Origin of the sequence: Neogemmobacter tilapiae (assembly GCF_014652215.1) — a bacterium.
In the GTDB taxonomy this organism is placed as follows: Bacteria; Pseudomonadota; Alphaproteobacteria; order Rhodobacterales; family Rhodobacteraceae; genus Neogemmobacter; species Neogemmobacter tilapiae.
Genome location: NZ_BMYJ01000009.1, coordinates 113,286 through 168,519, shown reverse-complemented (window position 1 = coordinate 168,519; position 55,234 = coordinate 113,286). Strand labels below are relative to the sequence as shown.

Sequence of the window (55,234 nt, the reverse complement as noted above, 5' to 3'; positions counted from 1 at the left end):
TCTTCCGCTTCGGTGAGGCGGTATTTACGGAGGGCGCACCGAAGTCGCAAGAGGGAAAAGAAACGAATTTGCAAAAAACTTCAAATTATGTCGCAAGTTATTGATTTACGACCTTTATTTTCCGAACGAATGTCAGGTCAAATCGCTTGGTGGGTGATCCTTCCGCCGCAGATGGTCAGGGCTACCGGGGTTATCCCCAGCGAATCCGGGTGAATCGCTTCGACATCGCCTTCCAGCATCACCAGATCCGCCGCCATACCCGGTTTCAGCACCCCGGTCAGTTGATCCCAATGCGCCGCATAGGCGCCGCCTGCCGTATAGGCGTGCAGAGATTCCATCAGCGACAGGCGTTCATCCGCACATCCGGGATAGGGCTGCCGGGTCAGCGCCGCCTGAAGGCCGCGCATGACGCTGACATCGGTGACCGGCCAATCCGAGGCAAAGGCGATCTTTGCCCCCTGCCCCGCCAGCGTCTTCCACAGATAGGCGTCCTTCCAGCGATGGGCCCCCAGCGTCTGCAAGGTCGGCTCCAACGGGAAATCCATCGCCCCCGGCGGATGCGGCGGTTGCAGGCTGGCGATGATGCCCAAGGCGCCGATGCGGGGAATATCGATGGGGTCGATCAGTTCGATATGTTCGATGCGGTGCCGACTGTCGCGCGGGCCATTGGCCTTTTGCGCGGCCTCATAGCCGTCAATCGTGGTGCGCACCGCCCCGTCGCCAATGGCATGCACCGCCATCTGCATGCCCAAGGCGTCGATCCTTGTGGCGATTTCGTTGAACCGGGCCTGCGGGAACAAGGGCTCGGCCCGATGCCCCGGATGGCCGGGATAGTCGTTCAGCATATACGCCGTGCGGCTATCGACCACCCCATCCATGAACATCTTGACGAAGTTGCAGCTTAGAAAGTCGTCCTGAAAGGCCATCGACATATCGACCGCCCTGTCCAGCTCCGACAATTCCATATGCGGTTTGAAGTGGAAGGGCACTTTGACCCGCGCCAGAAGGTTACCCTCACGCCGCAGACCGTCCAGCAGTTCCAGCGTAAAACGGTTGCCGTCCATGTTCACCATGCTGGTGATGCCATGCGCCGCGCAATGTTTCAGCCCGCGCAGCACCTTGGCGCGGTCAATCGCCAGTTCAGCATCCGAGGGCCAGGGCGAAGGCTCGCCCCCCGTGGCAATCCCGAGGTTCAGGCGTTCCTCGCCGCCCAAGGCGATCACCGGGGCAAAGGCCTCGAATTCGCGCAGCTCGCCTGTGGCCAGACCGTCCGGCCCCATCACCACCTCATGCCCATGCGGCATGACGGCTCCTTGCAGGATCCCCGCCGCCCGCAAGGCTGCCGTATTGGCCCAGACAGTGTGATGGTCATGCGCCGTGATGGCGATGGGCCGCGAAGGGAAGACCTGATCCAGATCGGCCCGTGTCATCGGGTGATCCAGCATCGCGTGGTCGCCACCTTGGGCCATCAACAGCGGCGCATCTGGGTTCTTCGCCGCAAAACCCGCAAAAGCGGCACGCAGGGCATCCACGCCCCGCACCCCCCCCACATAAAGATGCGCCAGTTCCGCCCCGCCCAAGACCAGATGCAGATGGCTTTCGACAAAGCCCGGCAGCACCGTCCGCCCCTTGGCGTCGATCACCTGCGTCCCCGGCCCGGCCAGCGCCTCGATCTGCGCCCTTGCCCCCAGCGCCAGGATCTTGCCCTGCCGCAAGGCGACCGCCTCGGCCCTTGGGTTTGCGGGGTCCATCGTCAGGATACGGGCATTCGTCAGGATCAGTTCGGGCATTCTCGGTCACTCCTCTGCCGCCAGTTCACGGCGCGGCGGGCCTTCGGTCAAGCCCCGATGCGCCGCTTGTCGCCTGTCCGCGACATCAGACCCTTGGCCGGCCAAGATTTGCTTTACCTTTCAGCAAGGATCGCCCAATTTCTGCGGCAAAAGACAAAGGATTTATAACGATGGCAAAACCAATGCCCACATTGGGCCCTGACATGCTGACCCAGACCAACAAGGCTGACCAGATTGACGGCAGCGCCGGAGGCGACCGCATCTCCACCCTGCGCGGCAATGACACGATTTCCGGGGGCGAAGGGGCCGATACCGTTCTGGGCGGGCGCGGCAATGATGTCATCTATGGTTTTGGCGCGGCCGACAAACAGGCAGGCACGGGCAAGATCGTCGCGGAACGCGTGGGCAATGGCTTTGACGCGCCCGTGTTTCTGACCCATGCGCCGGGCGACAATGACAATCTTTATATCGTCGAAAAGACCGGCCAGATCCGCATTCTGGATCCCGAGACTGGCACGAAATCCACCTTCCTGACCATTCCGAACGATCAGATGTCCGAGGATGGCGAACAGGGCCTGCTGGGGCTGGCCTTTCACCCCGACTATGCCACCAACGGCAAATTCTATATCTATATGGTAAATGAAGACGGCGATCTGGAAATCCGCGTCGGTCAACGCTCGGCGGGTGATCCGCTTGCGGCTGACGCTGCGACTGACGTCATCCTGACCATCCCCCACCCCGGCGAAAGCAACCACAATGGCGGCTGGCTGGGCTTTGGCCCCGACGGCATGCTTTACATCGCCACCGGCGATGGTGGCGGTTCGGGCGACCCCGACGGCAACGCCCAGAACACGGACAGCCTGCTGGGCAAGATGCTGCGCATCGACGTGACCAGCCCGCCCGACCCGGGCCTTGCCTATGCCATTCCCGAGGACAACCCCTATGCCGACGTCGCGGGCCGCGATGAGATTTGGGCCACCGGTCTGCGCAACCCCTGGCGTCCCTCGTTTGATCGGGAGACCGGCGATCTTTACATCGCCGATGTCGGTCAGAACAAATGGGAAGAAATCAATTTCCAACCCTTCGACAGCGAAGGGGGCGAGAATTACGGTTGGGACTGGCGCGAAGGCCAGCACCCGCATGAAGGCACCGCGCCGGACGGGCTGACAGACCCCTTGGTCGAATATCCGCATGTCGATGGCCCGAACGGCGGCTTTTCCATCACCGGCGGCTATGTCTATCGCGGCCAAGGGCCGGGGATGGAGGGGGTCTATTTCTACGCCGATTTCGTCACCAACCAATTGTGGAGCTTCCGCGTGGTCGATGGCAAGGCACAGGACGCCGCCAACCGCACCGCGCAGCTTCTGGAACTGGGCGGGTCGGTCGATCAGATCGTCTCCTTCGGCGAGGATTCGCGCGGCAATCTTTACATCCTTGGTCTGGACGGCGAGATTTTCCGCCTGACCCCACGCGTGGCGGCCGGCGACGGGGCCGACCTGCTGACGGGCAACGAAGGGCATGACAAGATCTGGGGTGGCGTGGGCAATGACACGCTGATGGGCGGCACGGGCAAAGACACTTTGGTCGGTGGCGATCAGAATGACTTTTTGCTCGGTGGCAGCGGGGCCGATGTGATGACCGGCAGCGCCGGGGGCGACCGTTTCGTCTTTGCCCAACAGGGCGATTCCAACCTGCGCCAGATCGATCGCATCCGCGATTTTGGCGATGGGGCCGACCGGATCGGACTCGACCGACTGGACGCCAACAGCGAGCTGGCGCGCGATCAGGATTTCAGGTTCATCGGTCAGGCCGCCTTTACCAAGGCGGGTCAGGTGCGGGCGATCCAGTCCGGTGACAATGTCCGCCTGCTCTTGAACACGGATTCGGACATGGCTGCCGAAATGATCATTCTGCTGCTCGATACCAAGATCACCAGCATCGGCGTGGGTGACTTCATCCTTTAGCCAAGATCTTTCCGGCGAATATCAGCCGGAATAACCCCTGCCGGGCCGACAGCATGGCCCGGCAAAGCCTCTCCCCCTTGACCATCCGCCAAACCTGCCGCTTTATCGCCGGAAAGCCCGCGTGACCCAGCCGTCCCGCCTGTAGGAGCCTTGTCGATGTCCACCGAAACCGCCGAAACCCTTCCCGCCACACGTCCGGCCCAACCGGGCGGCAAATCGGTACTGGCCGCCGACCTGCGCATCGTCGGTGACATTCGCGCGAATGGCAGTGTCGAAATTCTGGGCGTGGTCGATGGAACAATCGAATCCCAAGGCGTGATCATCGGGCAGGACGGCCAGCTGAAAGGCCGGATCACCGCCGAGACCGTGGACATCCGGGGCACAACCAACGGCAAGATCAGTTGCAAGTCGCTGACCTTGCGTTCGACATCGAACGTCAAGACGGATGTGAATTACACGACGCTGATCATCGAAAGCGGGGCCACGATCGAGGGCAAGTTCACCCGCGCCAAGGGCTGATCGCCTTTCCATTCGGAAAAGCCCCGCCTTTCAGCGGGGCTTTTTCATGCCTTACAACCCGTAAAGCGCACCGAATTTCGCCTCAAGATAATCCAGCAGCGGCCCTTCATCCGGCGCATGGCCTGCCGCCTGTTCAATCACTCCGCGCGGGGTGAACAGGCCACCATGGACCTGCACCTTATCGCGCAGCCAGCCCGTTGCGGCCTTCATGTCGCCCGCCGCCATCTGCGCATCAAGATCGGGAAGCTCAGCCCTCAGCGCCTTGTGCAGACATCCGGCATAGACATTGCCCAAGGTGTAGGTCGGGAAATAACCGAACAGCCCCGCCGACCAATGCACGTCTTGCAGCATCCCATTCGAGGGCTTGTCCACCGCCTGCCCAAAGTCGGCCTGGTAGCGGTCGTTCCAGGCGGCCTCCAGGTCCGCCACCTCCAGATCACCCTTGATCAGCGCCCGTTCCAGATCAAACCGCAGCATGACATGCAGGTTATAGTGAATCTCATCCGCCTCGGTCCGGATGTAACCCGTCCGAACCCGGTTCACCGCCCGCGCGAAAGCCGTGGCCTCCGCCGCCCCCGCCTCGCCAAAAGTGTCGCGCATCCGCCCGAACAGCCAGTCTGCAAAGGCCGGGCTGCGGCCCAACTGGTTTTCAAAAATGCGACTCTGGCTTTCATGCACCCCCATCGACACGCCCCGCCCTGCCGGGGTCATGCGCAACGCAGGCGAAACCGAACCTTCATACATCGCATGGCCGACCTCATGGATGGTCGAATAGATGCAGTTGAACGGATCGCTTTCATCGACGCGGGTGGTGATGCGCACATCCGCCCCCTGCCCCGACATGAAGGGATGGACGGCCAGATCTAGGCGACCAAAATTGAAGTCATAGCCAAAGGCCTGCGCCAGTTCCCGCGAAAGGGCCAGTTGCTTGTCTTTGGGGAAATGGCCCGTCAGGCCCTTGGGCGCGGGTTTGTCAAGGATCGCGCCCCGCAAGGCCACCAGACGCGGGCGCATCCGGTCGAACATGGCCGCCAGCCCTGCCCCGGTTTCCCCCGGTTCAAAGCCATCCAAGAGCCCGTCATACAAGTCATGCCCGCTGTCCGCGTAACAAGCCGCCTCTTCCCGTTTCAGCGCCAGCACCTGTTTCAAAACCGGCAAGAACGCCGCCACATCCTGTTCCGCCCGCGCCTTGGCCCAGACGCCCTGAGCCGTGGAACAGATCCGCGCCAGTTCCTCGGCCAGACGGGCCGGAACCTTCACCGCCCGCTCATAGCTGTGCCGGACATGGCCCAGTTGCGCCGCCTGTTCCGCCCCTTCCGGCTTCACCGCAGCCAGCCATTCGCCGATCTGCGGATCGGTCCGCCGCGCGTGCAAGACCAGCTCCAGCGCCGCCATTTCGTCGCCCCGCTGATCGGCGGCACCGGGGGGCATCATCGTTTCCTGATCCCAGCCCAGCCGTTCCGCGACTGAGGCCAAAAGCTGGGTCTGCCGTTCATGCGCCATCAGTTGATCATAGACCGTCATCATGCCGTTCCTTCCCGGATCGAGCCCTTTTGAGGATATTGCGAAAGATGCCGCGCCCGCAGGATCAGCACCCAAAGAATGACCGCCCCAATCTGATGGGTGATCGCCACATGAACATGAGCGAGGGTCAGCACCGTGGCGATGCCAAGGCCCATCTGGGCCAACAGCATCGCCATGACGGCATGAAAAGCGTGGCGGGTCGCGCGATAGGCCGACTTGCGGCCACGCAGCCAGACGACGATGCCGAAGATGAAGAGCAGATAGCCCGACATGCGGTGGATGAACTGCACCAGCCCCGCATTTTCAAAGAAGGCCGCCCAGACGGGCCGGTCGGGCACATAGAAGGCATCCGCCGGAAAGAATTGGCCGTTCATCAGGGGCCATGTCGGGAAAGCCCGCCCTGCGTCGATCCCGGCCACCAAGGCCCCCAGCAAGATTTGCAGGAAGGTGAAATGGAGCAAGCCCGTCGAAAGGCTGAACAGCTTGGCCTCACGCGCGCGGCGGGCTTGGAGGAGGTCGGTTTCGCTGCGGCCCAGAAGGAAGACATACCATGCAAGGTAGCCGAGGATTACGAAGGCCAGCCCCAGATGGATGGCCAGCCGATAGCTGGCGACGTCCAGCATCTCGCCCTTCAGCCCGGAGGCGACCATCCACCAGCCGATGGCCCCTTGCAGGCCGCCTAGGGCGCCGACCCCAAGCAGTCGCTTGGTCCAGCCGGGGGGGATGTTTCCCGTCAGCCAGAAAGCGAGGAAACCCAGGCCCCAAACCAGACCGATCACCCGGCCAAGCTGGCGGTGGCCCCATTCCCACCAGTAGATTTGTTTGAATTCGGCGAGGGTCATGCCCTTGTTCTGGAGCTGATACTCGGGGATTGCCTGATACTTTTGAAACTCGGCTTCCCAAGCCGCCTCGTTCAGCGGGGGAACGGCCCCGGTTACGGGCTTCCATTCGGTGATCGACAGGCCGGAATCGGTCAGCCTTGTCAGCCCCCCCACCGTGATCATCGCCACGACCAGCAAAAACAGGCCGACCAGCCAGATTCGCACACCCCGGCGCGCGCCTTTCGGGCGGTCGATCCCGCCGCCCACGGGGGGCGGGGCGTTGCTGGTCACGTCTTCGAAAATCTTGCGGGTGGGTGATGCTGCCATGACCGGCCTCCTGATCTGGGGGCAACCTAGGCTGGGGGATGGGGAACGGCAAGGGAGACTGGCTTTTCACGCGTGAAATCGTCGTTAGGCTTTTGAATTCTATCAGCTTTCAATGTTTTCGTTTGCATGGTGAATGGGGTGTTGCGGCGGCGTGCGGTTTTGCGCGCCTGTGGTGCGCCATGAATGCGCACCCTACCGCGGATTGAACGACCACCCCCCGGCACGCCTTTTTGTAGACCGATCCGCCAAGCGCTGCTAACGCTATCATCAGCCAACATCCGACTGGAAAACGCATGAGCCAATTTCAGATCAATCCCGATTTCATCATCGAAGACGAAACCGCCCTGCGCGGGTTGTTTGAACCGACCCACACCTTGGCCGCCCTGAAAAGCCTGTACCATCTGGACCAGCACGCCCGCGATTTCATCACCCGCGCGCCCTTTCTGTGCATCGGCACCCAGAACGCCGAAGGCCGCGCCGATGTGAGCCCCCGTGGCGACCCCGCCGGGTTTGTGCGGATGCTGGACGACCGCACGCTGGCCATCCCCGACCGGCCCGGCAACAACCGGCTGGATACTTTGGCGAATATCCTGGCCACCCCTTCCGTCGGCCTGCTGTTCCTGATCCCCGGCTTTGATGAGACGTTGCGGATCAACGGTCGGGCGCTTTTGTCCATCGACCCTGCGATTTTGGAACCGATGGCGGTGAATGGACGGACGCCGAAACTGGCGATTGTGGTGCAGGTGGCCGAGGTCTTTATCCACTGTGCCAAGGCCCTGCGCCGCTCGCGGCTGTGGGACCCTGCCGCGCTGCAAGACCGCAAGGCGATGCCGTCGCTGATGCAGATGCTGCTGGACCAGACGGGGAAAGCGGCGGAGGAGCCGATGGACAAGGTCGATGCGGGGTTGGAGGAGGAGTATCGGCGGACGATGTATTGAGGGTGCGCCACCATGATGCCCAATTTGGGCGGTATTGAAACTTTCTCGGGAAGGGCGGCGGCTCTGCGTTAGTTGACGGTTAAGGGTATTGGGCCTATCTATCAAGGCAAGGATGAAGGATTGGCAGGATGGCACGCAACACTGGAAAGCTGAACGATGGCTTCGCCAAGGGTGGGCCGGTGTCAAAGCTTGGCGGTAAGATGGTTCCCCGCGAAATGAAATCCGGCAAGCTTGTTGTCCTCAAATCCGCCTCCTCGGCAAGATCGTCGCAGGTCCATGCGCGCACAGAGAACGGAAAGGCCGGGTTGGCCGCGCAGAAATTGGCTGTTCTCGAACCTGTAGAAGCATGGTGTGGGAACCCGCGCGATATGCGGGATGAAGACTTAGAATTTTTCGGGCTGGAGCGCTGAAGAATTGAGCCTTGGCGCAGGTGTGACCTTGTCGCCGCAACTGCCTAGCTTGGGTTCCGTTCATGGTTTTCGCTTTGGCTTTGGTCAGCAGGAACTGAAGTATCCCCACCCCGGCATCATCGTCGCAGCCAAGATGGGGCAAAGGGCCGGAGCCATGCGATGCGGCGTGATCGCCTTAGCCATTACCCATGCGAAGCAGCGCTTGACTTGGGATGCGGTGAATGCCTTGCCCGTGCCGTTCGATGAACGGTCGCCGATGGGTTTGGACGCTGCCGAGCACTGGGTCTGCCTTTTTGAACAAACGGTTGCCTACTTTCCTGGGGATACGAAGTGGATCGTTGGGGCGGGTAGCACACATTTGGGGCAAGCGACGCAAGGTTTCACGGACCAGGTCATTGAGGCTTGGAGTGACTACCGGAAGCGTAGAACCTGATCTTTTTAAGGATAAAATTGAAGCCTTAAATGTCTGCGTGCAAATGATGAAGGTGGCAGACGAAGCACCTTCTCACTAAGTTTCTTCGCCAAGCGGGCCCAGCGCCTGTCCGTGGGGTGGCGCTGCAACGGCCCGTCGGCGCGCTTTATCGTGCCCGGTGCATCCTCGATCGGGTCAAGGCGCTGACCGCACCCAAGCGCCAGCCCGCCGGGACGGGCAGGCGCTGGCCCCTGCGCCTGCGGCGCGTATCGGGGCCGGAAGATGCGCGGCGTTGGGAATGGGTGCATGGGCAGAGAGGTTTGGAAAGGGCTTTCGTTGGCACCACGCCCCCCACCCCATCCCTCCCCACGAGGGGGAGGGGGCCGCGATGAACTTCTGTTTCAAGGGACGACATCGCGCTGCCGAGAGCCGTCCTCCCGCCTTGTGGGGAGGAGGGGCACTACGGGCTGTCGGGTAAGATCGGCTCCCCCTCACTTCTTCCCAAAATGATACCACACCTGCCGCAGCATGCCGTGAAAGGTCTGCACCTCGGCCTTCGTCAGCCCCAGCCTGCCCCACATGTTCCGCAGGGCCAGTTGCATGCCGGGCGCTTTTTCGGCGGGGTAGAAAAAGCCGACTTCGCCCAGCTTCTCTTCCATATGGTCGCCCAGCCGCTCCACCTCCACCTGCGAGGCGAAATCGGTGCGGGCGAGGCCCATGACCTCGGGCGGGGTGTCGCCGGTCTGACGGCCCCATTCATAGGCCATCAGCAGGGCGCATTGGCCAAGGTTCAGCGAATAGAATTCGGGGTTCACCGGGACGGTGATGATGGCATTGGCGGGGGCGACATCGTCATTTTCCAGCCCGGCACGTTCGGGGCCGAACAGGATGGCGACGCGCTTGCCCTCGGCAATCAGCGCACGGGTCATCTGCATGGCGCGTTCGGGGGTGACGATGGGCTTGGTCAATTCGCGGGAACGGGCGGTGGTGGCAAAGACGAAATCGCAATCGGCGATGGCACTGGGCAGGTCGGGGAACAGGCCCGCGTGATCAAGGACGCGGCCAGCGCCAGAGGCCAAGGCATTGGCGCGGGGGTTGGGCCAGCCATCGCGGGGGGCGATGATGCGCATGCGGTCGAGGCCGAAGTTGAGCATGGCGCGGGCGGCGGCACCGATGTTCTCGCCCATCTGGGGGCGGACAAGGACGAAATGGGGCTGGTTGAGGGGGCTTTGCTGCATGGGAAGGGGTGTTAGGCTATGGGGAATGGTCTGGCAAGGAGGCGGCGATGCGGGACGAAGAGTTGGAGGCTTTGGTGCGGCGGGATCTGGGGGATCTGGAGGGGTTGGAGCTGCGCAAGATGTTCGGGGGCGTCTGCTGGATGTGGCGGGGGCATCTTTTATGCGGGGCGAAAGAGGATGGGGTTCTGGTGCGGCTGGGCAAGGGGAATGACGGTTGGGCTTTGGAGGAGGAAGGGGTGCGGGCGATGGAAATGGGGGGACGCGCGATGGAGGGCTGGGTGCGGTTGGGGCGGGATTGGGCAGAGGATCAGGATTTGCGGATAAGGTTGTTGGAGGGGGCAAAGGCTTTTGTGAGGGGGCTGCCTGCGAAGTAGCCAAGGGGTGGAAAAGGGGGTAAAGGGCGGGGAAGTTTTACGCCCGAGGATATGATGAACGAAGAGCGCCCGCAGATTTACCTGATCACGCCGCCGACATTCGATCTGGCAGTGTTTCCCGGCCTTTTGGGGCGGGTGCTGGATGGGGTGGATGTGGCCTGCCTGCGGCTGGCGGTGGCAACGCGGGATGAAGAGATGATCGCGCGGGCGGCGGATGCCTTGCGGGAGGTGACGCATCAGCGGGATGTGGCGATTGTGATCGAAAAGCATGCGCTGCTGGTGGAGCGGTTGGGTCTGGACGGGGTGCATCTGACGGATGGGGGGAAGAACCTGCGGAGCTTGCGCAAGGATCTGGGGGCGGATGCCATCATCGGGGCGTTCTGCGGGAACAGTCGGCATGAGGGGATGGGGGCGGCCGAGGCGGGGGCGGATTATGTGGCCTTTGGTCCGGTGGGGGCGAGTTTGCTGGGCAGCGGGGAAATGGCCGAAGCCGATCTGTTCGGCTGGTGGAGCGAGATGATCGAAGTGCCGGTGGTGGCCGAGGGGGGGCTGTCGGTGGAAAAGGTGCGGGAACTGGCGGGGATGACGGATTTCTTCGGGATTGGGGACGAGATCTGGGGAAGCGATGACCCGCTGGCCCGCCTGAAGGCGCTTGTGGCGGCGATGGGGTAACCGTGGGCCGCAAGCCGAAAAAGGCCGACCTGCCGGAAAAGCTGTGTGCAGGCTGCGGGCGGCCTTTTACTTGGCGGAAGAAATGGGAAAAGGTTTGGGACGAGGTGCGGTATTGTTCCGACCGTTGCCGGCACGAGCGGCGAGACAAGGCTAAAAGCCCTGCCCCCTAGTCGCGGAAATAGCGGCTGTCCTTGATCTGATCCCAGGCCCAGACCACCTCTTGCAAACGGCCCTCGTCATCGCGATTGCCGCCGTTCATGTCGGGATGCAGGTCTTTCACCAGGCTTTTGTATTGCTTGCGGATTTCGGTCTTGGTCCAGGTGTCGCGCGCATCCAGCACCTCAAGCGCCTTGCGTTCGGTGGGCGGCAGCTTGCGAGTGGCGGTGGCGACCGGCGGCGCATTGCGCGTGCCCTTTTCGCCCAGAATTTCCAAAGGATCGTTCACCCCCAGCCGCGCCCAGGCATTGCCGTCATCCTTGCGGCTGAAGGGTTTTGTTTCGCGTTCCCAGACCCGGTCTTTTTCCAGAAACTTCTGGAATTCTTCATCCGTGGTGCCCTGAAAGAAGTTCCATTTCAGGTTATACTCGCGGATGTGTTCCTTGCAGAACCAGAAGAATTCATCCAGCAGATCGGGCGATTTCGGGGCGCGATACAGGCCCTGTTCCTGACAGTTCGGAAATTCGCAGACCTTGGTCGAGGTGTCAAAAGCCCCCGACATCCCCCGACGCGTCACTTTCTTGCGTTTCTTGTCCGTAGACACACGGATGTCGAACTCGAACGGGGGTTTGGTCATGCGCTTGCCTTTCCGACTCGGGGCCGACATTCTAGGCATTCTGACGGCAGATTGAAGGGGGGTCGGATGACAGTTGAACAGGAATTGCAACAACGCCTGACAGCGGCCTTTCAGCCCACCGAACTGGACATCCGCAACGACAGCCACCGCCACCACGGCCATGCAGGCGATGACGGGTCGGGGGAAAGCCATTTCCATGTGCTGATCCGCGCCCCGGCGCTGGCAGGAATGGGTCGCGTGGCGCGCCACCGCGCAGTGCATCATGCGATTGGTGATCTGAACACGCGGATTCATGCGCTGGGGATTGATGCGGGCTGACCGCCCCCCCCACCCCTAACCCCTCCCCACAGGGGGGAGGGGAAGGCGCGCTATCCTAAAAGTGGCACGGCTTGAATGAAGAGGCTCCCCTCCCCCCTGTGGGGAGGGGTTAGGGGTGGGGGGGCGAAAGAGAGCTATCCCTTCACCCTTAGCCGCGCCGCATGCAGCAGCGGTTCGGTATAGCCCGACACCTGCACCCGCCCCTTGAAAACCAGATCGCAGGCCGCTCGGAACGCCTCGCCGTCATAGGCCGGGGCCATCGGCTGATAGGCTGGATCGCCCGCGTTCTGACGGTCCACCACCTCGGCCATGCGCATCATGCCTTCCAGCACCTGATCAATGTCGATCACCCCATGGTGCAGCCAGTTCGCCAAGGCTTGCGACGAAATCCGGCAGGTCGCCCGATCTTCCATTAGCCCAACATCATGAATATCCGGCACCTTGGAACAGCCCACCCCCTGATCGACCCAGCGCACCACATAGCCCAGAATGCCTTGGGCGTTGTTGTCCACCTCGGCCTGCACCATTTCGGGCGGGAAATTTCCGGTTGCCAGCGGGATCGTCAGCAAGTCGTCCAGCGTTGCCACCCTGCCCTTGGCGGCAATGCCCGCCTGCACTGCCGCCACATCCACCTGATGATAATGCGTCGCGTGCAAGGTCGCCGCCGTGGGCGAAGGCACCCAAGCGCAATTCGCGCCTGCCTTCGGATGCCCGATCTTCACCGCCAGCATTTCCGCCATCCGGTCCGGTGCCGCCCACATGCCCTTGCCGATCTGCGCCGCGCCTTTCAGCCCGCAAGAAAGGCCGATTTCCACATTCCGCGCCTCGTATGCCGCAATCCAGGCGCTGGACTTCATCGCCCCCTTCGGCACCATCGGCCCCGCTTCCATGCTGGTGTGGATTTCATCCCCCGTGCGGTCCAGGAACCCCGTGTTGATAAACGCCAACCGCGCCCGCGCCGCCCGGATACATTCCTTCAGGTTCACCGATGTCCGCCGTTCCTCATCCATGATCCCCAGCTTGACCGTGTTCGCAGGCAGACCCAGCACCTGTTCCACCCGGTCGAAAATCCGGCAGGCAAAGCCCACCTCTTCCGGTCCGTGCATTTTCGGTTTCACCACATAGACCGAACCCTGCGCCGAATTCCGCGCCCCCCCGGTCTTTTGCAGATCATGCATCGCGCACAGCGTCGTCACGAAAGCATCCAAAATCCCCTCAGGAATTTCCCGGCCCTTCGCGTCCAGCACCGCAGGCGTCGTCATCAGATGACCCACATTCCGAACCAGCATCAGCGCCCGGCATTTCACCCACAGCGGGCTGCCATCCGGGGCCTTGTATTCAAAATCGGGGTTCAGCTTGCGCGTGACCGTCTGGCCGTTCTTTTCAAACGTCTCGACCAGATCGCCCTTCATCAGCCCCAGCCAATTCGCATAGGCCGCCGCCTTGTCCGGCCCATCGACCGCTGCCACGCTGTCCTCAAGATCCATGATCGCCGACACCGCCGCCTCCAGCCAGATGTCGGAAATGCCCGCCGGGTGCAGCTTGCCAATGGCCGTGCTGCGGTCCACCAGAATTTCGATGCGCAAACCATTGGCCTGCAACAGCACCTGCAAGGGGGCCACCTCGCCCGATTGCCAGCCGACGAACTGTTCGGGATGCAGCAGATGCCCCTTGCCCCAAGGCCCTTCGGCCACCAGCTTGCCACCCTCGACCGCCAGCCCCGTCACCTGCGCCCAAGGCCCCTCGTCCAAGGGGGCCACCTTGTCCAGATGCGCCTTGGCCCAGGCAATCACCCGCGCCCCCCGCGCGGGGTCAAAACCCTTGCCCACGGGCAGATCGCCCAAGGCATCGGTGCCGTAAAGTGCGTCGTAAAGGCTGCCAAATCGGGCATTGGCCGCGTTCAGCGCATAGCGCGCATTGCTGATTGGCACGACAAGCTGCGGGCCGGCCAGCGTCGCAATCTCGGGGTCGATCTTCGTGGTTTCCAGCGTGAAATCCGGCCCTTCCGGCAGAAGATAGCCAATCTCGGCCAAAAACGCTTGATAAGCGGCGGGGTCATGCGCCTGCCCGCGCCGTTCGATGTGCCAGGCGTCGATCTTGGCCTGCAAATCATCGCGTTTCGCCAACAGCGCCCGGTTTTCCGGCGCAAGGTCCGCCAATCCCCCCGCAAGCCCCTCCCAAAAGGCTGCGGCCTCAACCCCGGTGCCGGGCAGGGCCTGCCCCTCGATGAAATCGGCCAAGGCCTGATCGACCTGCAACCCTGCGCGCGTCACCCGTGCCATCTGCGTTCCTCCCGGCTTTTCCCAAGGGTTAGACCGACCTTTCCCCCCGTGCAATCATCCATTCGCCGCGATGCGGCGGAAAAACTAAGCGGTGGCGCTAACAATGGCTTGCGTCGTGGCGCGGCGCGTGATAGTTAGCATTATGGCTAAACATGATCCCGATCTGAACCTGATCTTCCAAGCGCTGTCTGATCCCACACGCCGCAACATGCTGGCGATGCTTGGGCAGGGGGCGCAGCCCGTCACCGTGCTGGCCAAACCCAGCGGCATGGCCTTGCCCACGGTGATGCGCCACCTGTCGGTGCTAGAGGACGCAGGGCTGATCAGCAGTGAAAAGACGGGGCGGGTGCGAATGTGCAGGGCAAAGCCGGAAACATTGGCCGCGGTGGACGATTGGCTGGCACAGCAAAAGGCCCTTTGGGAGGGGCGGCTGGACCGGCTGGAAGAATATGCAATGAAACTGATGGAGGCGGAACGTGGAACTGGACCCGAAGCTTGACCTGAAACTGGTGCGTGAACTGAATGCGCCGCGGGAAATCCTGTACAAATGCTGGACGAGCGAGGAACATCTGCCGCATTGGTTCGTGCCAAAGCCGCACAAAGTGGTGGGCTGCAAGCTGGATGTGCGGGTGGGCGGGGCCTGCAACACGACCTTTGATGTGGATGGCAACATCATGGAAAACAACGGGGTTTACCTTGAGGTGGTGCCGAACGAAAAGCTGGTTTTCACGGACACCTATACCGAAGGCTGGAAGCCGAACCCGGAACCCTTCATGACAGCGATCCTGACGTTCGAAGATATTGGGAATGGCCGGACGCGCTATACCGCGATTGCGCGGCACCGTTCTGCAGAAGCGGCCGCAAGCCATGAGGCGATGGGCTTCTCCTCCGGCTGGGGCACCGTGGCGACACAGTTGGAAGAATATGCGCAGGGGTTGAAGTGATGGAGGATCGTTCGATCACGCTGACCCGCGTCATTCAGGCCAGCCCCGAGGCGGTCTGGAAATGCTGGACCGATCCCGCGATCCTGCCGGAATGGTTCGGGCCGAAGGGGCATAGCTGCAAGACCAAGTCGATTGACCTGCGGCAAGGCGGAAGCTGGCGGTTTGACATGTTGGGGCCAAAGGGGGAAGTCTGGGCGAACCGGCATGAATTCACGCTGTATGACCCGCCGAAGCGGATTGAATTCGTGATGTCGGATGACAGTGACGGGGATCCCCATGCCTGGGTCACGGTGACGCTGGAGCCGGAGGCAGGGGGGACGCGGGTGACGCAGGTGATGGTGTTTCCCGATGCCGCGATCCGGCAGGCGGTCGTCGATTTCGGGGCTATCGAACTGGGCCAGACGACCTTGGACAAACTGGCGGCGATGGCCGAGGCTTTGTAAGTTCAGAGCGGCAAGGCCAGTTGGCGGGGGCATTCGATCAACGTGAAATCGGGTCGCCGGTGGGTGGCCCCTTTTCTTGCCCCGGCGCGGCGCAGGGCTTGGTTGGGATCGACCAAAGGCTCGGGGTAGCGACGGCCCAGCAAGGGCCGCGCAAGAGGGGATTTCCAGGGCTGTTGCAGGGCGTCGTCAGGCAGATGGGCAAGTTCGGGCAGCCAGCGGCGGGTGAAACTGCCGGTCGGGTCAAGGCGGGCCGCGAGGGGAAGCGGATGCAAAGGGCGCGCCAAGGCAACGCGCTGCATTTCGCGGCTATGGATGGTCGGATCATAGTCGGTGGACAGGCGGGCGAGGGCCTGTCCGGCGAGGGTGGGGTTGATGCGCAGATGATGCAGGGCGATGCTGACCAGGAGAGCGCGCAGCCGATGGTTCAGCCAGCCCGTGGCCTGAAAGTAGCGCAAGACCGCATCGACAAAAGGCAGACCGGTTTCGCCGGCCGCAAAGGCGTCAAGGTCATGCGCCGCGCCTTGGCCGGTCATGGGCACGACAGGGCTTTGATCGCGCAGGGCCAGACGGGATTGAAACAGGCGCAGACCGGCGGCCCAGTCGCCATGGTTTGCTGCAACTTGCCGCTCGGCTGCGGCCAAGGCCACTTCGCGGGCTGACAGGCTTCCCCAGGCCAGATGGGGTGACAGGCGGGATGAAGCCCTTTCAGAAAGCAGCGCGTGGGTTTCGGCCTGCTGATAGCCTTGGGACCGATGGGTGAGAAAGCCATCCAGCAAGGCCTGCCCAGCAGCCCGCCCACCGGCCTGCCGATGCGGGCAGCGGTCGTCAACCATCCCAAGCGATCTGGCGTCGGGGATCGGCCCCGGCGCCAGATCGGCAACAAAGTTCAAAGCCCCCTGCCCTGCGTCAGCCCCTTGTGGCAGCTCCAACCATTCCACCCCAGCCCCACGCGCCCATTCCGCCACATCGCAGCCGCCCGGCCAGGCCGCATCCGCCATCGTCACAATCCGCCGGATGCGATGTTTTCGGCAAAGCCCGGCCAAAACCGTCACCGCTGCACCCTGCCGAACCAAAAGCTGCCCCCGCAGTTGCCCGCGCAAATCCAGCAGCGTTTCGCGCAGAAACGCCCATTGCCGCCCCGACCGATCCGCCTGCGTCCAAAAATCGGGCTCGATCACAAAGACCGGCAAGACGGGCCCCATGGCCCCCGCCGCCGCCAGCGCCGGGTGGTCGAAAGCCCGCAGATCGCGCCGAAACCAGACAAGAACATTCATGGAACATTTATCATTTTCTGCGCCAGATTCGTAAAGCCCAAAAGGACAGAGAATTGGCCTCAACCTAGACCAAGGTCGTAAGTTATGCCGCACAACCGTAATGCGCCTCGCGCCTTCAGGATGCCACAAAATATGGCCGATGTTGCCCTGCCAAACCACCCCAACGCACAAATTCTGTTGACTTGGCGGGCATCTGCATTTCTTGGTCGGATCAGGAAAACCGTGCTGAGGCGTGCCATTTGGGCGATTATTTTCTGCGCTGCAAAATTTGTGGAAACTTTCGTCTTTCTGTCGCGTAACCACCCTGCGGTTCTTTACATCTCGCGCTGTTTGTCAGCGGCTTTGAGGGGATCGGAAGTGACGGGTGATGGCCTCGGCCTGATGCGATGGAAAAAGAGCAGGCTGGTCATTCAATGGCCTTGCTCCTGTGGAAAACCTGCCAAGGTTTCACCGCAGTTCCGTGACAGATTGAAGATTGTGTGGATGCCCGAAGACGGGCGGGGTGTTTGGTAAATGGCGACTTACGGCGGAAACGACGGCAACGACAACCTCGGCAACGGCTCGAACGCAAACGATGCCTTTCACGGCAACGGTGGCAATGACTCGGGCAGCGGCGGGAACAACAGCGACCTGATGTTCGGCGGCTCCGGGAACGACGTGTTCTCGGGCGGGTCCGGCAACGATACGCTTTATGGGGACAACGGCAACAGCCTTTGGAACTATGCCGTCTATACGCGCGACTTCACGGACCAAGCCAACCAGACCGGCACCATTGCCGGGGCGACGCTGAACGGTGGCGGGCAGACAAACACCTTTAACCCCCAAACCTTGGCCGGTTCAGTCGGGCTTTCGCCTACGGACCCCAATGATTTTGGGATCATCCTGACGTCGACCCTGAACATCACCACAACCGGCAGCTACACATTCTCGACGACCTCCGATGACGGGTCGCGGATTATCATCCGCAATGCCGCGACCGGGGACGAAGTCTTCAACCTGAACAACGACTTTCATCAAGGGGCGTCAACGGTTACTTCCTCGGTCAACCTGACCGCAGGCACACAATACATCATTGAGGTGTATTACTGGGAAAACGTGGGCGGGCAGGTTCTTTCCGGCTCTGTCACGCTGCCCGGCGGCGGTGTGCAAGATCTGGCGACCTCCAGCATCCTGACGGCAGCCCCTTCGCAAGGCAACGACAGCCTGTCGGGCAATGACGGCAATGACCTGCTGTATGGCGGCGGCGGACAGGACACGCTGGCGGGTGGCAATGACGCCGATACGCTGTTCGGCGGCGACGGCAACGACAGTATGGACGGCGGCGCGGGCAACGACAGCCTGTCGGGCGGCGATGGCCGGGATAACATGACTGGCGGCACCGGCAACGACACGCTGGCGGGCGATGCCGGGAACGACACAATTTCGGGCGATGCGGGCAACGACAGCATTTCGGGCGGGGCCGACGAAGACAGCCTTTCGGGCGGCGACGGCAACGACACGATTTCCGGCGATGCCGGGAACGACACGATTTCGGGCGGCAACAACGACGACAACCTGTCGGGCGGCACCGGGGACGACAGCATCGGCGGCAATGACGGGGCCGATACCCTTTCGGGCGATGACGGCAACGACTCTCTGGATGGTGGCGCGGGGGGCGACAGCCTGTCGGGCGGGGCTGGACAGGACACGCTGGAAGGCGGGCTGGGCAACGACACGCTGGGCGGTGGGAGCGAGAACGACTCGGTCTCGGGCGGGGACGGCAACGACAGCTTGATCGGGAACGAAGGCGACGACACGCTGATCGGCGGCGCCGAGACTGGCACAGGCGCTGCCAACCTTGATATGAACTGGATCCTTCAGGGAGGCAGCGGCACGAACATTGCCGGGGGCTTTACCCAGAACACCGGCGGGATCAACGTCAACGTCGCCTATACGGATACGGGTGGCGGGCAGAGCTTTACCACCAGCAACACGCAGCAATATGTCGGCGGCGGCCCCTTCGCCAACAATTCGGCGGGATACATCACCGGAACCGGGCTTGGCCCGACCGCCACGGTGACGATGAATTTCAGCGCAGTCGCAGGCAGCGGTTTTGCGGATCAGGTGCAGAACGTGCAGTTCCGCATCAACGACATTGATACGGGCGGATGGCAGGACATTCTGACCATTGTCGCGCTGGATGCCGAAGGCAATCCGGTGACAGTGAACCTGACGGCGGCCGGGAATGATAACATAAACTCCGGCACCAACACGATCACCGCAGGGCCTGGCGGCGATGATGCGAACGAAGCGGCTGGTTCGGTTCTTGTTTCGATTCCGGGGCCTGTGAGCCAAGTCCAGATTATCTATTCCAACGGCAATACCGACGGGCAGGTCATCTATTACACGGATGTCCACTTCCAAGCGATTGCGACTGACAACGACACGATCGACGGAGGCGTGGGCAACGACTCCATGGTCGGCGGCCGTGGCGATGACAGCCTGATCGGGGCTGCGGGCAATGACAGCCTGTTCGGCGGCACCGGAAACGACACGCTTTCGGGCGATGCGGGCAACGACAGCCTGTCGGGTGGCACGGGCAACGACAGTCTGTCGGGGGGTGACGGCAACGACACCCTGTCGGGCGGGGCCGGGAACGACAACCTGTCGGGCGGCAATGATGCCGACAGTCTTTCGGGCGACGCGGGCAATGACACGCTGTCGGGCAATGACGGCAACGACACGCTGGACGGCGGCGCGGGGAACGACAACCTTGCCGGGGGCAATGATCAGGACAGCCTGAGCGGCGGTACGGGCAACGATACCCTGTCGGGCGATGCGGGCAACGACACGCTGTCGGGCGGCAATGACAACGACAGCCTGTCGGGCGGCGATGGCAACGACAGCCTTGCAGGCAACGACGGCGAAGACACAATCTTTGGCAATGCCGGGAACGACAGCCTTTATGGCGGCCTTGGCAACGATTCCATGGACGGCGGCACCGGCAATGACACGTTCTTTGGCGATGCCGGGAACGACACGATGCGCGGCGACGCTGGGATGGACTGGGTCGACTATTCCAACTCGGGTGCGGCCGTCAACGTCAACCTGGGCACCGGCGTGGGCCTTGGCGGCGATGCTCAGGGCGACACCTATACCGGCGTCGACGGGGTTTACGGTTCGGCCTTTAACGACACGATCATCGGCTTTGACGGCGAGGATACCAACCCGGGCGGCTATACTAACGTCTTCTATGGGGCGGCAGGCAACGACACGATGTCGGGGCTGGGCGGGTCGGACAGCCTCTATGGCGGGGCCGACAACGATACGATCGACGGCGGCGCGGGCAACGACCTGATCGAAGGTGGCACCGGCAACGACAATGCCATGGGCGGCGACGGCAACGACAGCATGTCGGGCGACGATGGCGACGACACGCTGGCGGGCGATGCGGGGAACGACACGCTGTTCGGCGGCAACGGCAATGACAACCTGTCGGGCGGCAATGACATCGACAGCCTGTTCGGCGGCAACGGCACCGACAGCCTGTTCGGCGGCGAGGGGAACGATTTCCTCTTCGGCGGCCAGGGCGGCGATTCGCTGTCGGGCGGCAATGGCAACGAAAGCATCTCGGGCGACGAGGGCGACGATTCGATCTATGGCGATGGCGGCGAAGATTCGCTTTACGGCGGCAATGATCAGGACAGCCTGTTCGGCGGCGACGGCAACGACAGCCTGTTCGGTGACAACGGCAACGACACACTGTCGGGCGGCAACAACAACGACACGTTGTATGGCGGCGAGGGCATCGACAGCCTGACTGGCGATGCGGGCACCGACAGCCTTTTCGGCGGCAATGGCAATGACATTCTGGCGGGCAACGACGGGGCCGATACCCTGTCCGGCGACGGCGGCGACGACACCCTGTCGGGCGGCAATGACAGCGACCTGCTGAACGGCGGGGCCGGTATCGACAGCCTGACGGGCGATGCTGGCGACGACACGCTGAACGGCGATGCGGGCAACGACCGTCTGTATGGCGGCGAGGGTGCCGACAGCCTTTACGGTGGCGACAACGACGACAGCCTGTTCGGTGGCAACGGCAGCGACCAGTTGTTCGGCGACAATGGGGCCGACACGCTGAACGGCGAAGTCGGTAACGACACGCTGTATGGCGGTGAAGGCGGGGATTCTCTTTCGGGCGGAAATGATGCCGACAGCCTGTTCGGCGGCAATGGCAATGACATTCTGGCGGGCAACGACGGGGCCGACACCCTGTCCGGCGACGGCGGCGACGACACGCTGTCGGGTGGCAACCAGAACGATCTTCTGAACGGCGGGGCCGGCGTCGACAGCCTGATGGGCGATGCCGGGGACGACACGCTGAACGGCGATGCGGGCAACGACCGTCTGTATGGCGGCGAGGGCGCAGACAGCCTTTCGGGCGGCAACGATGCCGACAGCCTGTTCGGCGGCAACGGCAACGACCAGTTGTTCGGCGACAACGGGTCCGACACTCTGTTCGGGGACAATGGCGACGATACCCTCTCGGGCGGCAACGACAATGACCTGCTGAATGGTGGGGCCGGCGTCGACAGCCTGATGGGCGATGCCGGGGACGACACGCTGAACGGCGATGCGGGCAACGACCGTCTGTACGGCGGCGAGGGCGCAGACAGTCTTTCCGGTGGCGACAACGACGACAGCCTGTTCGGCGGCAATGGCAATGACATTCTGGCGGGCAACGACGGGGCCGATACTCTGTCCGGCGACGGCGGGGATGACACGCTGTCGGGCGGCACGGGCACGGATGTGCTGTCGGGCGGCAACGGCAATGACAGCCTGTCGGGTGGCGACCAGAACGACACATTGTCGGGTGGCGAGGGTAATGACATCCTGTCGGGCGATGACGGGGATGACTCCGTCTCTGGCGATGCGGGCGATGATACGCTGAACGGCTTGACCGGCGATGACAGCCTGTATGGCGGCGACGGCAACGACGATCTGGATGGCGACAGTGGCAATGACCAGCTGTTCGGCGGGGCAGGCAACGACACACTCGACAGCGACAGCGGCAATGATCAGGCCTTTGGCGGCGACGGCGATGACCGGATCAGCGGCGGTACCGGGAACGATACGCTGGAAGGCGGCGATGGGAATGACACGCTGTCGGGGGGCAATGATCAGGACAGCCTTTCGGGCGGCAATGGCGACGATTCGTTGCAGGGCCAGGATGGCAATGACACTTTGTCGGGCGATGGCGGCAACGACAGCCTGTTCGGAGGCAATGACACGGATCAGCTGTCCGGCGGCGAGGGCAATGACCAGCTCTTTGGCGGGGACGGTTCCGATGGCCTGACCGGCGGCAATGGCGCTGACAGTCTTTCGGGCGATGCGGGCAACGACATTCTCTTCGGCGGCGATGGGAATGACACGCTGTCGGGCGGCGCGGGCAATGACGTCGTCTCGGGTGACGCGGGCAACGACAGCTTTACCACCGATGCGGGGGCCGACAGCCTTTATGGCGGGCTGGGGAATGACAGCTTTGTGGTCGGCGCGGGGACTTTTGCCAATTCCGGCAATGACGTTATCCAGGGCGGCGAAGATCCCGGCAACGGCGACATCGACACGCTGGACCTGACGGCCTATGGCAAGCCGCTGACGACCGTCGTCTTTACCCCCGGCGACCCCGAAGCAGGCTATGTGCTGTTCTACGACCTGCCCGAAGGCACGCCGGGGCGGCAGGTCATTGGTCGGCTCGACTTCTCGCAGATTGAGAACATCATCCCCTGCTTTACCGCCGGTTCGCAGATCGTGACCCTGCAAGGGGCGATGGCGGTCGAGGCGGTGAAACCGGGCGACCGGGTGCTGACGCGGGATCATGGCTGGCAGGCGGTGCGTTGGGTGGGCCAGCGGCAGCTTTCGGCGGCGCAGCTGCGGGCGGCCCCCGATCTGGCACCGGTCGCCTTGGCGGCCGGATCGCTGGGGGCGCAGGTGCCGCTGCGCGACACGATGGTGTCGCCGCAGCACCGGATGCTGATCGCCGATGCGGGGGCAGAGCTGCTGTTTGGCGAGCATGAGGTGCTGGTGGCGGCGCTGCATCTGCTGGGCCAGCCGGGGATTGCGCAGGTGGTGCCGGCCGAAGGGGTGACCTATGTCCATATCCTGTTCGACGGGCATGAGATCGTGCATGTCGACGGGGCCTGGTCGGAAAGCTTCCAACCCGCCGCACGGATGATCTCGGCGATGGACCAGATGGCGCGGGCAGAAATCCTGGCGCTGTTCCCCGAACTGGCCGACCGCGAACAGGCCTTCGAGGCCGCCCGGATGACCCTGAAAGCCCATGAGGTGCGGGTCCTCATGGCCCCAAACAAGCGGATCGCCGCTGAATAGGGCGATGGTGACGGCAAGGCTTGCGCCCGGCGGCGCAGGCCTTATCCCTGTTGAGCAAAGAACAGGGGACATGCCATGCAGGACAACGCCGCGCAAAACAATTCGGCCCGGACCATTCATCTGGCCGATTATCAGCCTTTTACGCATTGCGTGGATCAGGTCGATCTGACCTTTCGGCTGCATCCGACGGCCACACGGGTTCTGGCGAAACTGGCGCTTTCACCCAATCCGGCGCGGCCGGGGCATCAGGATCTGCGGCTGAACGGCATTGACCTGCGGTTGATTTCGGCAAGGCTGAACGGGGCGGTGCTGGATCTGATCGCGGATGAAACAGGGCTGACGGTGCCCGCGACACTGCTGCCCGAGGGGCCGTTCACGCTGGAAACCGAGGTGGAGATTGCCCCGGCGCAAAACACGGCGCTGGAGGGGCTGTATATGTCGAACGGCCTGTATTGCACGCAATGCGAGGCGGAGGGCTTTCGCAAGATCACCTTTTACCCCGACCGCCCCGATGTGATGGCCCCGTTCCGGGTGCGGATCGAAAGCGATCTGCCGGTGCTTTTGTCGAACGGGAACCCGACGGGCGGCGAATGGGTCGATCCCTGGCCCAAGCCCGCCTATCTGTTCGCTTTGGTCGCGGGTGATTTGATTGCCACCAGCGCCGATTTCACCACAGCCTCGGGGCGAGCGGTGAAGCTGAACATCTGGGTACGTCCGGGGGACGAGACGCGGACGGATTACGCGATGGATGCGCTGATCCGGTCGATGCGCTGGGACGAGACGGCCTATGGCCGGGAATATGATCTGGACGTGTTCAACATCGTGGCGGTTGACGACTTCAACATGGGCGCGATGGAGAACAAGGGGCTGAACATCTTTAACGCGAAATATGTGCTGGCCAGCCCGGAAACGGCGACGGACGATGACTATGCGCGGATCGAGGCGATCATTGCGCATGAATATTTCCACAACTGGACGGGCAACCGGATCACATGCCGCGACTGGTTTCAACTGTGCCTGAAAGAGGGGCTGACGGTGTTCCGCGACCAGCAGTTCAGCGGCGATATGCGCAGCCACGCGGTCAAACGGATCGAGGATGTGCTGACCCTGCGCGCCCGGCAATTCCGCGAGGATGGCGGGCCTTTGGCGCATGCCGTTCGGCCGGACAGCTTTGTCGAGATCAACAATTTCTACACCGCGACGGTCTATGAAAAAGGGGCCGAGGTCATCGGGATGCTGAAGCGTCTGGTGGGTGACGACGGCTATAAGCAGGCGCTGGATCTGTATTTCGACCGCCACGATGGGCAGGCCGCGACGATCGAGGATTGGCTGGCGGTCTTTGCCGATGCCACGGGCCGCGACTTGGCGCAGTTCAAGCGTTGGTATGAGCAGGCGGGGACGCCGCGGGTGACGGTGAAGGAAGATTGGGATGGAGCGGGGACGTTCCGTTTGACCCTGTCACAGGTGAACCCGCCGACGCCGGGGCAGCCGGTGAAGGATGCGAAGGTCATTCCGGTGGCGGTGGGGTTGCTGAACCCGAATGGGGGTGAGGTTCTGGAAACGACGGTTCTGGAACTGACGAACAGCGAGCAGGTGTTTGAATTCAACGGCTTGGCGGCGCGACCGGTGCCTTCCATCCTGCGCGGGTTCTCGGCCCCGGTGGTCTTGGAACATGCTGTCGATCCCACAACGCGGGCCTTTCTTTTGGCGCATGACACCGACCCGTTCAACAAATGGGAATCGGGGCGGGCACTGGCGAAAGAGATTTTGGCGCGGATGGTGACCGAAGGGGCAGCGCCGGGGGCCGATTGGCTGGAGGCGATGACGCAGGTGGCGGGGGATGACAGCCTTGACCCGGCCTTCCGCGCGCTGGTGCTGCGTTTGCCGGGTGAGGATGACATGGCGCAGACGCTGTTCGCGGCGGGCCATGTGCCCGACCCTGCGGCGATCCATGCGGCGCGGAAGCGGCTGGGGCTGGCCTTGGCGGAACGTCTGGCCCCTGCCCTGCCCGGTTTGCTGGCAGGAACGGTGGTGGATGGCCCGTATAGCCCGGATGCGAAGGCGGCGGGGAAACGGGCGCTGCGGCTGGCCTTGTTGTCGTTGCAGACGCGGCTGGACGCGGGCGCTGCCGCCAGCGCCCTGTTTGCGCAGGCGGACAATATGACGGATGAGGGCGGGGCCTTGGCTTGTCTTTTGGAGCAGGGGATTGGGGCAGAAGAACTGGCGCGGTTTGAGGCGAAATGGCACGGCGACCGGCTGGTGATGGACAAATGGTTCAGCCTGCAAGTGCTGCACGCGGCGCCCGAGGCTTTGGCGGGCGTGGTCAATCGGCTGACGGCTAGGCCCGATTTCGACATGAAGAATCCGAACCGTTTCCGTTCGGTGATGGGGATGCTGGCGGCAAACCATGCCGGTTTCCACCATGCCGATGGGGCTGGCTATCGGCTGCTGGCGGATTGGCTTATTAAACTTGATCCGCTGAACCCACAGACGGCGGCGCGGATGTCGACAGGCTTTGAAAGCTGGTCGCGCTATGATGCCGACCGGCAGGGGATGATCCGGGGTGAACTGGCGCGGATGGCCGCGGCGCCGGGGCTCAGCCGCAATTTGGGGGAAATGGTTGGGCGGATGCTGGGCTGATCGCAAGGCGTATCCGCATGCCGCGCAGGCTTCGTCAGAATTTAATTAAGGAAACGATGGGGATCAAAGCAGCAGTTGGATGCGGGTCTCGTCCATGGTGACGTGGCCCTGCCCCGCCAATTCTGCCCCCAAAATCGCAAAATGCACCTCAGCCGCCGCCAGATCGGCAGGTGGCGCTTCACCCCGCACCAGGGGCCAAAGATGCGGCAAGGGTTTCACCCTTTTGCCTTGCGCGGCAAGCGTCAGCGCGCCTTCGGGGGTTTGGGCAATGACCACCTGCCCGCCCCAGGGAAAGGCGCTTTCAAGGCAAAGCAGTCCCAGAAAAAGGCGCTTGGCCTGGGCCCTGTCAAGATCGCCCAACCCTTCGGCCAGAATGGCCAGGCGCCCCCCCCGGCCCATATCCAGCAGCAGACCCTGCACCTCGGCCCGGCCAAGGCGCTGGCCCACCCCTGCTTGGCCAAAGGCCAGCCGGAATAGGCGGATGCGGGTGTTGGCTTGGGCCACGCTGTCATTCACCAAGGCCAGTTCGGGCGAGGGACTGGCCCCGGCCTCCATCATCAAAAGCTCTACCCCATTGCCGATGGCACCAATCGGGCTGATAAGGTCATGGCAAAGGCGCGAACCCAGAAGCGCCACAAGGTCAGGAGTTTTGGTCATGTTGGTCCGTCAAAAAGGCAAGGTCTGTCCATGCTGAATTCCTTGCTGGAGCCCGGTATGTATGTGCGCCACCCGGACGCGGCCGACTGGGGACTGGGGCAAGTCCAGTCGAACATCGGCGGGCGGATCACCGTGAATTTCGAGCATCGTGGCAAGGTTGTCATTGATGGCAGTCGGGTGATGCTTGTGCCGGTTTTTGCCGGGCAGGAATGAGTTTAGCCCCCACCGCGCGACGCGCAATCTATAATTGTGCGTCGCATGCAAAAGTTGTTTGACCCGGAAACAGTTGCATCGCTGCCGGGCCTTCCTTAACTGGGGCGGAACCAGTGGCAGGATGGCATGACCGGCGAAGACCCCCTTTACGAACTGGCCTTGGCGCGGACGGACGATGATCTGAGGGCGGCACAACGGCTCCGCTATCGGGTCTTCGTGCAAGAGTTGGGGGCCGATGGGCCGATGGTGGACCATGCGGCGGGGCTGGAGCGGGACGCTTTCGATGCGCTGTGCGACCATCTGGTGCTGATCGACCGGCGGCGGCCCTTGGGCGATCACGTGGTCGCGGCTTACCGGCTTTTGCCGGGGGACCGCCTTGGCGCGGGGCGGTTCTATAGCGAAGCAGAATATGACCTGACGCCCCTGCGGGCCAGCGGGCGGCGATTGCTGGAACTGGGGCGGTCCTGCGTGGATGCCGATCATCGGGGCGGGGCGGCGATGCTGATGATGTGGAACGGCTTGGCCGGCTATGTGCTGGAGCATGGGACGGAACTCATGTTTGGCGTCGCCTCTTTCCACGGCACTGATGTGGCGGGCCTGGCGCAGCCCTTGGCCTGGCTGCATCACCATCACCTAGCCCCCCCTGCCCTACGAGTGACGGCGCGGCCACCCCATGGGGTGTCGATGAACCTGCTGAAGGCAGACCAGATCGACCGTAAGCGGGCGGTGGGGGCGATGCCATCCTTGCTGCGGGCCTATCTGCGGTTGGGTGGGGTGGTGGGCGATGGGGCCTTTGTGGACCATGGGTTCAACACGGTCGATGTCTGTCTGATCATGGACACGGCGCAACTGTCGGCGCGGCACCGGGATTTCCACATCCGCCATGCGAGCAGCGCACTATGAACGACTGGCGGCATGAGGGGATGGAACTGCCGCATCCCAAGGGGGCGGGCGACTGGCTGCGCGTCGTCTGGCGCGGCGGGCTGATCGGGATTCTGACCTTTGGCGGGCTGTTGGTCTTGTTGGTGCTGCGGCTGGCGGAGCGGCCGCTTTATGGCCTGCGCAGGCCCTGGACGGGGCGGCTGACGCGATGGGTCTGCCGGGCGAATGTTGCGATTCTGGGGCTTGGCTATCGGGTTGAGGGGGCGGAAATGGCAGGCCGGGGGGCGGTGGTGTCGAACCATGTATCCTGGCTGGACATTTTCACACTGAATGCCTGCACGACAGGGAATTTCATTGCGAAGTCCGAAGTGGCGGGCTGGGCTGGGATCGGCTGGCTGGCGCGGGCGACGGGCACGATGTTCGTGATCCGCAAGGGGACCGAGGCCAAGGCGCAGCAGGTGGAGCTTGAGGGGCGTCTGGCGGCGGGGCAGCATCTGATCTTTTTCCCCGAGGGAACCTCGACGGACGGGCAGCGGGTTCTGCCGTTCAAATCAAGCCTGTTTGCCGCCTTTCAGGGCGCGGGGCTGGCGATCCAGCCGGTGACGATTGTCTATGAGGCCCCGGCGGGGGCAGACCCGCGTTACTATGGCTGGTGGGCGGAAATGGAATTCGGGCCGTCGCTGCTGATGGTGCTGGCCAGCCCGCGTCAGGGGCGGGTGGTGATCACGCGCCATGCGCCGCTGCATGTGGGGGATTTTGCCGACCGCAAGGCGCTGACCGCCGCTGCCGAAGCGGCGGTGCGGTCGGCGCATCCACAGGGTTAGCGGCCTGCCGACAGGGCGTTCAACTCGGCGGTCACGACGATGCGGCGGATCTTGGCCAGTTCATAGCTGTCCAGATGATGGGCCACAGTAATTTCGCGCGAGAATTGGGTGGATGTGCGCTGCGGCGTTTTCGGCGGGATCACGCGGAAGGCCAGCGTCAGCGTGCCCTCGGCATCGACCTCGCCCATCGGCACCAATTCCGCCTCCCACCAGCCTTGGGTGGGCGGCAGGCCCTTGGCGCGGACGATGGCCCCACCGTCGATGGGTTCCACCGTCAGGTCCAGCACCTGCTGCACCAAGGGGCGGCCATCCTCTTGCTGGGTGGGATCGACCAAGGTCGTGGCAACGGGCTGGGCCTTGCCGAACCAGTTCAGCGGGTTCAGGCGCGAGTCGCGAAAGCCGCCGCAGGCGGAAAGCGCCGTGGCACAGATCAGAAGCGCGGGCAGGGTCAGTCGCATGGGCCAGTCCTTCGATGTCCTGCCCTTGGCTAGCCGATCATGGGGGGTTTGAAAAGCGGGGCGTATCGCCTAGCTAGGGGAAAGCAGCATGAGAGTTGACGATGGCCACCCCCGCCTTTGAAGAGATTGCCGAGACTTTTGAATTCCTAGACGACTGGGAGGACCGCTATCGGCATGTGATCGAGCTGGGCAAGGCGATGCCGGGACTATCTGACGCCGACAAACGCGAGGAATATAAGGTGCAGGGCTGCGCGTCGCAGGTCTGGATCAAGCCGGAGATGGCCGGCGGGGTGATGGCCTTCACAGGGGACAGCGACGCGATGATCGTGCGGGGGTTGGTCGCGATTGTGCATGCTTTGTATGCCGGGGTGCCGCTGGATCAGGTGGGGGCCGTGGATGCCCCTGCGGAACTGGCACGGCTGGGGCTTGATTCGCATTTGTCGAGCCAGAGATCGAACGGGTTGCGGGCGATGGTGGCGCGGATCAGGGGCTTGGCGGGGTGAGAGGTTTTCACGCGTGAAATGGGGTGTAAGGGTTTGTATTTTAAAATATATTACAAATTTTGAATACATTCCAAAAAGGATGACTAGCCGCTGTATATTACCTAGGCTTGGGATGTTGGCCGTTGCGAACGACAGTGGCTAGTCCATCGCGATCTGGTGACGCCGGACCAATCACCCGTCGCATTCCGCCTTGAAGACGCACCAAAATGGGATGGAGCATCCGAGGCGACTGGGCCTTGATTCGCATTTGTCGAGGCAGAGTTTGAAAGGGTTAAGTGAGATGTTGACAAGGATCAAGGGGCGGGCGGGGTGAGAAATTGACGAGAAATATCTCCATCGAATCCATGACACTTCTTGTACTTTAGGCCACTTTCGCACGGACAAAGATCATTTCTGGAGTATTTTGAGGGTCCGCGACCCGGTATCATTGAGATTCCAGATATTGTCATTTCGGCATCTTTCTTCTTTGGAGCACAAAAATACCCATCAACAAAAGTCGAAAGGACTTCATGGGCAATTTGCCTAACAGTTACGGAAGCAATATTGTTTGGTGGAATTTCAAAGCCATTCTCATTGAAGCGAAAGCCCAATGAATGTGTGATTAGCTGCTCATAAGAAGGGCTTATTGATGGATCAACATGGCTCCCGCCTTCCTTATTTGAAAGTTGTAGTATAATTGATCTTCTTGAAAATTTAATATCTTTTTGATCTTTAATCACCACTTGACGCCACCAATTTTCAAATGGGATCTTGTTACACCTTGGAGAATCAGAAAGAAAAGCTGCGAACTTACTTTTTCCACCAAACCCCACTTCTGCATGAATGAGTCTTGCCTCATTCATTTCATTTTCGCTTACCACAAAACTTGTCGTGTCGAGTATTTTATTATTTAAGCCAAGTTGATGAAATATACTATGAGACTTATCTGTATGATGAAATAAAACGCGCAGAGAATGTGCTATCCTAATATCTTCATCTTCGAACCCATCATCGAAAGCGGCGGAAGACCTTTCCAAAAACGTTAGATGCCGCGCAAATTTTTCAGCGATGTCTTCTCGACTACGAGCTGTCATTCAACACCTATTGCAACATCAATCTGTTAGACATGAATCCGAAGCCTTGAATATCAAACCCCCGCCGTCGCCGCCCTTAACCATTCCACCGCCCCGGCCGAAACCCGCACCTCAAGCCGCGCCCGCACTTCGGCGTGGTAGCTGTTCAGCCAGTCCCTTTCCCCCGCCGTCAGCATATCGACCACCACCAACCGGCGGTCAAAGGGCACCCAGGTCAGCGTCTCAAACGCCAGTTGCGGGCGGTGGTCGCCCATAGGCGGCGCGTCAACCACAACAATCAGATTCTCCAGCCGGATGCCAAATTCCCCTTCGCGGTAGTATCCCGGTTCATTCGACAGGATCATCCCGGCGCGGAAGGGCACGTCAGAGGTGTAGGACAGGCGCTGCGGCCCCTCATGCACTGACAGGAACGCCCCCACGCCGTGGCCCGTGCCGTGGTCGAAATCCATCCCGGCTTGCCACAGGGGCCAGCGGGCGAACCCGTCCAGATCGCGGCCTGCGCGGCCCTTGGCAAAGCGCAGGCGGCTGATGGCAATCGTGCCTTGCAGGACGCGGGTATAGCATTCGCGCGCCTCCTGCCCCGGATCGCCGCGTGCGACAGTGCGGGTGATGTCGGTGGTGCCATCCACATATTGCCCGCCCGAATCGACCAGCAGCAGTTCGTTTTCACCGATGGGGCGGTTGGTATCCTCGGTCACGCGGTAGTGCATGATCGCGCCGTTTGGCCCCGAGCCCACGATGGAATCAAAGCTGAGGTCGTGCAGCGCGTTGGTGGCGCGGCGGAACCCTTCCAGCTTTTGCGCGACGGCGATTTCGGTCAGGTCTGACGCGCCATCGAGCCAAGCGAGGAATTCGACCATCGCCACGGCATCGCGCAGATGGGCGCTGCGCATGCCTTCAATCTCGGCGGCGTTCTTGCAGGCCTTGGCCATCTGGCAGGGATCGTCGCCCCAGTCGAAGGGAATCTTGTTCTGTGTCAGATGGCGGCCCACGGCCAAGGGTGCGGTTTTCTTGCAGAGGCGGATTTTGCCCTGCACACGGGACAGGCCGTCGAGCAGGGCATCGGGCGCGTGCAGGGTCACATCAGGCCCCAGATGGGCCAGCAGGGCATCGTCAAACTTGGCGGCATCGGCGAAAAGATCGAGGCGGCCATCGGCGTGCAGGATCGCAAGGCCCAACATCACCGGATTGCGGGGCACATCGGCCCCGCGAATGTTCAGCAGCCAGCAAAGGCTGTCGGGCAAGGTGATGACACAGGCCCCCTGCCCTGCCGCGGCCAGTTCGGCCGCCATGCGGGCGCGTTTGTCGGCATGGGATTCGCCTGCAAATTCCAGCGGATGGACAAAGGCCTTGCCCTGCGGTGCGGCGGGCTGGTCGGCCCAGATCTGATCAATGAAGTTCGGCGCGGGCAGGATTTTGACGCCGGTTGCGGCCAGCGCATCCTCGATCTTTTGCACTTCGGCGGGGGTGTGGAGCCATGGGTCGTAGCCGATGCGACCCGTGGTGAGATGCGCCTTGATCCAGTCGCCGGGCTGTGTTTCGGGCCAATCGACGGGGGTGAAATGCGCAAGATCGACCTGCGATTTGACCTGCGTGCGGTAGCGGCCATCGACAAAGACGCCGGCCACATCGGGCAAAACGACACAAAGACCCGCCGAGCCGGTAAAGCCGGTCAGCCATTGCAGGCGCTGGTCGCGTTCGGCGACATATTCGCCCTGATGCACATCGGCGCGGGGCACGATTAAACCCTGCACATCGGCCTTTTTCAGCGCGGCCCGCAGTTGGGCCAGACGCCCGGCCCCGTGTTCGGGCGAGGCCAAGGTTTCAAAGGATTGGAACATCATGCCGCCTTTTTTGCACGCCCCTTGGGGCTGACATCGAACAGGCTGGCCAGTTGTTCCGTCATCGCCCCCGCCAGTTGTTCGACATCGGTGATGGTCACGGCGCGGGAGTAATAGCGGGTGACATCATGGCCGATGCCGATGGCGATCAGTTCCGCTGCGCGGCGCTTTTCGACCATGGCGATGACGTCGCGCAGGTGCTTTTCCAGATAGTTCGCCGCATTGACCGACAGGGTGCTGTCATCGACCGGAGCCCCATCGGAAATGACCATCAGGATGCGCCGCGCCTCGGGTCGGCTCGTCAGGCGGCGGTGCGCCCATTCCAGCGCCTCACCGTCGATGTTTTCCTTGAGGAGACCCTCTTTCATCATCAGGCCCAGATTGGGCCGTGCGCGACGCCAAGGGGCATCGGCGGATTTATAGATGATGTGGCGCAGGTCGTTCAGGCGGCCCGGCTGGGCTTCGCGCCCTGCCGCGAGCCATTTTTCGCGGCTTTGGCCGCCTTTCCAGGCGCGGGTGGTGAAGCCCAGAATTTCGACCTTGACGTTGCAGCGTTCCAAGGTGCGGGCCAGAACATCGGCGCAGATGGCGGCGATGGAAATCGGGCGGCCGCGCATGGAGCCGGAGTTATCAAGCAGAAGCGTGACGCAAGTGTCGCGGAATTCGGTGTCTTTTTCCCGTTTGAAGGACAGAGGCGTCGTCGGGTTGGCAATGACGCGGGCCAAGCGGCCTGCGTCGAGCGTGCCTTCTTCCAGATCAAACTCCCAAGCGCGGTTCTGCTGGGCCTGCAAGCGGCGTTGCAGTTTGTTCGCGAGGCGGCTGACGGCCCCTTTCAGGGGTTCCAACTGCTGATCAAGGTAAGCGCGCAGGCGTTCCAACTCGGCGGGTTCGGCCAGATCTTCGGCGCGGATTTCTTCGTCGAAGTCGGTGGTGAAGACGTTGTAATTCGGGTCGGCATCGGAATAGGCGGGGGGCGGCGGTTCCTGTGGGGCCTCGCCTTCCTGCTGTTCGGCCTCCTCGCCGTCTTCCATGTCGGCTTCGGCGTCTTCGGTCACTTGCGCCTGCGCCTGGTCGTCGCTGTCTTGCTGTTCGCGTTCGGGGCTGGCCTCGGCCTCTTCCGGGTCTTGCTCTTCGCCCGCGCTGTCGGGCTGATCGGGGTTTTCCTCGGCGTCGTCTTCCCCGTCTTGCGGATCGTCCTGATCGGGGTCGTCGCCCAATTGGTCGCCATAGCCCAGATCGGCAATCACCTTGCGCGCCAGACGGGCAAAGGCCGCCTGATCGTTCAGCACATGGTCAAGGTTTTCCAGCGTGCCGCCGGCCTGATCCTCGATAAAGCCGCGCCAGAGGTCCATGACATTGGCAGCCCCCTTGGGCAGGTCACGGCCTGAGGCCAGATGCCGCACCAGATAGCCCGCCGCCACCGCCAAGGGCGCATCCCCCGGTTTGGTGATCTGGGCATAGCCCTTGCGTTCGGCCTCATGCGCGATCTTGGCGTCGATGTTGAGCGCGGTGCCGGGCATCGCCTGTGCGCCCATCGCTTCGCAACGCGCAGCTTCCATTGCCTCATAAATATCCCGCGCCATCTGGCCCTGCGGCAGATAGCGGGCCGAAACCGTGGCGTCGTGATATTTGCGGCGCATGGCAAAGGCGTCGGCGGTGCCGCGGGCCAGCATCACCTCGTCCCGCGTCATCCGGCGTGAGACCTGCGGCAGGCGCACGCCTTCGGCATTCATGCCGGGCGGATCGACGGAATAGGTGACCGTCATATCGGCATCATCGGCCAAGACCTTGGTGGCCTCGGCGAGGGCTTTCTTGAACGGATCGGCGGGGTTGTCTGTGGGCTTGTTCATGGTGAGGTAAGATCCGATCCGACGTTCTGCGTATAGAGCCTCTGACAGGCCAGGAAGAGATGGAGGTGGCATGAGCAATCTGGCTTCTCGTCCAAGGATTCAAGTCCGGCTAGCCGGGCCGCTCGACTTGCATCTTGCAAAACCATGTCGTTAGCCGGCCCATCAATGTGCCGGGCAATTTGTGTAAATCGCTCAGACGAAACCGCCTCAGGATCCAGCTTAGCCCCTGACATCTCTAGAGCTTCCATGAACCCCGCACATCTCGCAAGATCGAGTGCTGTAAGTTCATCGGGATCCGGAAAACCGGGTGACAGGCCTTCAAGCGGGATCGCGGAGAAGTTTTCGGGTATCGCTGGAAGACTAAGAACTATGCCCCCACTTTCCGTGTGAAGATGTTCAGCTAAGAGATGAGATGGAGAGAGAGACCACACTAAACTGGTGACCCAAAGCCAATAGAGCGCGATTTTTGCGTGCGCGCTTGGTGCAATACGTGGCTTGTCTGTGGGCTTGTTCATGGTGGTTCAGGTAAAGCACCATGGGCGGCGATGGGCAAGGGGCGGGCTATCCCTGCTTGTCCTTCGCCGCTGCATAGCGCGCCCTTGCCGCCGTCATTTGCGCGGAATTGGCGATGGCCCAATCGGCCAAGGCCCCCATCGGCACCAGCAGGTCACGGCCCAGCGCGGTCAGGGCATATTCCACCTGCGGCGGCGATGTGGGCGTCACTGTCCGGGTAACAAAGCCGTTTTCCTCAAGATCCCGCAGGGTTTGTGCCAGCATCTTCTGGCTGATTTCACCCATGGTGCGGCGCAGGGCGTTAAAGCGCAGCGGCCCCGGCCCCAAGGTGCGGATCACCAGCACCGTCCATTTGTCGCTGACCCGCGCCAAAAGCGCGCCGACCGAGGCGCAGGCGGTTTCGTCGTGGTGACCTTGTGTCGGCAAAGTGCCTTCTTGCGCGCCGTCCATGGATTTCCAACCTCTACATGGTAACGAATCGAAACCTGATGAGGAATGGATAGCATGACCGCAACGAAACCGAAACTGGCCCTGATCATCGGGTCAACCCGGCCCAGCCGCTTTGCCGACAAGCCGGTGGCATGGTTCCGGGCGCTGGCGGCTGAGCGCCAAGATGTCACGCTGGAGGTGCTGGATCTGCGGGATTTCGACCTGCCCTTCTTTGCCGACCTGTCGTCCGAGCTGTATATGCCCTCGGGCGATCCGAAGGTGCAGCACTGGCAGCAGACCCTTGCGGGTTATGACGGGTTCATTTTTGTGACCGCCGAATACAACCATTCGATCACCGGGGCGCTGAAGAACGCGCTGGATCTGGCCTATAAGGCCTGGATGCGCAAACCGATGGGCATTCTGGCCTATGGCGGCACGGGGGGCACGCGGGCGGCCGAGCATTTGCGGACGATCGGGGTGGAGTTGCATATGGTTCCGGTACGGAACGCGGTGCATATCGGCGGGGCGGATATGCTGAAGGTGCATCCTTTCGGGCAAGGGGCCGATATGGCCGAGATTGATGCCAATCTGCGACCTTCGGCGACGGCGCTGCTGGACGACATGGTCTGGTGGGCACGGGCCACGATGGCGGCGCGGGCGGAGGATTTGGCTCAGGCTGCCTGAGATTGTTCCTGCGATTGTTCTGGGGGCTGGGGTTTCGCCCCAGCCCTTTTGGCGAATGACGAATAGGGCCAGTCGAGTGGGTTTTGGACCAGACCGGCGCGCAAGGGGGCCTCGGCCACATAGCGCAGGTGGAGGGCCAGATCGGTTTCATCCCGGATGCGGTGTTCGGCGATGCCCCTGCGCCAAAGGCGGTCGTCGCGCTGGCCTGTCGCGCGGACCAAGGCATGACCAAAGCGCGATTTCAGGCGACCGACACGCAGGGGCAATTCCGGGTCAGCGTCCGGCAAGGCCCAGAGGGCGTGGAGTTCATTCGGCAGCACGGTGATGGCGAGGGTCTGGAACGGGCGTTCCTGCAAGCCACGGGCATAGGCTGTACGCAACAGGCCGATGTGATCGGTCAGCGCGCGGCTGGTGGGGTCATGCAGGCCAAGGCGGAAATAGGTGTGGATCATGGGCCGCTCCCTTCCCGCCCAGATTGGAATCACTTGGTTAAGATTCGGTTCAACAAAGATTACCCGTGCAACCCTGCACAGGTTCCGCGCGTTGCTTGGCCTATATGGGCCATTCGCACCATGCGATAAGGCCGCAACGCAACCGAACCCAAGGACATGACCATGGCCCGCAAACCGAAAATCGCGCTGATCATCGGCTCGACCCGCCCCACCCGTTTCGCTGACATTCCCGCCAACTGGCTGGCTGCTCAGGCCGCTGCGCGTGAAGATCTGGATCTGGAAATCGTCGATCTGCGCGACTATCCGATGCCCTTCTTTGACGAGGTGGCCTCGAACGCCTGGGCCCCGACGCAGAACGAAGTCGCGGTGAAATGGCAGAAGAAGATTGCTGAATTCGACGGCTATGTTTTCGTGGTCGCGGAATACAATCGTTCGATCACCGGGGCGCTGAAGAATGCGCTGGATCAGGCCTATGTCGAATGGGGCCGCAAGCCGATGGGGCTGATCGCCTATGGTTCGGTGGGTGGCGCGCGGGCGGCAGAGCATCTGCGGCTGATCGCGGTGGAGCTGCAAATGGTGCCGGTGCGCGCGGGCGTGCATATCGGCATGGGCGATTTCTTTAAGGTTCACCCCGGTTTCGGCGGGTCGGGCAATCTGGCCGATATCGAAGCCTCGATCAGCGGGCCGACCACGGCGATGCTGGACGATGTGGTCTGGTGGGCGAATGCGACCATCGCGGCGAAAGCCTGATTGCAAAGGGCGGCCTTCGGGCCGCCCTTTCAGCTTTGCCCGCCCATGAGGGCGCGGCAGTCGTCGATCATGCTGGCGGCGCGTTGGGCGAGCCGATGATCGGTGGGATCGACGCGCAGGCGGGCCAGCATTTCGGCCTGGGCGAATTTGGCGGACAGCCGCCATTGCATGGGCTGCGGGCCGGGAAGGGCCACGGTTTCCAGAAGTTCCACCATGCGGTCGCGGTCGGCCTTGGTGGCGTCCGAGGCGGGGCCGTCGGTGATGAACTGATGTTCCATGAGGGCCGAGAGACGGCCGGAACATTGGGCAAAAAGGCGAGCCAGATCATCGCCAGAGAAGGCCGGGGCCGGAACAAGACCCAACAGCAGAAGCACAAGGAAAGTTTTCAAACCGCCCATGATTCATTCAGGCTGCGCCTGAATGCGGTCAAAAATGCGGCAGATGGGGAAGGGTGAGGAAGATGGGCAGATTGCCCATCCTACGTGGGATGGGCAATCTGCCCATCTTCCAAATCCATCATTGCTGTCGCACGTTAAACGACGAAAATGGCCAATCCTTTGAATCCCCGACTAAACCGTGCTTGACGGGGTTATATTCACAATAGGCCATCGCTGCCTTGAAGGCCTGCTCATCCCGCACAAGATGTTCCCAGAAACGCCGCTGCCAAATCCCCCGCTCACGTTTAGCCTCAAGGCTTGGCCTAGGCATCGTCTCGTCGCGGATCCCATGCGAAAACCGCCCCTTGATCCGCCGCCAGCGTTCAGAAAAATTGGCGTCACCGTCCGGCAAGGTCCAGATGGCGTGCAGGTGGTCGGGCAGGATCACCATGGCATGGCAGGTGATCGGAAACTCACGAATTGTTTTGGCGTAGGCTTGGCGCAAGACGTCGATATGGTCGACCAAGAACCGGCTGCTGCGGTTTTCAAGGCAGACGGTGAAGAAATAGGTGGCCCCGGCCACGCGCAGGCGACGATAATTGGTCATGCGCGTAGGATGGGGCATGACGAGTTAAAATTAGGTTATCATTTGTGGAAGATGGGCAGATTGCCCATCCTACGTGGGATGGGCAATCTGTCCCAAGATCACTTCATCGCCATGCTGGCCGCGCTTTCCGGCAGTTCTTCGCCAAAGCAGCGCTGGTAGAATTCGGCGACCGTCTGGCGCTCCAACTCGTCGCATTTGTTCAGGAAGGACAGGCGGAAGGCGTAGCCGACATTGCGGAAAATCTCGGCGTTCTGGGCCCAGTTCAGCACGGTGCGGGGCGACATGACGGTCGAAAGATCGCCCGCCATAAAGGCGGTGCGGGTCAGGTCGGCGACTGTCACCATCTGCGAAATGGTTTTGCGGCCTTTTTCGGTGTTGTAATGGGGGTTTTTGGCCAGAACGATGGCGGCCTCGGCGTCATGCGACAGATAGTTCAGCGTGGCGACCAAGGACCAACGGTCCATCTGGGCTTGGTTGATCTGCTGGACGCCGTGATAAAGCCCGGTCGTATCGCCCAGACCCACGGTGTTCGAGGTGGCGAACAGGCGGAAGGACGGGTGGGGGGTGATCACCTCGTTCTGGTCCAGCAGGGTCAGCTTGCCGTCATGTTCCAGCACACGCTGGATCACAAACATCACATCGGCACGGCCGGCGTCGTATTCGTCGAACACAATGGCCACATTGTTGCGCAGGGCCCAAGGCAGGATGCCTTCGTGGAATTCGGTGACCTGTTTGCCATCGCGCAGTTTGATCGCGTCTTTGCCGATCAGGTCGATCCGGCTGATGTGGCTGTCCAGGTTGACGCGGACGCAGGGCCAGTTCAGCCGCGCCGCAACCTGTTCGATATGGGTCGATTTGCCGGTGCCGTGATAGCCTTGGATCATGACGCGACGATTGTAGGCAAAGCCTGCCAGAATGGCCAAGGTCGTGTCGGGGTCGAATTTGTAGGTCGGGTCGATTTCCGGCACGCGGTCGCCGCGGTCGGCAAAGCCCTTGACCTTCATATCCGTGTCGATCCCGAAAACATCGCGCACCGAGATTTCTTCTGTCGGTTTCAGGACCGTATCCGCCATCGTCATCGCCCATCGCTTCGGGCGGGGGCCACCCCCCGCGTTTCGCAAACTTAGTGGATCATATCGCGGGGGGCTGCAAGGGCGGTTGGCAGGAAAGTCAGCCGTGCGGGTGATCATCGCCGTTGAGCGCGGTAGCGGCGAGGGTGACCAGTTCGGGAATGGCTTGCGCAATGTTCAGGATGATGGGGTTTTCGTCGGCTTGCGGGATTTCCAACGTTGCCAACTGGCTGTCCAGCAGGGCCGGAGGCATGAAATGGCCGGGGCGGGCGGCAAGGCGGGCGGCGAGAAGCGCGCGGTCGCCGTGGAGATAGACAAAACGGACATCGGGGGCCGCCTTGCGGATGTGGTCGCGGTAGCTGCGTTTCAGGGCAGAACAGGCGACGACGCCACCGGGGGCCAGTGTTTCGCCCACTTTGGTCAGCCACGGCCAACGGTCGGCATCTGTCAGAGGCTGGCCGCTGGCCATCTTGGCGACATTCGCCGCCGGATGCAGATCATCGCCATCGGTGAAGGGCAGGCCCAGCGCGGCTGCAATCCCCTGCCCGACTGAGGATTTGCCGCAGCCGCAGACGCCCATCACGACAATGGCCGTCACAGCCGGACAATCCGCACGTCATTGCCCTTGGCCGACAAGGCAATCTCGCCCTTGCAGAGGCGCAGCGCATCTTCGCCAAAAGCCTCCATCCGCCAGCCATGCAACATGGGCAGATTGCGTTCGCCTGCTGCCATCGCATCCAGTTCGGCGGCGCTGGCGATCAGCCTTGCCGCCACACCAAGGCTTTCCGCCTTGGTCTTGAGCAGGACGCGCAGCAGATCGGCCAAGGCCGGGTTCACCTGCATCTGTTCGCGGCTGACATCGGGTTTGGGCATGTCTTCGGGCCGCATTTCGAGGCCAGCCTTGACTGCCGCCAGAATTCCGTCGGCGATCTCGCCCTTGCGCCCCTCACGCAGAAGAAGCCGGGACTTGCCCAAGTCTTCGTGGCTGGCGGGCTTGGTCGAGGCGACCTCCAAAAGGGCATCATCCTTCATCACGCGGCTGCGCGGGATGTTCTGGCCCTGAGCATAGGATTCGCGGAATTGCGCCAGCGCCTTGACAATCGCCAGAAAGCGGCCCGAGGTGGTGCGGGTCTTGATCCGCATCCAAGCCTCTTCCGGCCGGACGGTATAGGTTTCGGGATCGGTCAGGATCGAAAGTTCCTCGGCCACCCAGCTTTCGCGGTGGGCCTTGGCGATCTGGGCGGCCAAGCTTTCATAGACGACGCGCAGATGGGTCACATCGGCCAGCGCATATTCCTTTTGCGCCTCGGACAGCGGGCGGCGCGACCAATCGGTAAAGCGGCTGGTCTTGTCGAGATTGGCCTTGGCGATCTTTTTGACCAAGGTTTCATAGCCGACCTGTTCGCCATAGCCGCAGACCATCGCCGCAACCTGGGTGTCAAACAGCGGATCGGGAAAGACGCCGCCGCCTTCGACAAAGAAAATCTCAAGATCCTGCCGGGCGGCGTGGAAAACCTTGACCGTCGCCTTGTGGCGAAACAGGTCATACAAAGGTTCCAGCGACATCTCTGGGCCTTCGATCGGGTCGATCAAGACGGCCTCGCCATCTTTTCCCGGCAGCGCCATCTGGATCAGGCAGAGTTTGGACCAATAGGTCCGTTCGCGCAGAAATTCGGTGTCCAGCGTCACGTAAGGATGGGCTTTGGCCCTTTCGCAGATTTCCGCAAGGTCTTCGGTTGTGGTAATCGTCCGCATCAAATGGCCCCCAGCGCCTATGGCTCATACGGGTTTGTCCCGCCTGAGCCACTTTTCTAGGCAGCGATTTTTCAGAAATAAAGCCTGACAAGGGGTTGAGGGTCACAAATCCGTCACCGGGGCAGGAGTGCCACAGTCTTTAGGCCAGATAGACCGGATCGGTCTGGCCTGCGGCAAAGCGGCGCAGGACGGTGGGGTAGAGTTTGTGTTCCTGCACCAGAACGCGGGCGGCCAGGGTTTCGGCGGTATCACCGGGCAGAACCGGAACGCGGGCCTGTCCCAGAATTGGACCGTCGTCCAACACCGGGGTCACGAGATGGACGGTGCAACCGGCATGGGTGTCGCCTGCGTCGATGGCGCGCTGATGGGTATGGAGGCCGGGATAGAGCGGAAGCAGCGAGGGATGGATGTTCAGCATCCGGCCCTCAAAATGCTGGACAAAGGCAGGGGTCAGGATGCGCATGAAACCCGCGAGACAAAGGATGTCGGGTTCGGCGGCGAGCAGAGGTTCCAGAAGTGCGGCCTCAAACGCGGCGCGGGTGGGATAGGCGCGGTGGTCGATGGCCCGCGTGGGAATGCCCAGATCCGCGGACTTGGCCAAGCCCCCTGCCCTTGGGTCATTCGAGGCGACCAGAACGGGCCGTGCCGGGTGGTCGCCCTGCATGTCGCGGACAAGGGTCAGCATGTTGGAGCCGCCGCCCGAAATCAGCAGGGCGACGCGTTTCACAGCAGGCGGCCGGTATAGGTGACGCCTTCGCCTTCGACGACTTCGCCCATTTGGTAAACAGTCTCGCCCGCCTCGCGCAGCAGGGTGGTGACGGCCTCGGCGCGGTCGGGCGAGACAACCAGCATCATGCCGATGCCGCAGTTGAAGGTTTTCAGCAGTTCAGGTTCCACCATCCCCGCCGTTTCTGCGAGCCAGCGGAAGACGGGGGGCAGTTGCCAAGCGTCCAGATCAATGCGGCATGCCAACCCCTCGGGCAGAACGCGGGGCGGGTTTTCGGTCAGGCCGCCGCCGGTGATATGGGCCAAGGCGTGAACGCCGCCCGAACGGACCGCCGCCAGCGCCTGTTTCACATAAAGGCGGGTGGGGGTCAGCAGGGCGGCGCCCAGCGACCCTTCTGCAAAGGGGCAAGCTGATTCCCAAGTGAGGCCCGACAGTTCCACCACCTTGCGGACAAAGGAATAGCCGTTGGAATGGACACCATCGGAGGCGAGGCCCAGCAGGATATCGCCCTTTTCGACGCCCTTCGGAAGATCGGAACCGCGTTCCATCGCGCCGACGGCAAAGCCCGCCAGATCAAAATCGCCCTTGTGATACATGCCGGGCATTTCGGCGGTCTCGCCGCCCGTCAGCGCGCAACCGCTGGCCTTGCAGCCTGCGGCAATGCCGTTGATGATGCGGGTGGCCTGATCGACATCCAGTTTACCGGTGGCGAAATAATCGAGGAAGAACAAGGGTTCAGCGCCTTGGCAGACCAGATCGTTGACGCACATGGCAACAAGGTCGATGCCGATGGTGTCGACATGGCCCGTGTCGATGGCGATGCGCAGTTTGGTGCCAACGCCATCGGTGGCAGCGACAAGGATGGGGTCGTTGTAGCCTGCGGCCTTGAGGTCAAACAGCGCGCCGAAACCGCCAAGGCCGGACATGGTGCCGGAACGTTCGGTGGACTTCGCCGCCGGTTTGATGCGTTCGACAAGGGCATTGCCTGCGTCGATGTCCACGCCTGCCTGCGCATAGGTCAAGCCGTTCTTGCCCGTGTCCGTCATGAATGCCCCCGGAATGTGCCGCCTTTGCGGGGGCTTTAGGGCAATTGCGCCCGCAAGAAAAGCCCGCGCCGCATGGGGCGGCGCGGGCGGGGTGATTTAGGTGCGATAGTCATAGGGGGCGGCGGTGAAAGCATAGCCCTGCGCCGCCTTTTCGACATAGCCGAAGCCGGGGAAATCCAGATGCATCCCGGCCACCATCATGCCATCGGCGCTGACCATATCCAGCGCCGCCTTGCGGCTGGCGGCGGCCATTGCCTGATCGGCGTCAAAGGCGATGGACCATTCCGGGTTGGCGAATTGGAAGGCCGTCGAATGCAAAAGGTCGCCCCAGATCAGCAGGCTTTCCTTGCCGCTGTCGATGCGCAGCCCCAGATGGCCGGGCGTATGGCCGGGCATCGCCACCGTGGTCAGGCCCGGCGCGATTTCATCACCCGGCTGGATCAGGGTTTTCACCGCATCATAGGGTTTGACCATAGCGCGCGAGGTGTCGATCATCGGCTGGAATTCCGCCGGAAGGGCGGCGTAGACGGCGGCATCATGGGTAAAGGCCCATTCCGCCTCGGCTGTCACCAGTTGCGCCTTGGGCAGGGTGGCGGCCCCCGTGGCATCGGCCAGACCGCCGACATGATCGGCATGCAGGTGGGTCAGGAAGACGGTATCCACCTGATCGGGGCTAAAGCCCGCCGCCGCCAGTGAGGCCGCCCATTGCGCCACGGTCGGCCCCATCGCCGAAGGGGCCCCGGCATCCACCGCAATGATCCGGTCACCGGTCTTCACCAGATAGGCGTTGATGCCGATGGTCATCTGCTGGCCTTCGAACGGTTTGTGCGCCGCGTTGGCCGAAGCCTCGGCCTTGGCCGGATCAAAGCCCGACAGCATGGCGGTGGGGAAAACGCCAAAGCCGTCCATCAGGGCGAAAACCTCAATCTCGCCGACCTTGCGGCGGATGAAGGCGGGGGTGACGGGGCTGGCGGTTTGCGCAATGGCAGCGCCGCCAAAGCGGATCAGTGCCGGGGCCGCAAGGGCGACGGGGGCAAGGGCAGCCGCGCCCAAGAATTTGCGACGGTTGAAAGTCATGTCTTGTCCTTTCCGGGAAAGTCATTGAGTGGGGCCATAACTAACGCTAGGGTCAGGCAACCGACATTCCCGAACGATTGATGGAAGGGATAAGCCAGACTTATGGAAAACCTTGCCGCCCTTCGTTCGCTTGTGGCTGCTGTGCAGGAAGGCTCGCTTTCCGCTGCCGCCCGCCGCTTGCACATCACCCAGCCCGCCGTCAGCCAGCAGATTGCCGCCTTGGAACAGGCGCATGGGGTGGAACTGGTGATCCGGGGGCGCAACGGGATTACGCCGACCGAGGCGGGGCGGCTGGCGGTTTCCCATGCGACCGAGGTGCTGGCACGGCTGGCGCAGATGGGGGACGAACTGGCGGCACTGCAATCCAGCGCGAATGGGCGGTTGGGCGTGGCCTGTGCGCTGCTGATGGCGCAGACGATGATGGTGCCGGTGCTGGCCGATCTGCGGCGTTCGCATCCGGGGTTGAAGATCGACCTGAAGGCCAATGATCTGATTCAGGACATGGCGGAAATCGGGGCCGATCTGGCCATTCGCGCGGGGCCGGTGGGCCCGGAGGCGGGCACGGTGCGCAAGCTGGCGGAAATCGAGCAGTTGCTGATCGCCTCGCCCAGCTATCTGGAACGGGTGGGTCGGCCAAAGGACATCATGGATCTGGGGCGACTGGATTACATCCAATACAAGGACGACCCCGAGGAACGGACGATCCTGATGGCGGATGGTCGCCATGCGCCGGTGACAGTGGCTTTTGCCGCGCAGATGCCGAACCTGATCCTGCATGCGGTGCAGAACCATCTGGGCTTTGCCAAGGCCCCCCGCTTTTTCGTGCATGAGCTGCTGGCGCGGGGCGAGGTGGTCGAGGTACTGCCCGGCCAAGGCCCAGCGCCGAAACCCGTCTATATGGTTCGCGCGCCGGGCACCCAAGGGGCCAGCCGCCGGGTGGCGGTTTTCACCGAACGCTTCTGCGCCCAACTGGCCCGCACGCCGGGTTTCATCATGGCGCAGGATCTGCGCGCCACAACCGCCGCTTGACCCCCGCGCCCGGCCCGCCTATCCAGCGGTCTGGCCGGGTCTGTAGCTCAATTGGTTAGAGCAGGGCGCTCATAACGCCTTGGTTGGGGGTTCGAGTCCCTCCGGACCTACCAATGCCAGTTGCTGGTCAGGGAATCAGCGCGCATTTTCAATCCCCATACCCGCCCTGAATGAAGGCCGGAAAAGGCAATCCCGCTGGGATTGCCGGGGCCTGCGGCTATCACAAAATTTTTTCCGCCTGAAACCGGCAACTTATCGGAAGATAAAGGAACTATGGGGAAAATGGCTTGCCTGACATTACCACCATGCGCATCTGGACGGGGTGGGGATTGTATCTTGTGAAAGTTTCTTATGGCCGATTTGACCTATACCACCCCTATCCCCGTGCGGGGGGATATGCTGGCCAGCCTGACGGGCCAGCCCACGAACAACGGCAATCCGGGCGATCCGAATTTTGGCATCCGTCTGCCCAATGCGACAGCCCTTGGCAGCAGCACCACCGAATATCGACTGGTCTGGTTTCAGAACGTCAACAACACCGCCACGCAATTCGGCAATGGCCAGTTCTGGCGGCTGCAAAGCTATAACCCCGCGGCCGACAACGATGGGGATCCGACGACGGGCAACAACGGTTGGTCCACGGTGCCGAATTTCGGCAATCTGACGCCAAAGCATGACCTTGTGAACAACATGGGGGCGGGGGACGAATATATCGTCTTTGAAGGGCAGAACGGACGCTTTCTGCTGTATGATCTGAACGGGGGCCTGCCGACGACACCGACCAATCTGACCTATTACCGCAATGCGGTGAACCGGCAGTTGGGGGAAAACGGTGATCCGGCCCTTGGCGACAATGATGGCGAGTTGGATTTCTATGACGCCTATCAGGCCTATATCTGCTTTGTCGCGGGCACGCTGATCGACACGCCCAAGGGGCTTGTGGCGGTGGAAGACCTGCGCCCCGGCGATCTGGTCTGGACGCTGGATCACGGGGCGCAGTCCTTGCGTTGGGTGGGGCGGCGCGATCTGTCGCTGTGCGATCTGATGGTGAACCCCGAACTGCGGCCGGTTTCGGTGCAGGCGGGGGCTTTGGGCGATGGATTGCCGCAGCGGGCGCTGCATCTATCACCGCAGCATCGGCTGCTGGTGCGTTCGGCCATTGCGCAGCGGATGGCGGGGCAGGATGAGGTGTTGGTGGCGGTGAAGCATCTGGTGGGCCTGCCGGGGATTGCGGCCATGCGGGCGTTTCGGCCCGTGACCTATGTGCATCTGATGTTCGACCGGCATGAGGTGGTGCTGGCCGAGGGGGCCCCGGCGGAATCGCTGTTCACCGGGCCCGAGGCTTTGCGGGCCATTGGGCCTGAGGGGCGGCGGGAATTGCGGCTGTTGTTCCCGGAATTGGTGCGGGGCGATGCGGCCGCCCCGGCGCGGGTGCTGCTGCGGGGCCGGGTGGCGCGGCGGCTGGCCTATCGCCATGGGCAGAACGCCAAGCCCTTGTTGCGGGCGCGGGGCTAAACCGGCCTGCGGTGGCTGTCGATGAACTGGGCAATGCGCGCGAGGGCGGCATCGGCGGCAGGCTCTTGGCCCGCAGCATGGTGCCAGACATGCCAAAGGCCGGGCCAGACGCGGAAATTGGTCACAACGCCCACGGCCTGCGCATGGGCGGCGATGAGGGCGGCATCGCCCAGCAGGATTTCGTCGCCTGCGACATCGATCAGCAAGGGCGGCAGGCCGGTGAGATCGGCGAAAACGGGTGAGATTTGTGGATGGCGCAGATCCTTTTCCCCGGCATAGTCACGGGCGGCCCCGTTCAGACCGTCCTGCGTGATGATGGTTTCGGTGGCAGCGCGGACGGAAAGGCTGGGCCCCTGCCCCGTCAGATCGGCCCAAGGCGACAGGAGTGCGGCGCTGTCGGGCGGCATCAGTCCCCGCTCTTTGATCGCCAGCATCAGGGCCAGCGCCAAACCGCCCCCGGCGCTGTCCCCGGCCAAGGCCAAGGGGCCGGGATCGGCCCGCAGCGCCTGCCAGACGGCCAAAGCGTCGTCCAATCCGGCGGGAAAGGGATGTTCCGGGGCCAGGCGATAATCGGGGGTGATCACCTGCAATCGGGCGATTTGCGCCAGCCATGCGGCGAGTTTTCGATGGGTGCGGGGCGAGCCGCTGACATAGCCGCCGCCATGCAGCAAAAGCAAACGGCCCTGCACCGGGCCGCAGGTGACGGTTTCACAAGCGACACCGCCAAGGGTCAGATCGGCGATCACGGTGCCCTCGGGCAGCGGCTCGGCCATGGCCAAGGCTTCCCAATCCAGCCGTTCCTGTGCGCGGTCGGTCATGCGACGGCCCCGTGGAAATCCTGCACCGGGCGGAATTCGGGCAGGAAGGCCCCCAACATGCGCGGCAGTTCCGCCCGCCCCGGCCCCGCCACGATGACGACAAGGCGGGAATGGTCCATGCCGTCGGGCCAGCCGTCGAGGAACTTTGGCGGGCTTTGCAGATGTTGGACGGCGTGGATCACCACGGGTTCGCCGGGAGCTTCTTTCAATTCGATGATGCCCTTGACCCGTAGAAGATCGGCACCAAAGCTGTTCTGCATGGCCCCCAAGGCCATCTGGATCACCCGCCCCTCGATCGGTGCTTCGCAGGTAAAGGCATAACTGGCCACATCGGCGACCAGACCGCCCTGATGTAACGGCCGAAGCTGGGGTTGGCCAAAGCGCAGCCATGAGAGCGGGTTTGGGCCACCGGCCACAGGGTCGGCAGCAGCCAGATGGAACAGATCGGCGGGCTGGGCGGTATTCGCGCGGATCAGGCGGGCGTTCGGGGCCATATCGGCCAGTTGCTGTTCCAAGGCGCTGCTGTCGGCCAGATCGGTCTTGCTGACGATCAAGAGATCGGCCATCGCCACTTGGCGCTGCGCCTCGTCAAAACGCGCCAAAGTCTCGGCCCCGTTCACGGCATCAACGACGGTCACCACCCCGTTCAGAGCAAAGCTGTTCAGGATTAGGTCTTGCGTCATGAAGGTCTGCACCACGGGGGCGGGATCGGCAAGGCCCGTGGTTTCAATGACCAGACGGCTGAAACGCGGACCCTTGCCGCTGTCCATCTCATCCTTCAGACGCAAAAGGGTCAGCCGCACATCGCCCGCGCTGGTGCAACAAAGACAGCCGGTGGTGGTGGCAAAGGCGCGTTCGTCGGTTTTCTCGATCAAACCGCCATCGACATCCACCATGCCGAATTCATTGACGACAACGGCGGTGTCGCCAAAACCGGGTTCGGCCATCAGGCGGTTCAAGAGGGTGGTTTTCCCGGCCCCCAGAAAGCCGGTCAGGATTGTCACCGGAATGCGCATTCAAACCCCCGCCAATGCCAAAAGGCCTGCCACATCCAGATGGGTTTCCAGATGCAGGGCCAGATCGTCCAAGGTTTGATCCACCCCCGCGCCATAGTCCAGAGAGGACGTAACACCCATCTGGGCAAGAAAGGCCGCGCGAAAAGCATCGCCCGCGAACATGCCATGCAGATAGCTGCCCATGACGCGGCCATCGGCGCTGGCGGCCCCTTCGGGCTGGCCTGCGACATGGGCAAAGGGTTTGCTGCGGCCTGCGCCTTCGCTGCGACCGATGTGGATTTCATAACCGTCCATCGGGGTGCCGGTGACGGCATGGATGGCCTGAACGCGTGCCAAACGCTTGTCGGGGGACATGGTGGTTTCGACGTCGAGCAGGCCAAGGCCGGGGGTTTCGCCGGGGGGGCCTTCGATGCCCTCGGGGTCGGCGATGGAACGGCCCAGCATCTGATAACCGCCGCAGATGCCCAGAATGCGACCACCGCGCCGATGATGGGCGAAAAGGTCGATGTCCCAGCCTTGGGCGCGCAGGAATTCCAGATCGCCCCGCGTGGATTTGGTGCCGGGGATAATCACCAGATCGGCGTCGCCGGGAAGGGCTTGGCCCGCGCGCAGCATCGTGAGACGGACGCCGGGTTCTTGGGCAAGCGGGTCCAGATCATCGAAATTCGCCATGCGCGACAGGCAAAGGCAGACGATGTGAAATGCGCCGCTGCCCCGGTTCGGGCCTATGTCGAGGGCATCTTCGGGCGGCAGGCGGTGGGCGTCGGGGAACCACGGCAGCGTGCCATAACCGCGCCAGAGGGTCTGGCGTTCGATGAGGGCATAGCCTTCGTCAAACAGCGAAACATCGCCCCGGAACTTGTTGATGAGAAAGCCCTTGATCATGGCGGCATCAGCGGGGTCCAGCACCGCTTTGGTGCCGACCAATTGGGCGATCACGCCGCCCCGGTCGATGTCGCCCGCCAAAATGACAGGAACATCGGCGGCGCGGGCAAAGCCCATATTGGCGATGTCCCCGGCCCGCAGGTTCACCTCGGCGGGGGAACCAGCGCCTTCGACGAGGACCAGATCGTATTGGGATTTCAGCCGCCCGAAGCTTTGCAACACGGGGGCCATCAACTGCGGTTTCAGGGCGGCATAGTCCCGCGCCTTGACGGTGGTCAGGCGCCGCCCCTGCACGATAACCTGCGCGCCGATGTCGGTTTCGGGTTTCAGCAGGATGGGGTTCATGTCAGTGACAGGTTCCAAGCCGCAGGCCCGCGCCTGAAGGGCCTGCGCCCGCCCGATTTCGCCGCCGTCGATGGTGACGGCGGCGTTGTTCGACATGTTTTGCGGTTTGAAGGGGGCGACGCTGAGGCCGCGCCTTAGGGCGGCGCGGCACAATCCAGCCACCAGCATCGACTTGCCAACGTTCGACCCCGCCCCCTGAATCATCAAAGCGCGTGTCATGGCCGCCCCTTGGATCCAGCGGCGCGGCTTTGCCGCAAGCCTATGTGTTCGAGGGGGCTTTGCCCCCTGTTCGCTGCGCTCACACCCCCAGGTATTTTTGGCAAGATGAAAGGGCAATCACGCCGCGCCTCGGGCCACCAAAGCGGGGGAGGCGCGGCGCTTTCACCTTGCACGGTCATCGGGACCTCTCCCTGCACCGCCCATCCTTTATGCCGCATCAAGCTTAACACTTCGTTGCTTTCATCTTGCCGAAAATACCTTGGGGGGTCGGGGGGGCTAGCCCCCCCTCTTTCCTCAGAACTCCACCCCCGCCTGCCCTTTGATGCCAGAACGGAACGGGTGTTTCACCAGCGTCATTTCGGTCACCAGATCGGCGGCTTCGATCAGGGCTTCTTTGGCATTCCGCCCGGTCAGGCAGACATGGGTCAGGGCAGGTTTTTCGTCGCGCAGGAAGGTCAGGACTTGCTCGATATCCAGATAGTCATAGCGCAGTGCGATGTTGATTTCATCGAGCAAGACAAAGCGGATATTGGGATCGCGGATCAGTTCTTTCGCCTTTTCCCAGCCCTTTTGTGCCGCCGCAATGTCGCGGCTGCGGTCCTGGGTTTCCCAGGTAAAACCTTCGCCCATGGCGTGGAACTGGCAGAGGTCGCTGAAATTCGCCTCGATCAAGCGGCGTTCACCGGTGTCCCAGGCGCCTTTGATGAACTGGACGACGGCGCAGGGCATGCCATGCGCGATGCAGCGCAGGATCATGCCGAAGCCGCTGGAGGATTTGCCCTTGCCGGTGCCGGTATGGACAAGGATCAGGCCCTTTTCGCCCTCTTTCGTGGCCATGATCTTGTCGCGGGCGGCTTTCTTCTTGGCCATCTTCATCGCATGGCGGGCCAGATCGTCCTGACCTTCCACAATGTCGCTGCTGTCTGCCATCTGCCGGTCCTGTTCTTGACAATCCCTGCCCATCATGGGCCTTTGGGGGCGTTCGTTGGTTCCTGTTTATGACAGGCGAAGAGGGAATGCGACAGGTGAGGCGACACCCTTCGTGTCGAAACCGAAGCGCAGCCGCCCCCGCGACCGTGACCAGAGAGGTCCGATGCCACTGGGATTTTCCCGGGAAGGCGCGGATCAGGGGGAAACCCGCTCTGCAAGCCGGGAGACCTGCCAATCGGGCAAGAAATTCAGGGGCGGACGGGGTGTTCCGCGGAAAGGCTGTGATGGCGGCAGTGCTGCATGTCTGTATGACCTGCAAAGGTCAGGGGGAATATGACCCCGAAGCGCCGCGTGCGGGGTTAGGCCTGTATCAGGCCCTTGCCGCCGATCCGCCGGAGGGGGTGGTGGTGCGGCCCGTGGAATGTCTGTCGGCCTGCGATCATGGCTGCAATCTGGCGCTTTCGGCCCCCGGCAAGTGGTCCTATGTCTATGGGCGTCTGGACGCCGATGCCGACCTTGCCGAAATCCGCCGTGGGGCGGCGCTTTATGCCCTGTCCGCCGATGGCATCGTGCCTTGGCGCGAACGTCCGATCATCTTTCGCAAGCAAAGCCTTGCGCGTATTCCCCCGATTGAGGTGACAAATGACTGATCTTGCGAAAATTCCCGTGACGGTGATCACCGGCTTTCTGGGTTCTGGGAAAACCACTTTGGTGCGGCATTTGTTGCAGAACCCGCAGGGGAAGAAGCTGGCCGTTCTGGTGAATGAATTCGGTTCGGTGGGGGTGGATGGGGATATCCTGAAGGCCTGCGCGGATGAGAATTGCCCGGAAGAAAACATTGTGGAACTGGCGAATGGCTGCATCTGCTGCACCGTGGCCGAGGATTTCATTCCGACGATTGAAGCGCTGTTGGCGCGGCCTGTGCGACCGGATCATATTCTGATTGAAACCAGTGGTTTGGCTTTGCCGAAGCCGCTGCTCAAGGCGTTCGACTGGCCCGCGATCCGGTCAAAGATCACGGTCGATGGGGTGGTGACTTTGGCCGATGCCGAGGCGGTGGCGGCGGGGCGGTTTGCGCCGAATCTGGAAGCGGTGGAGGCGCAGCGGGCGGCGGATGAGTCCTTGGACCATGAGACGCCACTTTCGGAAGTGTTCGAGGATCAACTGGCCTGTGCGGATATCGTGCTTTTGACGAAAACCGATCTGGCGGGGGAAGCGGGGATTGCGGCGGCGCGGGCGGTGATTGCGGCGGAAGCACCGCGCAAGCTGCCTGTGGTCGAGGTGTCGGAGGGGCAGATTGACCCGCGTCTGATTCTGGGGCTGGGGGCGGCGGCGGAGGATGACTTGGCGGCGCGGCCGAGCCATCATGACGGGCATTTTGACCATGAGCATGACGATTTCGACACGGTGGTGATCGAGATGGGCGAAGTGGCGGAGCCTGAGGCTTTGCAAGCGGCGATCCAGCGTTTGGCGCGGGAACAGCATGTTTTGCGGGTGAAGGGCTATGTGGCGGTGACGGGCAAACCCCTGCGGATGCTGGTGCAAGCGGTGGGGGAAAGGGTGCGGGCGCAGTATGATCGGCCTTGGGGCGCGGATCCGCGGCGGACGCAGTTGGTGGTGATTGGCGAACATCACGACATCGACGAAGCGGCGATCCGGAAAGTGCTGGAGGGCTGATGCACGTCGTCTTTCGCGAAAGCCATGGTTTGGAAGAAACGGACACGCCGTTCGATCCGGGGCAAGACCCCGGCGATCTGGTGGTTTTGTCGTTTTCCGACAGTGACCTTGGGGCTTTCGCGGCGGGCTGGGAAAGGTGGCAGCGCACGGGGGATGGGACGGGGGAGATGGGCAGATTGCCCATCCTACGGCTGCAAAATCTGGTGGCTTTGCGGCATCCCTTGTCGGTGGATACCTATGTCGAACGCACGCTTTCGGGGGCGAAGGGCATTCTTGTCCGGCTGATCGGGGGCGAAAGTTACTGGCCCTATGGGCTGGCCAGCCTGCAAGACCTGTGTCGGCGGAAATCCATCGCCTTGGCGGTGCTGCCTGCGGATGGGCGGGTGGACGCGCGGCTGGACGAATTGTCCACCCTGCCGGTGGCGACCCTGCGGCGTCTGGCGCATTTGTGTGATGCGGGCGGGGCGGTGGCGGCGCAGGCGGCTTTGGCGCAACTGGCGCTGGCGGCGGGGCTTTATGCGCCGCCGGTGATGGGGGCCAAGGCGGTGCCCGATTGCGGTTGGTATGATCCGGATCGCGGGGTGATCGCGGCCCCTGAGGGCAAGGGCGGCGTGGCCGTGACCTTTTACCGATCTTATCTGACCAGCGCCGATCTGTCGCCCGTCGATGCCCTGATCCGGGCGTTTCGGGATCAGGGCCTGCCCGCCTTTGGCCTGTTCGCGCCCAGTTTGAAAGCGGCGGGGGCGGCGGCGTTTTTGTCGGGCGCTTTGGCCGCGATGGGACCGCAGGCGATTGTGAATGCGACGGCGTTTTCGGGCAAGGGCGAGGATGGGACCAGCCCCTTGGACGCGCCGGGATGTCCGGTGTTTCAGGTTGCGCTTTCAACCGCGCGGCGGCGGGATTGGGCGGATTCCGCAAGGGGTTTGTCGCCTGCCGATCTGGCGATGCATGTGGTTCTGCCCGAGGTGGATGGGCGTGTTTTCGCGGGGCTTGCCAGTTTCAAATCACCGGGGAAGCGGCATGCCGACCTGCAATTCTCGCGCTTTGCGCATCGGGCGGATGAGGCACGGATTGCGGCGATTGTCGCACGGGTGATGGGCTGGCTGCGGTTGCAGGCGGTGCCAGCGGCGGAAAAGCGGCTGGCTTTGGTTCTGTCGACTTATCCGGGCAAGGCGCACAATCTGGCCCATGCGGTGGGGCTGGATGCTTTGGCCTCGGCGGATGCGATTTTGGGGCATTTGCAGGGGCTGGGGGTTCGGGCCGAGGCGGTTGAGGGTTTGGCCCTGCGCCTTGCCCCCCCTCCCTATCCCTCCCCCACGGGGGGGGAGGGGGGCGCTTCATCCTCGGGTGAAGCCCCCCCGACACGCGCAACAGGCCCCTCCCCCCAACGTGGGGGAGGATGGGAGGGGGGGCTGCGCTATGCCCTTGAAGACTACGCCCAAGCCCTGACCACCCTGCCCCAAGCCCTGCAAGACGATCTGCGTGCCGCTTGGGATGATCCAGCGGATGATCCCGCCTGTCAGGGCGGCCACTTCCATTTTGCAGCGTGCCGTGCGGGTGAAACCCTTGTCGCCCTGCAACCCGAACGGGGCGAGGTTACGGCGCGCGAGAATGACTATCACGACCTGTCCCGCACCCCGCGCCATGCCTATGTGGCCTTTTACCTTTGGCTGCGCGCCCAAGGCCTGCATGCGCTGATCCACATCGGCGCGCATGGCACCTTGGAATGGCTGCCGGGCAAGGCAGTGGCCTTGTCCGATGAGTGCTGGCCCGAGGCGCTGGTTGGCGATTTGCCCGTCATTTATCCGTTTATCGTCAATGATCCGGGTGAGGCCGCGCAAGCAAAGCGGCGGATTGGGGCGGTGACTTTGGGGCATCTGCCGCCGCCGATGGCGCAGGCGAAGGTGCCTGAGAACCTGTCGCGGCTGGAACGTCTGCTGGACGAATATTCGACCGCCGACGGGCTGGACCCTTCGCGGCGCAAGCGCCTGATTGACGAAATCCGGGCCGAGGCGCAGGCGGGGGGGGTGGAGACCGATCTGGGGTTGGCGTCGGATGCGAGTGCTGCCGAGGCGATCACGCGGATTGACCGTTTCGTCTGCGATCTGAAGGAAAGCCAGTTTGGCGACGGGCTGCATGTCTTTGGGAATGCGCCGGGGGAATGGGAAGGTTTTGATCTGGCTTTGGCGGGGCAGCGGGTGCCTGCGGGGCCTGCGGGATCGCCCTATCGGGGACGGTCGGATGTTTTGCCCACGGGGCGGAACCTGTTCGCCGTCGATCCCCGCGCGGTGCCGACACGCAGCGCCCATGCGCAAGGGGTGAAGCTGGCCGAAGAGCTGATCCGGCGGCATTTGCAGGATCAGGGGGACTATCCGTGCCATCTGGTGGTGGACCTTTGGGGCTCGGCCAGCATGCGGACAGCGGGCGAGGAATTCGCCATGGCCCTGCATCTGGCGGGCGTGGCCCCTCTGTGGGACGAAGGCGCGGCGCGGGTTTCGGGGTTTGAGATTGTGCCCTTGGCATTGCTGGGGCGGCCTCGGGTGGACGTGACGTTGCGCATGTCGGGGCTGTTTCGGGATGTGTTCCCCGGCCTTGGGCAGATGTTCGAACAGGCGGCGGGGGCTTTGGGCGAACGGGACGAATCCGCCGAGGACAACCCCTATCTGGTGCGGGGGCCAAGGGTCTTTGGGCCAAAGCCGGGGCTGTTCGGCATGGCGATGGACACCGATGCTTTGGGCGATGCCGCGCGGGGCGCGGCGGGGCTGGCTTGGCTGGCGGGTTCGGAATGGGCCTTGGATGCGCAGGGCGAAAGTCACCGGGATCGGGGGGCGCTAGAGGCGCGGGTGATGGGGGCCGATGGTTTTGCCCATGTGCAGGATCTGGCGGAAACCGATCTGTTGGTGGCCAGCGACTATGCGGCGCACGAGGGGGGCTTTGCGGCGGCTGTGGCGGCTTTG

53 protein-coding genes, 1 tRNA gene and 1 riboswitch are annotated in these 55,234 nt (G+C 62.6%); of the genes, 27 read left to right on the top strand and 27 right to left on the bottom strand.

Annotated elements, in window-relative coordinates; translation table 11 throughout:
* Window positions 1-137 precede the first annotated feature (137 nt).
* On the bottom strand, window positions 138-1,790 hold the full coding sequence (locus tag IE095_RS14590; RefSeq protein ID WP_189412402.1) for an amidohydrolase: 1,653 nt from the start codon (window positions 1,788-1,790) through the stop codon (window positions 138-140).
* Between the two features lie 203 nt (window positions 1,791-1,993).
* Here IE095_RS14590 and IE095_RS14585 point away from each other — a divergent pair, with 203 nt between their 5' ends.
* Together IE095_RS14585 and IE095_RS14580 are read left to right on the top strand one after the other, a co-directional pair.
* Window positions 1,994-3,754: a PQQ-dependent sugar dehydrogenase gene (locus tag IE095_RS14585; RefSeq protein WP_189412401.1), complete on the top strand. Its 1,761-nt coding sequence runs from the start codon at window positions 1,994-1,996 to the stop codon at window positions 3,752-3,754.
* Between the two features lie 156 nt (window positions 3,755-3,910).
* On the top strand, window positions 3,911-4,273 hold the full coding sequence (locus IE095_RS14580) for a bactofilin family protein (RefSeq protein ID WP_189412400.1): 363 nt from the start codon (window positions 3,911-3,913) through the stop codon (window positions 4,271-4,273).
* Between the two features lie 51 nt (window positions 4,274-4,324).
* Here IE095_RS14580 and IE095_RS14575 read toward each other — a convergent pair whose 3' ends face one another.
* Both IE095_RS14575 and ctaA read right to left on the bottom strand, forming a co-directional pair.
* Complete coding sequence (locus IE095_RS14575) at window positions 4,325-5,797, bottom strand: carboxypeptidase M32 (RefSeq protein WP_189412399.1); 1,473 nt, start codon at window positions 5,795-5,797, stop codon at window positions 4,325-4,327.
* Window positions 5,797-6,945 (bottom strand): heme A synthase, encoded by a 1,149-nt coding sequence (gene ctaA, locus IE095_RS14570; protein ID WP_189412398.1) that lies wholly within the window; start codon window positions 6,943-6,945, stop codon window positions 5,797-5,799. The genes IE095_RS14575 and ctaA overlap by 1 nt, the downstream gene beginning before the upstream one ends.
* A gap of 293 nt (window positions 6,946-7,238) precedes the next feature.
* On the opposite strand from ctaA, the gene IE095_RS14565 reads away from it, so the two are divergent.
* The 3 genes from IE095_RS14565 to IE095_RS14555 all read left to right on the top strand — a co-directional run bounded on the left by IE095_RS14565 (window position 7,239) and on the right by IE095_RS14555 (window position 8,726).
* Window positions 7,239-7,883: a pyridoxamine 5'-phosphate oxidase family protein gene (locus IE095_RS14565; RefSeq protein WP_189412397.1), complete on the top strand. Its 645-nt coding sequence runs from the start codon at window positions 7,239-7,241 to the stop codon at window positions 7,881-7,883.
* A gap of 128 nt (window positions 7,884-8,011) precedes the next feature.
* On the top strand, window positions 8,012-8,293 hold the full coding sequence (locus IE095_RS14560; protein ID WP_189412396.1) for a hypothetical protein: 282 nt from the start codon (window positions 8,012-8,014) through the stop codon (window positions 8,291-8,293).
* 28 nt (window positions 8,294-8,321) lie between these two features.
* A complete protein-coding gene (locus tag IE095_RS14555) occupies window positions 8,322-8,726 on the top strand; it encodes a hypothetical protein (protein WP_189412395.1) in 405 nt (134 codons plus the stop codon).
* Window positions 8,727-9,196: 470 nt separating this feature from the next.
* Here IE095_RS14555 and IE095_RS14550 read toward each other — a convergent pair whose 3' ends face one another.
* A complete protein-coding gene (locus IE095_RS14550) occupies window positions 9,197-9,943 on the bottom strand; it encodes an RNA methyltransferase (protein WP_189412394.1) in 747 nt (248 codons plus the stop codon).
* Between the two features lie 47 nt (window positions 9,944-9,990).
* On the opposite strand from IE095_RS14550, the gene IE095_RS18640 reads away from it, so the two are divergent.
* Genes IE095_RS18640 through IE095_RS18635 form a run of 3 tightly spaced genes read left to right on the top strand, consistent with a single transcriptional unit; the run spans window position 9,991 to window position 11,159 of the window.
* Window positions 9,991-10,317: a TfoX/Sxy family protein gene (locus IE095_RS18640; protein ID WP_189412393.1), complete on the top strand. Its 327-nt coding sequence runs from the start codon at window positions 9,991-9,993 to the stop codon at window positions 10,315-10,317.
* Between the two features lie 51 nt (window positions 10,318-10,368).
* Entirely contained in the window at window positions 10,369-10,989 is a 621-nt protein-coding gene (locus IE095_RS14540; protein WP_189412392.1) for a thiamine phosphate synthase, read from the top strand.
* 2 nt (window positions 10,990-10,991) lie between these two features.
* Window positions 10,992-11,159: a DUF2256 domain-containing protein gene (locus IE095_RS18635; protein ID WP_189412391.1), complete on the top strand. Its 168-nt coding sequence runs from the start codon at window positions 10,992-10,994 to the stop codon at window positions 11,157-11,159.
* Here IE095_RS18635 and IE095_RS14530 read toward each other — a convergent pair.
* Window positions 11,156-11,782: a J domain-containing protein gene (locus IE095_RS14530; protein ID WP_189412390.1), complete on the bottom strand. Its 627-nt coding sequence runs from the start codon at window positions 11,780-11,782 to the stop codon at window positions 11,156-11,158. The two genes, IE095_RS18635 and IE095_RS14530, sit on opposite strands and share 4 nt — an antisense overlap.
* Window positions 11,783-11,848: 66 nt before the next feature.
* On the opposite strand from IE095_RS14530, the gene IE095_RS14525 reads away from it, so the two are divergent.
* Entirely contained in the window at window positions 11,849-12,100 is a 252-nt protein-coding gene (locus IE095_RS14525) for a BolA family protein (protein WP_189412389.1), read from the top strand.
* 134 nt (window positions 12,101-12,234) lie between these two features.
* Here IE095_RS14525 and IE095_RS14520 read toward each other — a convergent pair whose 3' ends face one another.
* Window positions 12,235-14,382 (bottom strand): malate synthase G, encoded by a 2,148-nt coding sequence (locus IE095_RS14520; protein WP_189412388.1) that lies wholly within the window; start codon window positions 14,380-14,382, stop codon window positions 12,235-12,237.
* Window positions 14,383-14,524: 142 nt separating this feature from the next.
* On the opposite strand from IE095_RS14520, the gene IE095_RS14515 reads away from it, so the two are divergent.
* Genes IE095_RS14515 through IE095_RS14505 form a run of 3 tightly spaced genes read left to right on the top strand, consistent with a single transcriptional unit; the run spans window position 14,525 to window position 15,769 of the window.
* On the top strand, window positions 14,525-14,881 hold the full coding sequence (locus tag IE095_RS14515) for an ArsR/SmtB family transcription factor (RefSeq protein ID WP_189412387.1): 357 nt from the start codon (window positions 14,525-14,527) through the stop codon (window positions 14,879-14,881).
* Complete coding sequence (locus tag IE095_RS14510) at window positions 14,859-15,326, top strand: SRPBCC family protein (protein ID WP_189412386.1); 468 nt, start codon at window positions 14,859-14,861, stop codon at window positions 15,324-15,326. The genes IE095_RS14515 and IE095_RS14510 overlap by 23 nt, the downstream gene beginning before the upstream one ends.
* On the top strand, window positions 15,326-15,769 hold the full coding sequence (locus IE095_RS14505) for an SRPBCC domain-containing protein (protein ID WP_189412385.1): 444 nt from the start codon (window positions 15,326-15,328) through the stop codon (window positions 15,767-15,769). Before IE095_RS14510 ends, IE095_RS14505 begins: the two co-directional genes overlap by 1 nt.
* Window positions 15,770-15,771: 2 nt before the next feature.
* Here the strand turns inward: IE095_RS14505 and IE095_RS14500 are convergent, their stop codons facing one another.
* Window positions 15,772-17,043 (bottom strand): FAD-binding domain-containing protein, encoded by a 1,272-nt coding sequence (locus IE095_RS14500; protein ID WP_189412384.1) that lies wholly within the window; start codon window positions 17,041-17,043, stop codon window positions 15,772-15,774.
* A gap of 132 nt (window positions 17,044-17,175) precedes the next feature.
* Between IE095_RS14500 and IE095_RS14495 the strand changes: the two genes are divergently transcribed.
* The 3 genes from IE095_RS14495 to pepN all read left to right on the top strand — a co-directional run bounded on the left by IE095_RS14495 (window position 17,176) and on the right by pepN (window position 26,055).
* Window positions 17,176-17,556 (top strand): hypothetical protein, encoded by a 381-nt coding sequence (locus IE095_RS14495; protein ID WP_229804815.1) that lies wholly within the window; start codon window positions 17,176-17,178, stop codon window positions 17,554-17,556.
* Window positions 17,557-23,415 carry a Hint domain-containing protein gene (locus IE095_RS14490; RefSeq protein WP_189412382.1) on the top strand — a complete coding sequence of 1,953 codons (5,859 nt, stop codon included), beginning with the start codon at window positions 17,557-17,559 and terminating at the stop codon, window positions 23,413-23,415.
* Between the two features lie 75 nt (window positions 23,416-23,490).
* Window positions 23,491-26,055, top strand: a complete 2,565-nt coding sequence (pepN, locus tag IE095_RS14485) for an aminopeptidase N (RefSeq protein ID WP_189412381.1) — start codon at window positions 23,491-23,493, stop codon at window positions 26,053-26,055.
* Between the two features lie 63 nt (window positions 26,056-26,118).
* On the opposite strand, the gene IE095_RS14480 is transcribed toward pepN, so the two are convergent.
* Window positions 26,119-26,712 carry a histidine phosphotransferase family protein gene (locus IE095_RS14480; protein ID WP_189412380.1) on the bottom strand — a complete coding sequence of 198 codons (594 nt, stop codon included), beginning with the start codon at window positions 26,710-26,712 and terminating at the stop codon, window positions 26,119-26,121.
* A gap of 30 nt (window positions 26,713-26,742) precedes the next feature.
* Between IE095_RS14480 and IE095_RS14475 the strand changes: the two genes are divergently transcribed.
* The 3 genes from IE095_RS14475 (at window position 26,743) to olsA (ending at window position 28,631) form a co-directional block, all read left to right on the top strand.
* On the top strand, window positions 26,743-26,925 hold the full coding sequence (locus IE095_RS14475) for a DUF3553 domain-containing protein (RefSeq protein WP_373295417.1): 183 nt from the start codon (window positions 26,743-26,745) through the stop codon (window positions 26,923-26,925).
* Between the two features lie 126 nt (window positions 26,926-27,051).
* Window positions 27,052-27,828 (top strand): L-ornithine N(alpha)-acyltransferase, encoded by a 777-nt coding sequence (olsB, locus tag IE095_RS14470; RefSeq protein WP_189412379.1) that lies wholly within the window; start codon window positions 27,052-27,054, stop codon window positions 27,826-27,828.
* Window positions 27,825-28,631: a lyso-ornithine lipid O-acyltransferase gene (gene olsA / locus IE095_RS14465; protein WP_189412378.1), complete on the top strand. Its 807-nt coding sequence runs from the start codon at window positions 27,825-27,827 to the stop codon at window positions 28,629-28,631. Before olsB ends, olsA begins: the two co-directional genes overlap by 4 nt.
* Here the strand turns inward: olsA and IE095_RS14460 are convergent.
* Entirely contained in the window at window positions 28,628-29,089 is a 462-nt protein-coding gene (locus IE095_RS14460; protein ID WP_189412377.1) for a hypothetical protein, read from the bottom strand. The genes olsA and IE095_RS14460 overlap by 4 nt on opposite strands.
* A gap of 101 nt (window positions 29,090-29,190) precedes the next feature.
* On the opposite strand from IE095_RS14460, the gene IE095_RS14455 reads away from it, so the two are divergent.
* Window positions 29,191-29,592, top strand: coding sequence for a SufE family protein (locus IE095_RS14455; protein ID WP_189412376.1), 402 nt, complete (start codon window positions 29,191-29,193; stop codon window positions 29,590-29,592).
* Between the two features lie 293 nt (window positions 29,593-29,885).
* Here IE095_RS14455 and IE095_RS14450 read toward each other — a convergent pair whose 3' ends face one another.
* From IE095_RS14450 to IE095_RS14435, 5 genes are read right to left on the bottom strand one after another with little or no spacing between them, the layout of a single operon-like run.
* Window positions 29,886-30,665, bottom strand: a complete 780-nt coding sequence (locus IE095_RS14450; RefSeq protein ID WP_189412375.1) for an SEC-C domain-containing protein — start codon at window positions 30,663-30,665, stop codon at window positions 29,886-29,888.
* Window positions 30,666-30,718: 53 nt separating this feature from the next.
* Window positions 30,719-32,506: an aminopeptidase P family protein gene (locus tag IE095_RS14445; RefSeq protein WP_189412374.1), complete on the bottom strand. Its 1,788-nt coding sequence runs from the start codon at window positions 32,504-32,506 to the stop codon at window positions 30,719-30,721.
* A complete protein-coding gene (gene cobT, locus IE095_RS14440) occupies window positions 32,506-34,356 on the bottom strand; it encodes a cobaltochelatase subunit CobT (RefSeq protein ID WP_189412373.1) in 1,851 nt (616 codons plus the stop codon). The genes IE095_RS14445 and cobT overlap by 1 nt, the downstream gene beginning before the upstream one ends.
* Window positions 34,353-34,871: a hypothetical protein gene (locus tag IE095_RS18430; protein WP_229804814.1), complete on the bottom strand. Its 519-nt coding sequence runs from the start codon at window positions 34,869-34,871 to the stop codon at window positions 34,353-34,355. Before IE095_RS18430 ends, cobT begins: the two co-directional genes overlap by 4 nt.
* A 46-nt stretch (window positions 34,872-34,917) precedes the next feature.
* Window positions 34,918-35,319 carry a winged helix-turn-helix transcriptional regulator gene (locus IE095_RS14435; RefSeq protein ID WP_189412372.1) on the bottom strand — a complete coding sequence of 134 codons (402 nt, stop codon included), beginning with the start codon at window positions 35,317-35,319 and terminating at the stop codon, window positions 34,918-34,920.
* A 54-nt stretch (window positions 35,320-35,373) separates the two neighbouring features.
* Between IE095_RS14435 and IE095_RS14430 the strand changes: the two genes are divergently transcribed.
* Window positions 35,374-35,982, top strand: coding sequence for an NADPH-dependent FMN reductase (locus IE095_RS14430; RefSeq protein ID WP_189412371.1), 609 nt, complete (start codon window positions 35,374-35,376; stop codon window positions 35,980-35,982).
* Here the strand turns inward: IE095_RS14430 and IE095_RS14425 are convergent.
* Window positions 35,970-36,434: an REP-associated tyrosine transposase gene (locus IE095_RS14425; protein ID WP_189412370.1), complete on the bottom strand. Its 465-nt coding sequence runs from the start codon at window positions 36,432-36,434 to the stop codon at window positions 35,970-35,972. The genes IE095_RS14430 and IE095_RS14425 overlap by 13 nt on opposite strands.
* A 162-nt stretch (window positions 36,435-36,596) precedes the next feature.
* Here IE095_RS14425 and IE095_RS14420 point away from each other — a divergent pair, with 162 nt between their 5' ends.
* Window positions 36,597-37,184: an NADPH-dependent FMN reductase gene (locus tag IE095_RS14420; RefSeq protein WP_189412369.1), complete on the top strand. Its 588-nt coding sequence runs from the start codon at window positions 36,597-36,599 to the stop codon at window positions 37,182-37,184.
* 29 nt (window positions 37,185-37,213) lie between these two features.
* On the opposite strand, the gene IE095_RS14415 is transcribed toward IE095_RS14420, so the two are convergent.
* The 8 genes from IE095_RS14415 to IE095_RS14380 all read right to left on the bottom strand — a co-directional run bounded on the left by IE095_RS14415 (window position 37,214) and on the right by IE095_RS14380 (window position 43,843).
* Window positions 37,214-37,582, bottom strand: a complete 369-nt coding sequence (locus IE095_RS14415; RefSeq protein WP_189412368.1) for a hypothetical protein — start codon at window positions 37,580-37,582, stop codon at window positions 37,214-37,216.
* Window positions 37,583-37,700: 118 nt separating this feature from the next.
* Complete coding sequence (locus IE095_RS14410) at window positions 37,701-38,168, bottom strand: REP-associated tyrosine transposase (RefSeq protein WP_189412367.1); 468 nt, start codon at window positions 38,166-38,168, stop codon at window positions 37,701-37,703.
* A 98-nt stretch (window positions 38,169-38,266) separates the two neighbouring features.
* Window positions 38,267-39,241 (bottom strand): cobaltochelatase subunit CobS, encoded by a 975-nt coding sequence (gene cobS / locus IE095_RS14405; protein WP_189412366.1) that lies wholly within the window; start codon window positions 39,239-39,241, stop codon window positions 38,267-38,269.
* A gap of 97 nt (window positions 39,242-39,338) precedes the next feature.
* Window positions 39,339-39,836, bottom strand: coding sequence for a gluconokinase (locus tag IE095_RS14400; protein WP_229804813.1), 498 nt, complete (start codon window positions 39,834-39,836; stop codon window positions 39,339-39,341).
* Window positions 39,833-40,993 carry a ribonuclease D gene (gene rnd / locus IE095_RS14395; protein ID WP_189412365.1) on the bottom strand — a complete coding sequence of 387 codons (1,161 nt, stop codon included), beginning with the start codon at window positions 40,991-40,993 and terminating at the stop codon, window positions 39,833-39,835. The genes IE095_RS14400 and rnd overlap by 4 nt, the downstream gene beginning before the upstream one ends.
* A gap of 139 nt (window positions 40,994-41,132) precedes the next feature.
* Window positions 41,133-41,720: a phosphoribosylglycinamide formyltransferase gene (gene purN, locus IE095_RS14390; RefSeq protein ID WP_189412364.1), complete on the bottom strand. Its 588-nt coding sequence runs from the start codon at window positions 41,718-41,720 to the stop codon at window positions 41,133-41,135.
* Window positions 41,717-42,766 carry a phosphoribosylformylglycinamidine cyclo-ligase gene (gene purM / locus IE095_RS14385; protein ID WP_189412363.1) on the bottom strand — a complete coding sequence of 350 codons (1,050 nt, stop codon included), beginning with the start codon at window positions 42,764-42,766 and terminating at the stop codon, window positions 41,717-41,719. The genes purN and purM overlap by 4 nt, the downstream gene beginning before the upstream one ends.
* Window positions 42,767-42,862: 96 nt before the next feature.
* On the bottom strand, window positions 42,863-43,843 hold the full coding sequence (locus tag IE095_RS14380) for an MBL fold metallo-hydrolase (protein WP_189412362.1): 981 nt from the start codon (window positions 43,841-43,843) through the stop codon (window positions 42,863-42,865).
* A gap of 102 nt (window positions 43,844-43,945) precedes the next feature.
* Between IE095_RS14380 and IE095_RS14375 the strand changes: the two genes are divergently transcribed.
* The 3 genes from IE095_RS14375 (at window position 43,946) to IE095_RS14365 (ending at window position 46,387) form a co-directional block, all read left to right on the top strand.
* Window positions 43,946-44,872, top strand: coding sequence for a LysR family transcriptional regulator (locus IE095_RS14375; RefSeq protein WP_189412361.1), 927 nt, complete (start codon window positions 43,946-43,948; stop codon window positions 44,870-44,872).
* 36 nt (window positions 44,873-44,908) lie between these two features.
* Window positions 44,909-44,985: transfer RNA gene (locus IE095_RS14370), tRNA-Ile, on the top strand.
* A 238-nt stretch (window positions 44,986-45,223) separates the two neighbouring features.
* Window positions 45,224-46,387, top strand: coding sequence for a Hint domain-containing protein (locus IE095_RS14365; RefSeq protein WP_229804812.1), 1,164 nt, complete (start codon window positions 45,224-45,226; stop codon window positions 46,385-46,387).
* Here IE095_RS14365 and IE095_RS14360 read toward each other — a convergent pair.
* The 4 genes from IE095_RS14360 to cobO form a co-directional block, all read right to left on the bottom strand.
* A complete protein-coding gene (locus IE095_RS14360; RefSeq protein WP_189412360.1) occupies window positions 46,384-47,205 on the bottom strand; it encodes an alpha/beta hydrolase in 822 nt (273 codons plus the stop codon). The genes IE095_RS14365 and IE095_RS14360 overlap by 4 nt on opposite strands.
* A complete protein-coding gene (locus tag IE095_RS14355; protein WP_189412359.1) occupies window positions 47,202-48,221 on the bottom strand; it encodes a CobW family GTP-binding protein in 1,020 nt (339 codons plus the stop codon). The genes IE095_RS14360 and IE095_RS14355 overlap by 4 nt, the downstream gene beginning before the upstream one ends.
* Window positions 48,222-49,670 carry a cobyric acid synthase gene (locus tag IE095_RS14350; protein ID WP_189412358.1) on the bottom strand — a complete coding sequence of 483 codons (1,449 nt, stop codon included), beginning with the start codon at window positions 49,668-49,670 and terminating at the stop codon, window positions 48,222-48,224.
* Window positions 49,671-49,964: 294 nt separating this feature from the next.
* Window positions 49,965-50,600 carry a cob(I)yrinic acid a,c-diamide adenosyltransferase gene (cobO, locus tag IE095_RS14345; protein WP_189412357.1) on the bottom strand — a complete coding sequence of 212 codons (636 nt, stop codon included), beginning with the start codon at window positions 50,598-50,600 and terminating at the stop codon, window positions 49,965-49,967.
* 39 nt (window positions 50,601-50,639) lie between these two features.
* Window positions 50,640-50,850, top strand: a riboswitch (cobalamin riboswitch).
* Window positions 50,851-50,884: 34 nt separating this feature from the next.
* Here cobO and IE095_RS14340 point away from each other — a divergent pair.
* The 3 genes from IE095_RS14340 to cobN all read left to right on the top strand — a co-directional run.
* The gene (locus IE095_RS14340) at window positions 50,885-51,250 is read left to right on the top strand and encodes a DUF1636 family protein (protein WP_189412413.1); all 366 of its coding nucleotides are present in this window, start codon (window positions 50,885-50,887) and stop codon (window positions 51,248-51,250) included.
* Window positions 51,243-52,277: a cobalamin biosynthesis protein CobW gene (cobW, locus tag IE095_RS14335; protein WP_189412356.1), complete on the top strand. Its 1,035-nt coding sequence runs from the start codon at window positions 51,243-51,245 to the stop codon at window positions 52,275-52,277. Before IE095_RS14340 ends, cobW begins: the two co-directional genes overlap by 8 nt.
* Window positions 52,277-55,234: cobaltochelatase subunit CobN (gene cobN / locus IE095_RS14330; protein ID WP_229804811.1), on the top strand; the 2,958-nt coding region annotated here is incomplete at its 3' end. The genes cobW and cobN, both read left to right, overlap by 1 nt.

Excerpts from the sequence above, each read along its gene's own strand:
- IE095_RS14590 (WP_189412402.1), bottom strand. The coding sequence starts at position 1,790 with ATGCCCGAACTGATCCTGACGAATGCCCGTATCCTGACGATGGACCCC.
- IE095_RS14585 (WP_189412401.1), top strand. The coding sequence starts at position 1,994 with ATGCTGACCCAGACCAACAAGGCTGACCAGATTGACGGCAGCGCCGGA.
- IE095_RS14580 (WP_189412400.1), top strand. The coding sequence starts at position 3,911 with ATGTCCACCGAAACCGCCGAAACCCTTCCCGCCACACGTCCGGCCCAA.
- IE095_RS14575 (WP_189412399.1), bottom strand. The coding sequence starts at position 5,797 with ATGACGGTCTATGATCAACTGATGGCGCATGAACGGCAGACCCAGCTT.
- ctaA (WP_189412398.1), bottom strand. The coding sequence starts at position 6,945 with ATGGCAGCATCACCCACCCGCAAGATTTTCGAAGACGTGACCAGCAAC.
- IE095_RS14565 (WP_189412397.1), top strand. The coding sequence starts at position 7,239 with ATGAGCCAATTTCAGATCAATCCCGATTTCATCATCGAAGACGAAACC.
- IE095_RS14560 (WP_189412396.1), top strand. The coding sequence starts at position 8,012 with ATGGCACGCAACACTGGAAAGCTGAACGATGGCTTCGCCAAGGGTGGG.
- IE095_RS14550 (WP_189412394.1), bottom strand. The coding sequence starts at position 9,943 with ATGCAGCAAAGCCCCCTCAACCAGCCCCATTTCGTCCTTGTCCGCCCC.
- IE095_RS18640 (WP_189412393.1), top strand. The coding sequence starts at position 9,991 with ATGCGGGACGAAGAGTTGGAGGCTTTGGTGCGGCGGGATCTGGGGGAT.
- IE095_RS14540 (WP_189412392.1), top strand. The coding sequence starts at position 10,369 with ATGATGAACGAAGAGCGCCCGCAGATTTACCTGATCACGCCGCCGACA.
- IE095_RS14530 (WP_189412390.1), bottom strand. The coding sequence starts at position 11,782 with ATGACCAAACCCCCGTTCGAGTTCGACATCCGTGTGTCTACGGACAAG.
- IE095_RS14525 (WP_189412389.1), top strand. The coding sequence starts at position 11,849 with ATGACAGTTGAACAGGAATTGCAACAACGCCTGACAGCGGCCTTTCAG.
- IE095_RS14520 (WP_189412388.1), bottom strand. The coding sequence starts at position 14,382 with ATGGCACGGGTGACGCGCGCAGGGTTGCAGGTCGATCAGGCCTTGGCC.
- IE095_RS14515 (WP_189412387.1), top strand. The coding sequence starts at position 14,525 with ATGGCTAAACATGATCCCGATCTGAACCTGATCTTCCAAGCGCTGTCT.
- IE095_RS14505 (WP_189412385.1), top strand. The coding sequence starts at position 15,326 with ATGGAGGATCGTTCGATCACGCTGACCCGCGTCATTCAGGCCAGCCCC.
- IE095_RS14500 (WP_189412384.1), bottom strand. The coding sequence starts at position 17,043 with ATGAATGTTCTTGTCTGGTTTCGGCGCGATCTGCGGGCTTTCGACCAC.
- IE095_RS14495 (WP_229804815.1), top strand. The coding sequence starts at position 17,176 with ATGGCCGATGTTGCCCTGCCAAACCACCCCAACGCACAAATTCTGTTG.
- IE095_RS14490 (WP_189412382.1), top strand. The coding sequence starts at position 17,557 with ATGGCGACTTACGGCGGAAACGACGGCAACGACAACCTCGGCAACGGC.
- pepN (WP_189412381.1), top strand. The coding sequence starts at position 23,491 with ATGCAGGACAACGCCGCGCAAAACAATTCGGCCCGGACCATTCATCTG.
- IE095_RS14480 (WP_189412380.1), bottom strand. The coding sequence starts at position 26,712 with ATGACCAAAACTCCTGACCTTGTGGCGCTTCTGGGTTCGCGCCTTTGC.
- IE095_RS14475 (WP_373295417.1), top strand. The coding sequence starts at position 26,743 with ATGCTGAATTCCTTGCTGGAGCCCGGTATGTATGTGCGCCACCCGGAC.
- olsB (WP_189412379.1), top strand. The coding sequence starts at position 27,052 with ATGACCGGCGAAGACCCCCTTTACGAACTGGCCTTGGCGCGGACGGAC.
- olsA (WP_189412378.1), top strand. The coding sequence starts at position 27,825 with ATGAACGACTGGCGGCATGAGGGGATGGAACTGCCGCATCCCAAGGGG.
- IE095_RS14460 (WP_189412377.1), bottom strand. The coding sequence starts at position 29,089 with ATGCGACTGACCCTGCCCGCGCTTCTGATCTGTGCCACGGCGCTTTCC.
- IE095_RS14455 (WP_189412376.1), top strand. The coding sequence starts at position 29,191 with ATGGCCACCCCCGCCTTTGAAGAGATTGCCGAGACTTTTGAATTCCTA.
- IE095_RS14450 (WP_189412375.1), bottom strand. The coding sequence starts at position 30,665 with ATGACAGCTCGTAGTCGAGAAGACATCGCTGAAAAATTTGCGCGGCAT.
- IE095_RS14445 (WP_189412374.1), bottom strand. The coding sequence starts at position 32,506 with ATGTTCCAATCCTTTGAAACCTTGGCCTCGCCCGAACACGGGGCCGGG.
- cobT (WP_189412373.1), bottom strand. The coding sequence starts at position 34,356 with ATGAACAAGCCCACAGACAACCCCGCCGATCCGTTCAAGAAAGCCCTC.
- IE095_RS18430 (WP_229804814.1), bottom strand. The coding sequence starts at position 34,871 with ATGAACAAGCCCACAGACAAGCCACGTATTGCACCAAGCGCGCACGCA.
- IE095_RS14435 (WP_189412372.1), bottom strand. The coding sequence starts at position 35,319 with ATGGACGGCGCGCAAGAAGGCACTTTGCCGACACAAGGTCACCACGAC.
- IE095_RS14430 (WP_189412371.1), top strand. The coding sequence starts at position 35,374 with ATGACCGCAACGAAACCGAAACTGGCCCTGATCATCGGGTCAACCCGG.
- IE095_RS14425 (WP_189412370.1), bottom strand. The coding sequence starts at position 36,434 with ATGATCCACACCTATTTCCGCCTTGGCCTGCATGACCCCACCAGCCGC.
- IE095_RS14420 (WP_189412369.1), top strand. The coding sequence starts at position 36,597 with ATGGCCCGCAAACCGAAAATCGCGCTGATCATCGGCTCGACCCGCCCC.
- IE095_RS14415 (WP_189412368.1), bottom strand. The coding sequence starts at position 37,582 with ATGGGCGGTTTGAAAACTTTCCTTGTGCTTCTGCTGTTGGGTCTTGTT.
- IE095_RS14410 (WP_189412367.1), bottom strand. The coding sequence starts at position 38,168 with ATGACCAATTATCGTCGCCTGCGCGTGGCCGGGGCCACCTATTTCTTC.
- cobS (WP_189412366.1), bottom strand. The coding sequence starts at position 39,241 with ATGGCGGATACGGTCCTGAAACCGACAGAAGAAATCTCGGTGCGCGAT.
- rnd (WP_189412365.1), bottom strand. The coding sequence starts at position 40,993 with ATGCGGACGATTACCACAACCGAAGACCTTGCGGAAATCTGCGAAAGG.
- purM (WP_189412363.1), bottom strand. The coding sequence starts at position 42,766 with ATGACGGACACGGGCAAGAACGGCTTGACCTATGCGCAGGCAGGCGTG.
- IE095_RS14380 (WP_189412362.1), bottom strand. The coding sequence starts at position 43,843 with ATGACTTTCAACCGTCGCAAATTCTTGGGCGCGGCTGCCCTTGCCCCC.
- IE095_RS14375 (WP_189412361.1), top strand. The coding sequence starts at position 43,946 with ATGGAAAACCTTGCCGCCCTTCGTTCGCTTGTGGCTGCTGTGCAGGAA.
- IE095_RS14365 (WP_229804812.1), top strand. The coding sequence starts at position 45,224 with ATGGCCGATTTGACCTATACCACCCCTATCCCCGTGCGGGGGGATATG.
- IE095_RS14360 (WP_189412360.1), bottom strand. The coding sequence starts at position 47,205 with ATGACCGACCGCGCACAGGAACGGCTGGATTGGGAAGCCTTGGCCATG.
- IE095_RS14355 (WP_189412359.1), bottom strand. The coding sequence starts at position 48,221 with ATGCGCATTCCGGTGACAATCCTGACCGGCTTTCTGGGGGCCGGGAAA.
- IE095_RS14350 (WP_189412358.1), bottom strand. The coding sequence starts at position 49,670 with ATGACACGCGCTTTGATGATTCAGGGGGCGGGGTCGAACGTTGGCAAG.
- cobO (WP_189412357.1), bottom strand. The coding sequence starts at position 50,600 with ATGGCAGACAGCAGCGACATTGTGGAAGGTCAGGACGATCTGGCCCGC.
- IE095_RS14340 (WP_189412413.1), top strand. The coding sequence starts at position 50,885 with ATGGCGGCAGTGCTGCATGTCTGTATGACCTGCAAAGGTCAGGGGGAA.
- cobW (WP_189412356.1), top strand. The coding sequence starts at position 51,243 with ATGACTGATCTTGCGAAAATTCCCGTGACGGTGATCACCGGCTTTCTG.